The sequence below is a fragment of the Marinomonas spartinae genome (assembly GCF_016461715.1).
Classification (GTDB): domain Bacteria; phylum Pseudomonadota; class Gammaproteobacteria; order Pseudomonadales; family Marinomonadaceae; genus Marinomonas; species Marinomonas spartinae_A.
The window spans coordinates 115343-163913 of the sequence record NZ_JAEMUI010000008.1 but is presented as its reverse complement, the minus strand read 5'-3'; the positions used below and the strand labels follow the sequence as shown (position 1 = coordinate 163913).

The window sequence follows — 48571 nt, the reverse complement described above, 5'->3', positions numbered from 1 at the left end:
CTTTATAGCAACACTTTATATGAGGATATGGACATGTTCAACTTCTCGCAAAGGCTCTATCTAGGTTTTTCACTTGTCATTGTTTTATTAGCATTGGTTGGTGGAACCGCCTATTTTTCTCTAAATAATGCCTCAAGTGGCTTTGATGAATATCGCTCACTAGCGAGAGCCTCTAATGCGGTAGGCGAAATTCAGGAAAATATGCTAACGACTCGTAACAAAGAAAAAGATTTTATTTTAACGGGCGACTCGCAAGCAAAAGAAGCGTTTGATAGATATTTTAAGAACACTCAACAGTCCATAGACGAAGCCATCGCTGATATAAATACGGCACAAGATCTAAAAACGATCCAGAACTTGAAAACCTCTCTAGAAGGCTATATCAGTGGGTTTGACAAGGTTGTCACGCTAAAAAAACAAAGAAATGAGCTTGTTAATAACATATTAAATAGTAAAGGTCCTGAAATAGAAAACAACATAACAGACCTACTACTGTCTGTAAAAAATGCTGGCGATACTGAAGCCGCATACGATACTGCATTATCAATAAGAAGTTTACTGCTTGCACGCTTATATGTAGTGAAGTTTTTAGAGTCTAACGACCAAAGCTCAGTCGACAGAGTGAATAAAGAGTTTTCAGATCTAAATCAGAAACTAACAAACCTCAATGAAAAACTAAATAATCCGAGCGACAAAACACAACTCAATAAAATAGTTCAAGATATAACAATTTACAAAGATGCTTTTAATCGCGTCGTTAACGTCATTCAGGATCGTAACACCATCATTAGCGACAAGTTAAATCCCGTTGGTGCTATAGTGACGAAAGCCACAGAAAATCTTAAATTATCCATTAAAAATGCTCAGGATAAACTTGGCCCTCACTTAGTAGAAAGCAATACATTAGCCGTCTATTTCATCGAAGCCATCGTGGCGGTGGCGATTATATTGGGTATCACGGTGGCCTTTTTCATTACTCGGGCAACCACTACCCAGCTAGGAGGCGACCCAGCCTTAGTCACACGAGTCGTTAGAAGTGTCGCTGAGGGAGACTTAGAAGTAGAGTTACAAAATAACAATGAGAAAGAAGCAAGTTTATACGCGGCCATCCGTAACATGGTCAAAAGCCTAAAAGAAAAAGCCGTCTTAGCGCAAAAAATTGCCGACGGAGACTTATCCTCTAACGTCCAACTGGCCTCAGACAAAGACAGTCTTGGAAAAGCACTGCAAGATATGGTGAAGAACCTCAACGCTATTCTGATGGAAATCCAAAACGCTGGCGATCAAATCGCGGTTGGCAGTTCACAAGTTTCTACCTTTAGCCATTCTCTTGCAGAAGGCGCCAACAAACAAAAAGATAATCTACAAACCATTTCAGCCGCGTTGGAACAACTCTCCGTACAAACCAGTGAGAATGCAGAATATGCGAAAAAAGCGAATTTACTGGCAGAACAAGCTCAGCAAGCGGTGACACAAGGACAAGCTCATATGAAAGAGATGGTCATGGCGATGAAAGAGATTAGCGAGGCTGGAGAAAGCATTGCAGGCTTTATTAAAACCATCGATGAAATTGCAGAACAAACCAACTTACTGGCCCTAAACGCTGCCATTGAAGCGGCTAGAGCTGGCGAGCAAGGACGAGGCTTTGCCGTTGTGGCTGATGAGGTTCGAGGCTTAGCCTCTAGAAGCACCAGTGCCGCCGCAGAAACCGCCAAGTTAATACAACTATCATCAAGCAAAACAGAAAATGGCGTGACCATCGCTGAAAACACCGACAAGTCCTTACAAGCCGTGTTTGATGGTATCACTGAAACCTCATCCATCGTGGCAAAAATCGCCTCTGCAAGTGAGGAACAAGCCCTAGCGGTAAATGAAGTGACCCAATCGATGGTATCTATTGGCGACGTCGTGGAGTTAAATGCATCTGGCTCTGTGGAAGGCGCTGCTGCTGCAGAAGAGCTCAGTAGTCAAAGCGCGGCCATGAAACAAACCATGGGGCGTTTTATACTAGCCAGAGCGTAGGTTTACTACTCCCCTCTTCTTGAGGGGAGATCCCACTTCTGTCTATCCTCTCATTTATTTTTCCTCATATTCGAACAAATGCCTTGACGGCAGATTCTTTTAGCAACTATCTGCATATTTTTTGAACTATAGATAGCCACTGTAAATATTACCGATAAAAACAGGAAGCTATCTTTAACAAATTGACGTAGGGCTTCGACAGGATAAGAATAAAACAAAAATATAATAATGATAACAATTATCAATATTTTTTACATCTTTGTTCTTTTACTGCCGTCTAAAGAGAAACTGCCCATGCCATTACGTAATTTGCTTTTAGCCATACTGTTTTCGAGTGCTTGTCTCCCCGCTTATGCGGAACGTTTGGTACTTCAGCTAACACTGACCCCAGCAGGCTTTTCCCCTAAACAACTTACCGTCCCAGCTAATAAACGCATTCAAATAAAGCTCGTTAATAAAACACAACAGGTCGCAGAGTTAGAAAGCTATGACATGAAGTTCGAAAAGATCGCTGTGCCAAATGGCCAAATTTCAGTTTTTACTGGCCCATTAGAAGCGGGGAAATATACCTTCTTCAATGACTATAGCGACCATGTGACAGGCACGCTAATCGCCAAAAAGCCATAAGGATTCTTCACTATGATTGCTGTTTTATTGATCGTCTTTAGAGAAGTGCTAGAAGCAGGGTTGATTATTTCGATCGTCAGCGCGGCTTGCAAAGGGCTAGCCATTCGCGCTCAAGTGATAAGCGGCATCGTTCTTGGTCTGATCGGTGCCATTATGCTGGCGAAATTCACCAGTTTAGTCGAATCATCGCTGTCTGGTTATGGGCAAGAGATCTTTACCGCCGTTATTTTATTGACCGCGACAATGATGTTGGCTTGGCAAACGGTTTGGATGTCGGTCAAAGGCAGAGAGATGGCAGAAAAAAACCGACAGCATGTCAAAAGCCTATTACTTGATGGTAAAGGCGGCTTCGCCATCACCATTGTTATCGCCATCGCCGTGTTACGAGAAGGGTCAGAAGTGGTTTTGTTCCTGTATAGCCTCTTCTTATCTTCCAGTTTAACGGAGAATAGTATGCTCATTGGCGGCCTGTCCGGTGTCTTATTGGGCATCCTAGTGACTTATACTTTATACCGAGGCATCGTTATGATCCCTCTGCGCCATATTTTCTCATCTAGCAACCTTATTTTATCCATCATCGCTGCGGGCTTGTCCAGCCAAGCTGTTGGCATTCTTGCCAATATTGGCTTCCTCCCACAGTGGGGTTCGCAAGTTTGGAACAGCTCATTTTTATTATCCAGTAACAGTTGGGCTGGTGTACTCGCCCATTCTGTTATTGGCTATACGGCAACCCCTATGGGGATTCAACTAGTAACTTGGTGTGCCGTTTTATTGGTGATTTCTTTCACAACATATCGGCTTAAACACACCTATTACGCAACTAAGGAAAAACAACATGCAAGTCACGAGTAATAATATTAAAAAAGCCTTGTCTTTAACCGCTATCTGCTGTGGTGCGGCCCTCATCAGCCAATACGCCAGTGCACGTGAATACCCTGTCGGAGGCCCAGTTCATAAAGATGGGATGGAGATTGCTTCGTCTTATTTATTGAACATCAAGACACAGCCCTCCCCAACATCCATGGTGATGGGTAAAGATGTTGTCCACCTAGAATCAGATGTGCATGCCACTCAAGACAATAAATGGGGCTTTCCGAACGGTGCATGGATTCCTTATGTGAGTGTGGATTACGTAGTTACGAAAGTTGGTGACACCCACTTTATGAAGTTTGGCCAAATGCTTCCAATGACCGCAGCAGATGGCCCTCATTATGCACACTCGGTGAAATTAGCAGGCAAAGGAACCTATGTGGTTCATTTGAAATATACAGCACCGGATGAGAAAGGATTTTTACGTCATATCGATAAAGCAACCGGGGTACCTGCTTGGTTCAAACCGTTTGAGTTAACCTTTAAATTCAAATACCCACAAGCATAACAGGCCATACATAGCGCAACACCTGTTGCGCTTTCTTTCCCTTATGAAAATCATAACAAAATTTATCATCGCAATTGCGCCTGTGATGGTTTTAGGCATCATCAATCAAATGCTCACTTACCAGCCAACGGGCCAAGATGATCAGGTGCTCATTTCTCTTGTTGGTAAATGCGCCGCTATCGCCCTAGCAGGCGGACTGTTTTATCTGATTTATCACTTTGGCATTGAAAAAGTCACCGACAAGCTGTCCATAAAATCCTCGCAAGACATTCTTTTTAGTAGCATTATCTTTCTCTGCATAGTGCCTTATCATGTCTCCTACTTGGATGTTTTTGTCTGTTTTTTAATTGGCAATCTTATTTCTACCGCGAAGATTAAACATCAACATTACGTGTTTTATTTAAATGGTGCCATTGCTTCAAGGCTTGTTCTATTCATCATCCACTTGCCAATGATTCATTACAGCCAATACCATCCAGATATTGACGCTATCTCCTCTGCGACTCCATTATTGAAACTCTCCCTGAGTCACCACTTTGATCTTATACCCCATTCGTCCTTATCACTCACCCAACTCTTTTTAGGACAGTGGCAAGGCAGCATTGGTGAAACCTCTAAACTAGGACTATGTCTTTCTTGTCTACTGCTACGCTCTTTCAGGCTAATAAAAATGCTCCCCATCCTCATTGGTTTAGCCGCCAGTGCTATTAGCTATACGCTCTTCCATCAAAAGATCGGCCTACCTCTTCATGGTTACCTATCGTATATGCTCATGGGAGGCTTTATCTTTGGACTAATCTTCATGACAACGGATCTCTTCACATCAAGATTGAGTCAACTTCAGCGCTGTCTATACGTCATGTGCATTGGCTTTTTATGTATTGCCTATCGAGCTTTTCTCCCATTTCCTGAAGGTATGTTGCTCGCTCTCATTTCAAGCCAGGCTCTCTTCGCCTTGGTGCTAGTAGCCAAATACCTGTGTACCGAAATATGGAAACGCAACGTAAGCCATATCCGCCACCCTCTGCCATAGAGCGACCTCCATTAGTTAATCGACCAACTTAGAACAAATCTATAACGAGTTCATAAGTTTTACCCACGCCAAAAAATTGATATTTAAAAGAAAAAATAACAAAAAATGGCACATTTTGAATTTTTTATTATCATAATGTGATAATAAATTGAATTGATGGTCATTTTTTACTATGTTCTTATCCGTGCATTACATGTTTCTGAAAAAACCAAAAAATGAGAGCAAAAACATGAGACCACTTTTTAAGATAAGTAAGTTAGGCATCTGTACCGCTCTGCTAGGAGCGCCATTACTAAGCCATGCCTATACCCTGATAGATAAAGACAACCAGCATTTATCTTTCAATGGCGAAGCCGATGTAGGGGCATTTCATAGTCAAGAGACATATGGTAACCCTCATAAGTCTCCCTCTTGGCAAGAGGGTTTTATCAAATTTGGGCTTTCTGGTGATCAAAAAGCCGCCAACGGTACGTTTTTCAGTACGATTAATGCTATCTCCAGTGGTACCTGGGGAGATGGCGATGCTGCTGGCCTGACAACTGGCAGTGAACGTAAAACCAATATCGAAGATTTATTCATCGGCTATCGTACAAAAAATATTGAATTCTCAACAGGTAGACAAGGATTTGTCGTCGGTAATGGCTTCATCATCAATAATGATGCTCTAAACATGGGCAAAGGCCTAGATGGTCAAGCTGCTGGAGTACACCCTAACCGTGGAGGCGCCTACTGGCTTGCAGCGCGAAAATCCTTTCATAATACCGCGATCCTGCGCTTAGGTGGCGATAAAGGCTGGCGCTCTGATATTTACTGGCTCCAATCAAACAATGCAGCACAGGCCAGCACAGAGATGGCGGGGATCAATATCGAAAACCACAATAAATATGGCGTGGTCGGCTTTTTATTCAATAGAGGGTTAAGTGTTAATCAAAAAGAAGCAAACTTCTTTGGCTTAAACAAACGCGATGGGCAAAAAACCATGAGCGTACGCTATCAAGGAGACGCTGGCATAAAGCCATTATTCTTATCGGCACAATACGTCAAACAAATACAAGGGGATAACTCCAAAAACGCGAAAGCATGGTATGCCGAAGTTGGCTGGACCTTTGATCAAATTGCCTGGTCTCCAAGCCTTCACTATCGCTTTACTCGATACGGAGAAGGCTATGACCCTCTTTTCTATGGATTCAGCCGTGGTTATGGCACCTGGTTCCAGGGAGAGGTAGCCGCTAACTATGCTGGCCCATCAGGAGCCTCTATCGATTCCGATATTCAATCCATTCAACTCTCAGCAACCCCAACAGACAAAGTCAGTGTCGGTGCCTTGTATTTTGACTTTACGAAAACCAAAAATGATACGGGAACGAACAATGCAAAAGAGGTCGATCTATGGATGCAATGGGCAGTCAACGATCATCTGATCATTTCGCCTGTAGTTGGTTTCTACAAACCAAAATCCAGCAGCAGCGTTCAAGGCAATGATAATACCAATGTGTATTCTCAAGTCATCGCCATCATGCCGTTTTAAGCCGGCATAACACCCTATCTGCAAGCGCAATGAAAACAATGGTCTGCTTTCCCTTCAGGCCATTGTTTCCCCTTCCAGCTCTTCTAGCTGAATCCCAAAAGACCAATATTCTATATCCACTGTGCTTTAGCCTATGCACCTAAAAAAAGTGCAAAAGAAAAGGCGCCCTTAGCGCCTTGTCTTTTGCTTCTTATTTCGTCATGTACATTACTTGGGAGTGCGTAAAACCATCAGCTTCATTTCCGTCATGTCTTCTATCGCAAAGCGAATCCCTTCACGACCCAAACCACTGTCCTTTACACCACCATAGGGCATATGATCCACTCGCCATGAAGGCACATCGCCAATCACGACACCACCCACATCAAGTACATCCCACGCTTTATAGGCTTTATAGATGTCTTTGGTAAAGATACCGGCTTGCAAACCAAACACGGAATTGTTTACCTCAGCTAATGCCACGTCAAAATCACGGAACGACGACAATATTGCCACGGGGCCAAACACTTCTTGGCAAGACACCGACATAGCAGGATCAACGTTTTCCATCAAGGTCGCATCCAACATTGCTCCAGTGCGCTGACCACCGGCCAGAACGTTCGCTCCACCAGCAACGGCTTCTTCGATCCAAGTATGTAAACGCTGCGCTTCTTTTTCGCTAATCATCGGACCAATAAAGGTCTTTTCATCCAATGGATCACCCGATACCAACGCTTTAACAGCAGAGGTTAAGCGCTGTTTTAGATCGTCATAAAGAGACTCATGCACGATAATACGCTGTACACTGATACAACTTTGACCCGATTGATAATAAGCACCAAATACAATACGTTGCACCGCATCATCAAGGTCTGTACCTTCATCGACAATACAAGCCGCATTGCCCCCTAATTCCAGCACAACGGGCTTTTTACCCGCTTTCGCTTTCAATGCCCAACCCACATCGGGCGAACCAGTAAAACTCAGCAGTTTTAAACGTTCGTCCGTGGTAAATAAATCCGCCCCTTCACGATGACAGGGAAGAATCGAAAAGGCCCCTTTTGGCAAGTCGGTTTCTGCCAAGATCTCGCCGACAATCAAGGCACTAACGGGCGTTAAACTGGCTGGTTTAAGCACAAAAGGACAGCCCGCTGCGATGGCTGGGGCAATTTTATGAGCTGCCAAATTCAAGGGAAAATTAAATGGAGAAATAAACGAGCATGGGCCAATGGGAACGCGCTTCCACATTCCTTGGTAATCCGCTGCACGAGCAGAAATATCCATCGGCATCACTTCACCATAAATACGGGTGGCTTCTTCCGCCGCAATTTGGAAGGTGTCGATCAATCGCGTTACTTCTCCGCGAGAGTCTTTAATCGGCTTACCGGCTTCAATACAAAGCGCATAAGCCAACTCTTCAAAACGTTCTTTAAAGCGTGCAATACAATGCTGCAAAATAGCTTGGCGTTGGTATGCAGGCATGGCTTTCATAGCGTCTTTTGCCCCATCTGCGGCAGCAATGGCTCGATCAATATCGGCCGTACTGGCCATCGCCACTTTCGTCGCTACTTCGTAGGAATACTTATTGTGAACCGACAAATCCGTGTTGGCATACACAGCTTCATTTGCCAAATAAAACGGGTAACTGGGTTTCAGCATGGTCTTTCTCTTTTTATATTTTTAATGACTTTCTGCTTTATGGTTTTAACGATAAAGAAGAAAGTCATATCATTAGACGAGGCTTAGGCTAGATCTGGTGCATCCAAATCCAATCCCATTTCTTTTAATACGGTTCCTGCCGTCCGAAAAGCATCAATCGACGCGGGCACACCACAGTAAATCGCTACCTGCAATAAAATTTCACGAATTTCTGCGACGGTGACGCCATTGTTCACGGCACCGCGCACATGCAAGGCCAACTCATGGGGACGATTCAGAGCGGAGATCATCGACAAATTAATTAAGCTCCGCTCGCGCTTGGCTAAGCCTTCCCGTTGCCAAACATCGCCCCAGCAATATTCCGTGACCAACTGCTGAAGTGGACGTGTAAAATGAGTGGCATTATTGATCGAGTTATTAACGTAGTCTTCCCCTAACACCGCTTTACGGGTAGCAAGGCCTTTATCAAATTTATCCGTCATATCGTTACCTATAAGTTACTTATATTGAAGTGCTACCGTCTGATCAAGTAACTGGAGACGATAGGTCTGTCCCGGAATCATATCAACAGGCTTGGTCAAAGAACCACTCAAAAACTGTTGTCCAGTTTTTACTTCGCCAAAAATAGCCAATATGCCTCGTATCATGCGTACCACAGAAACAAGCGGCCCACCCAAGACATTCTCCGCAGAGCCGACGTCACTTGTGATGTCGGTTTCCAGCAGACAGGAATAACCGGACTTTTCAAGCGTATTGGTATCAAACGGAACCAGTTGACCGACTTGATAAAACCCCGCTGCGGCATTGTCAGACACAAAATGGCTAATATCAAACTTCCAACCTTGGAGACGACAATCGGCGACCTCAATCGCGGGTGCCATCCACGCAATGGCAGCCAGTATCTCATCATCCGAGACATGACTTCCAGTGAGGCTTTTGCCCAAAACAAAGACCATTTCAGATTCAATTTTAGGGGCAATAACTTGCTTTCGAGTTAACTCACCAGACAGAATATTGTCGACAAATAGGGGCGCATAAATCGGCTCCTGTAAGGCAAAACGGTCTAGGGCTGGCTGGCTAGACAGCGCCACTTTCCAGCCTATTAACTTATTGCCCGCTTGTTGGTTTAGGTCAATCACGGCTTTTTGCACCTGATAACCAAAAGCAACATTCTCCATGGAAAGCGCTTCTATCAAAGGGATAGCAGTGCATTCACGGCGCGCTTCCATCAACACCTTGGCAACTTGCTCTTCTAACACAAGACTCTCCTACTTCGAGTTAACAGGTCGCGATTATTTGCCTGTAAGCTGACCACGTAAGGCATCTAACACTTCATTGAGACGTCTTGGAGAGGTTAAGGCCGCTACAAAACGGTCTGGACGAATGATCACGATTTTATCTCGTGCTTGACTAAACCAATCGGCCAAGGTGTTTTCTAGATCCTCAACGCTCGTACAGCCCGACGCCGTCAAACGTTCATGATGACTTAATCCGCTGCGCGAGGGATTGACTTGCACATATTGGGTCTGCATCTTGTTCCAGAAGGCTTTATTTTCCTCTGACATAAAGTCCGTCGGATTCGTGCGATAACCGACGATGGAAAACCAATCCCCTAATATCGTGTCCAACTTCTCTTTGTTGCCTTCCGCCGTTTCAATATTCGGCTGAATAAAGAGTTTCCCCACTAGACTGTCTTCGTAGACTTCCTCACTTTCGTGATACACGATGCCTTTAACAATGTGTGCTTTGGGTTTGAATTTGAACTCGACCAAATGCTCACGCAAACTATCCACTGAATCCGTTGCTTTGAATATCCAGTCACGAATGCCCGCCATAATCGGATTCGTCATGCCCAAGACCGCGCCCATATTGTCGGCCAAACCAACCAAATCGGTCGCATGTCCACGACGTTCATCATCGTAGGTTTGCAAAATATTGGGAGAAGCCAAGCCTTTCACCACCGCCGCGACTTTCCAACCAATGTTCACCACATCTCGAATACCCGAGTTAAGGCCCTGACCAGCCCAAGGAGGCGTGATATGAGCAGCATCACCACACAATAGGACGCGGCCTTTGACAAAGTTATCGGCGACACGGGAGTTATGGGTATAAGCGCGGATACGAACAATATCCAAGTTATCCACTTTATCGCCGATATGGCGACGAATCAGGCCGCGAATAACCTCTTCTTGGCAAATGTCTTCTTCTTTCTCATGGGGGAACAACATGAATTCCCAACGGCGATACTGGTAAGGTAAATAGATACACACAAAGGGTCTAACAGGATCACCATGCAAAGCTGTAAAAGGCGCATCCAGTGTATCGTTAGCCGCATCCACCACCACCCATTTGGCGGGATGAGTTAGACCAGTAAAACCTACATTTAATTGTTTACGAACCTCTGAACGACCACCATCCGCAGCGATAACATAACCCGCTTCCAGACAGTATTCTTCACCGGATGGGTCCGTGACGTGCAACACCACTTTATCGTTTTCGTCTTGGATACGGGTCATGGCATGACCTAAGCGCAAATCCACCGAGTCAAAGCGCTTCAATCCATCACGCAAGGTGACTTCCAATAGCTGCTGCATAAACATATTACGCATCGGCCAACCATACTGGGCAGCTTTGGGTTTTACTTCAGCAAAGCACACACCACGAGAGTTGTAGTAGCGCAGGGGCACATTACTGATCATATCTTTAATCGCCGTATCAGCCAGCCCAACACCTTGTAAAACACGCAAAGCTTCATCATCCATCCCCACTGCTCTCGGGTAGGGAAGAATCTCTTCTGAGGCTTCAATCAACACCGTATTGATATTATATAAGCCCATATAATTGGCTAAGGTGACACCATTTGGCCCACCGCCAACAATTACGACATCTGCTTTTTGTGTTTTCATCAGTAAAGACCTCTAATCTGTAAGAACCGTTTGCATGAAACGGACAACCGCCTCATTAAATTTTTCGGGTTGATCATCGTGAACATAGTGACTGGCATGATCAATTTGAATGGCCTGCACAAAGGCATTAGACGCTACAATCTCTGCCACGGTTTGACTCGGTAAAAAGTCCGAATCACCGCCTTTGATCAATAACGTAGGGCAAGAAATGGCACGAAATGCGGGCCATAGATCCATCGGCTCAATGGTTAAACGTGCCTCCGCGATGCCCTGCTGATCGTGCTTCCACGTCACTTTTCCGTCCACTTCCCGGAACGAGTAGGTCAAACGTGCCTGTAATGCCTGCTCGGTTAAATTCGGGCGAGAGTGGGTCCAAAACTCTTTAGCCGCTTGCCAAGAATCGAAACTTAACGGTGTGTTGCGCATTTCTCGACGAATACGCTCTGCCCCTTCGCCTTGTTTGGAGGAACCTGGACCAATATCTTCTATTACCATCGCCATCACACGCTCTGGATATAGGCGCGCAAACTCAGCCGCGTTTTGACCACCTAGAGAATGACCAATCAAAACAAAACGCTCTAATCCTAAATGATCAACAAATCCTGCTAAGTCCTGAATATAAGTGTCGGCGTTATAATCCTTGGTTGGCCCCCAATCGCTGTCACCGCGCCCCCTTTGATCCAAAGCGAAAAAGGTAAACCCATCGCCCATTGCATCCACCAAGTCTTGCCATGTTTGCGCAAAACCTCGTAACCCATGCAGCATCACCACTGGCACCTTGCCACTGCCCCATTCGAGGTAATGTAGGTTAAGCCCATCGTTGGTGAAAAAATGGCTGCGACTCGACATTGTCATGGCTATGACCTCTATAAAAATGGCCTCTATAAAAAATGACCTCTAAACGAGGCCATTTTCTCCTTTGACATCTTTTGCTTGTAAGCCACCTAAACGTGCATGCAAGCGACCACGAGTCGCAAAAGACCAAATGATCAAAATCTCATCATTACGAGGCGCATCATTAAAAGACACGGCAATAGAGTCATAATGAGAACGCACATAGAGAGCGTCTTTGTGAGCTAACGGCACATCAATGGTCGCACCTGGCGCACCCACTTTACCGGTTGAAGGCACCCAAGATTTCCCGCCACCAACGGCAACACGAACAGGGTCGGCCGCGGGGTTGGTCAAAAAGGCATTACCGTGTTCGTATTCACCAAAGGCACCGACAAATACCGCTTTACCGTAGCTAACGATCTCATTATCACCGGCAATCTCATTAATGCGGCGACCAAACTCTTTTCCTAATTCAGGAGAGTTTTCCACCAGCACTGATAAATCTTCAGAATAGGTATTCGCCAGAGGGTTATGAATAGCGGCCGCAATAACGTATTTTTTTACAGGCTCGCCATCGGCCAATTTACCGGTTTCATTGGCCAGTGTTTCTTCGTAATGGTAAAACCATTTACGAATATGGTATGAGCTAAAATTTGCTTCTTTCATGGTTTGAATCCTTAGTACATTGATAAGCGGTACATTGCTAAACAGCACATTGATCAAAAGTCATCAGTCAAAAATAGGTTCGAGTGTGATCGGACGACTCGGTGCATGAGCATGCTTAAATCGGGACTTACCAAGCTCATCATCGTGTTCTGTTTCTAGGAAAAACTCTAAGCGATTGCCATCTGGGTCTTCAAAATACAGCCCTATACCCACTTCATGATCTGTGGTTTTGACAATCGGAACCTTTTTCGTCAATAACATGCCATATAGGCGGCGTAAGGTGGTCAAGTCGCCATCAATCTCCATACCGTAATGCTGAAGACCAATGATGCCTTTGCTCGCCCCTTCTGGCGCTTTAATCAAAGCAATATCATGGTGTTTATCACCAAAGCTCATCATTACCCACTCGTCGCCATTACGAGCGTTTTTTTCCATCGATAACACATCCGCATACCAATCAGCGGAAGCATTGGGATCGGATACAAATAAAGAGATATGAGTACGATTGATTTTCACCTTCATGTTCATCACCTATTTTTATGTGTTCACACCACTATTTTTTGATTACAGAGGTATGAGCGGCCTTAATAACGGCTTCTGCTGGCGTCCAAAGCACATCGGAAATTTCACTGAACTCACGCCATTCTTTTTTCCAAGATAGCCCTGCTTTCTCACTGGTAAATAAATGTCCGTACTTGGTGCCAGCCACCACTTGATCCGGATTGGCAGGGTTTACATGAATCCCCCAAACACATGAGTTAGGCTGTAAGGGAAAGGGCAGCAGCTGCCATGTTGCAGCGGCATCATGGGATACATAAATTTGGCTGGTCGTCCCAGGCGTACCATCTGACACACTTAAATAAATCGTGCTTTCTGTGCCCATTGGTACGGCGGTCGCACGAGCGTAGTACAAACCAAAGGCTTCTTTGGCGATAATACCTTCCCATGTTTCACCATCGTCAAAGCTGCGATACACCGCATTCACACACACAGCAACCACTACCTTTTTACCCTGATTGGGAAGCACTTGAATAGTATGAATATCGGAATTGAAATCCCATAGCAAACGATCATCAATACGTTCCCAAGAATCGCCTCCATTTTCACTCTTAAACAAGCCACCTTCTTCTAGACCGAACCAGACTTTATTCGAGTCTGTAGGATCAAAGGCAAACGCCAATAATCGTGGTTTACTCACACCAGCGCAAAACTCTGGAATCTCCACAGGAGCACGATCCCATGTTTCCCCAGCGTCCTTAGTGCGCCATAGCACCGCACGAGACGGCGCGCCAGTGCCCACAAAAATACGTTTTGGATTTTTCGGATCGACCGCCACTTTCCATACGGTTTCGCCATTAAAAGGGGAATCAATACGCGTCCATTTAGAACCCGCGTCTTTACTAACACACAGGCCAGTGTCCGTACCGATGTATAAAGTACTTGGATTCGTCGGATCTACATCCAGAGAGCGAGTAATTGCGTCAAATTCGATGTCCTGACCTAATGCAAGACGGTGCCATGTTTGACCATTATCGGCACTTTTCACCACGCCTTGGCCAACGGTTGATACTAAAATTGTGCCACTCATACTACCTCCTATAGGAAAATGCCGCGAGTTAGTCCACCATCAATACCAATCGATTCGCCTGTCACGGCGGCCGCTTTGGGTGACGCTAAAAAAGCAATCAAATAGGCAATCTCAACGGGTGCTAAGGTACGGCGAATTGGCGTTACATCAATGTAGCCCTGTTCCACTTCTTGTGGGGTTTTGTTTTGGATCTTACCTTCGCGCTCATACAACTCTTGAATATGAGGGGTATCCACCACACCAGGATGAATGATGTTGCAAGTGATACCGTGGGGGCCCAGTTGATCCGACAAGTTTTTCGTCATATGAACGATGGCAAGGTTACGCATACCAGACATCACTTTACTGCTACGACCAGTTAAGCCACCAATATTGATAATGCGACCGAAGCCTTGTTTCTTCATATAAGGTGTGACGGCTTTGGCGCAACGGAAATAGCCAATGACTTTGGTGTCTAAATCGCCCAGCAATTCGTGATCATTGGCAAACTCAATGGAGTTACGAACCACACCGGAAGGCGCTGCCGCACCGTTGACCAAAATATCTACACGGCCAAATTCTTTGGCCGCCACCGCCACCATATTTTCGACAGAATCCATATCCGTGGTGTCACACGTAACAGGTAGAACGCGGCGGCCGGTTGCTGCGGAAATTTCCGCTGCGGTTTTTTCCAGTACAGACATAGTGCGCGAGCAAATCACCACATCACAGCCTTCTTCCGCTAAAAATCTGGCAACATCTTTGCCGATGCCCATACCGCCACCAGTTACAATGGCGACTTTATCTTTGATCTCTAAATCCATAATCGAATCCTCTACTTTCTATTAACCTAAATTGACAAAAACGCTCTTCGTTTCGGTATAGGCATCAATGACATTTTTGCCCATTTCACGTCCCCAGCCCGATTGCTTATAACCACCAAATGGCGACGCAGGATCCACCACATTCCAACAGTTAATCCATACAGAGCCGGCTTTAATGCGACTGGCAATGGTGTGCGCCTGAGTCAGATCATTGGTCCAAAGACCAGCCGCCAAACCAAAGGGCGTATCATTGGCGCGATGCACCAATTCATCCACATCCGACCAGCTCATGACCGTGACCACAGGACCAAAAATTTCTTCTCGCGCCACACGAGCTTGCTCTTGTTTATCCAAAAAGACCGTTGGTGACATAAAATAGCCATCACCTAATTCACTTGGTTTACCACCACCACAAATCAGCTCAGCCCCTTCTGACACGGCACTGTCCACGTAACCTTTGACAACATCGAACTGTGCAGAGGAAACCAAAGGCCCCATAGTGGTTCGTTCGTCTAAACCCGGCCCAACCACATGAGCCGCCGCGTGCTTGCGTAATTCTTCAAGCGTTTGATCGAGTACGCTTTCATGGACATACAGACGAGAGGCAGCAGTACACACTTGGCCTTGGTTATAAAAAATACCGTCGGCTGCACCCTTTGCCGCTTTGATAATGTCAGCATCAGGTAAGATGATATTGGGAGATTTGCCACCCAACTCGAGAGAAACTTTTTTCATATTACTGACCGCACTTTGGGCAATCAGACGCCCCACGCCAGTCGAGCCAGTAAAGGCAATCTTATCCACACCAGGGTGAGCCGCTAATGGCGCACCAGCCCCCTCACCAAAGCCCGTTAATACGTTCAATACACCACGGGGAATGCCGGCTTTTTCGATCAGATACGCCAAACGTAAGGCAGACAAAGGGGTTTGTTCCGCTGGTTTCAAAATAGAGGTACAGCCAGTTGCTAACGCTGGACCTAATTTCCAGGCACACATAGAAAGAGGAAAATTCCATGGCACAATCAGTGCGCACACACCCACAGGTTCTTTCACTGTGTAGTTGAGCATGCGTTCACCTGTACGCGGCGACACAGGAATGGTGCTGCCTTCAATTTTCGAAGGCCAGCCAGCAAAGTAACGAATAACGTTTGCCGTGACCACCACTTCGCCATTTTTCGCGTTGCTATAGGGCTTGCCATTTTCTAGCGAGATAATTTGCCCGAGGTTTTCCGCGTCTTCTTCGATTAAATCCGCTAACCGCAACATCAATTTGGTGCGCTGAGCCGGAGACACATGCTGCCACTCTCCCTCTAACGCTTGGCGAGCCGCTTGAACCGCGAGATCCACATCCGCAGCAGTGGCTTTGGAGACACTGGCGATATTGTGTGTCGTCGCTGGATTCTCAACATTAAAATATTCACCTGCAGCAGGTTCAACCCACTCGCCGCCAATAAACAAACGTTTTTGTTCGGCAAGAAAGCTTTGTACTTCTGGAAACAGTTCCATGGTAGTCATGATCAACCTCACAAAGACATTTCAATTAAGCGTGGCGCTTTTGCATCACACGCGGCTTTAAATTCACGCATTAGCTCTGCGTTATTGGTGACACAAACGGAATCCACGCCATAAGCTTTTGACAAGGCTTGCCAATCCACTCGAGGTCTATCCAATTCCGTCAACGCCAAGGAATTTTCACCAAATTCGGTCACGCCATACCGACGTAATTCATTTTGGAGAATGTTGTATTTATGATTGGCGGCAATCAGAATCACCACAGGCAGATTCTCCCGCGCAATGCTCCACAAGGCTTGAATGGTGTACTGGGCGCTGCCATCCGATTGCAAACAGACAACGGTATTACCCGGCTCTGCCAAGGCCGCACCGAAGCCTGCTGGAATACCTTGTCCAATGGCACCACCAGTATTGGTTAATACGCGATGACGCGCCGCCAAGGCGGATTCGGTGAAAAATGGGTAACCACAGGTGCCACCTTCAACCGACACAATGCAATTGTCCGGTAAGGCACTGGAAACAATTTTTCCGATAGATTGTGGGGTTAAAGCCTCATTTGCCGCAGGCAATTCAATGGTGCCTTCTAAATCTTTATGAGCTGGGGCATTAAGCAATTCAGCGAGGGCTTCCATAGCGCCTGACACGTCATCACCCACATCCGCCAGCGTCACCAAACGATCCGTCTCTGCCAAACGCGAAGGCATCCCTTCATAACCAAAATAGGCAATCGGCTCAACCACTCCGGCACACACCACTTCATCGTATTGCTCTAATTCAGCAATGGCTTTTTCAGGGAAGTAAGGCAAACGATCAAGGTCTGGCAAACCACCACCACGGTGAGAAATACGTGGAAAGGTTTCAGCAAACATTTTGATGCCTGGTAGCTGACCAATTCGGCCAGCAGCCGTTAGACCTTTTTCATCCAAACCATTATCACCCACGATAAAGACCAGACGCTTGCCAGCTTTAATACGCGATGCGACGGCATCCACATAATCCGCTTTAAAATGGCGCTTCGGAGGCAGAATAGAAACCTTAGGCATGCCGCCCGTTAACGCTTTGGCTTGCAAATCCATCGGCAAGACAAGAGTTGAAATTGCCCCAGAAGGTTGCCAAGCCGCTCGCATGGCCGCAGCAAAATCTTCAACCATACGATCAACGGATTTAGAGGTACGGAAAAACGCAGAAACCGGGCGTGCTAGGGATTCAATATCGCTCGCTAACGGTGGATCATAATTCACATGCCAAGAAGCATGATCCCCCACCAAGTTAACAATCGGGCTGTTGGCACGACGTGCGTTATGCAAGTTGGCAATACCATTGGCAAAACCAGGGCCCAAATGGGTGAGCGTTAAGGCTGGACGGCCTGATACTCGGCCATAACCATCCGCCGCGCCAGTACACACTCCTTCGAACATACTGAGAACAGGACGAAATTTTGGCTCACTGTCCATCGCCGCCACAAACGGCATTTCCGTGGTTCCTGGATTCGCGAAACAGTACTCAACACCTGAGTCGACTGCCGCCTTAACAATTGCTTCTGCACCATTCATAGAAGAACCTCTCTATTTAACTTATTCTCACATTATGCGAAAAGAACACATCATGTCAATGAATAAAATACGTTTTATTTGATACAAAAAGCCAAATGTAAGATTTTTATGATATTTTTCGCCTTTTTTATTGACCTCCTTTCATTATTCTCAAAATACGAAAAAGCATACATACAGCAAAAAAAACAGCGTAAGCAGATAAACCGCTCACGCTGTCAAAATGGAAGGAAATCTCTAAGAAAAATATATCTAAAGAAAAAACAATTATTTATTAATATGCACGACCTGAAGCGAAGTGAACTCCAGCAATCCCTCTTCACCAAACTCCACCCCAAAGCCCGACATTTTACAGCCGCCCATGGGAATATTCGGTTGGATTTTAGCGTGTGTATTGACGAAGGTCGTACCACACTCCAGACGAGATGCGATAGCCGTTGCCTCCGCCGTATCAGGTCCCCAAACCGAGCCATCTAAGCCCACATCTACGCCATTGGCCATATCTACCGCATCATTCACATCGGAAAACTTGACGATAGGCAGTGCTGGACCAAACTGCTCTTCTTTCACCAGCAAAGCATCATTAGCAATATCAGCAACCAGCGTCGGCGGATAGAAATAACCAGCTCCCTCAAGCGGCTGGCCACCCGTTAATATGGTCGCCCCACCTTTACGGGCATCTTCCACATAATCCACAATAATTTGCAGTTGATCTTTATTTTGTACGGGACCAAAATTCACACCTTCGTCCATACCATTACCAACCACTTGTTCATTGGCGATGGCAACCAGAGCAGCACACATATCGTCATAAATAGACTCATGTACATAAAGACGCTTGATCGCCCCACAGGTTTGCCCCATGTTTAAGAACGCCGCTGCAAAAATATCGGGAGCGACTTTTGCTACGTCCGTGCCCTTTAATACAATTGCCGCGTCATTACCGCCTAACTCAAGAGTCAGACGCTTCAAATTATCAGCCGCATTGCGCATCACCGACTGGCCCGTTTCTGTGGACCCGGTGAAGACAATTTTATTAATCTTCGGGTGAGAGGTAATACCACTACCAATACCACGCTCACCCGTGATGATATTGACCACCCCTTTTGGCAAATGGTTATTGATAATTTCTACCAGTTTAATGGTGCTTAGAGGAGTTAAGCCAGACGGCTTGTTGACCACCGTATTACCTGCCCTTATAGCAGGAATGATGTGCCAAATAGCAATCATTAAAGGCCAGTTCCAAGGCGTAATAGAAGCCACCACACCAAGGGGTTTACGGTGTATCTCAATACGTTTAGTGTCGGTCTCTTCCGCTACTTCCACAGGAATGTCTTGGGAAGCGGCATAGCGTAACCAAGCGACCCCCGCCTCTACCTCACCCATAGCAAGCGGTAACGGTTTACCTTGCTCAGCAACAATTAACTCAGCGACTTCGCGGGCACGCTCTTCTAATTCGTCGCCCGCTTTGTTTAAAGCGCTTTTACGCTCTTCATGACTGGACACCGACCAGCTTTTAAAGGCGGCTTGTGCTGCTTGGACAGCTTCCTCTAATTGGGATTTATCCCCATTTGCACAGGTTGCCACAACATCCAGTGTGGCGGGGTTGATAACATTGAAAGGGGCGTTATTCCCTTCTACCCATTCCCCATTGATCAAAAATTTAAAATGACGACTCATTGCTTACCTCCACCTAATTGTCATGCCTAGCTCTGTACTAAGGAATGGCATGGACAATAGATTAACCAAACAGTGTCATTAGCGTATTGAAATCACCCTAAGCGATTTCGCCAAAACACCACTCAAAAAACACAATGTAAGATTTATTGCATATAAAATAGCCTATGTAAACGATATTTTTATTTTTTTCTCAAATAAAGAAAAACCTTGATAACAAACCTCGTTGACATGCGCCGGCCTCTATTGCCCAGAAAATGAGAATAGAAGCGTTTTTTAGTCGTAAATTAAATGTCATACTAACAACGGAAGAAAACACCAAAGTCTCACTATGTAAAAAAACAAATTAAAAAAAAGATATTTAAACCGTTTTCTTTAAACACTTGGTTAAATAGCGTTATCGAACCTATAATCTACACACTTATCGATAACTAAGGGGTTTATGTGTCCAGTCTCAATAAAATGTTAAACGTCCTCAATATTTTCGGGCCAGGCTCTCTCATCATCAATGTGGACGACATTGCAAAAAAACTCTCTCTTTCCCGTGCAACTGCCTATCGCTATGTACGAGAACTGTGTGATGCCGGTTTATTAACCCGTATTGATACAAGTTATACCCTTGGTCCTAGAATCATCGAACTGGATTGGATGATGCGTCAGCATGATCCACTCATTTCCCATGGACGTGAAGTAATGGCCGACCTATCGAAAAACACCGGACTCACTGTCTACATGAGCGTGTTTTACGATGGTCATATCATCAACACCCATATCGAATCCGATATTAAAAAGTATGGTTTCACTTTTGGTCGAGGGCGCCCTTTGCCGATTTTTAAAGGGGCCCAATCTAAAGTACTAGTGGCGTTCCAAAAACCTAATCGTCTAAAAAAAATCTATGATGAACAGATTGAGCCAAGTGACGACTACAACCTCACTTGGAAAGAGTTTAATTCGGAAACCAAAAAAATCCGTAAAGATGGTTTTTGCGTGACTCATGATGAGCTTAACCTTGGTCTAACAGGGATTGCCGCCCCCATCCTTAATCTCGAAAACGATGACATTATCGGCAGCATCGCCTTTGTGGGCACCACCAGTGCATTCGAATTATTTCGCTTTGAAGCGGTGGTTGAGCGTCTTCAAGAGGCCACAGCCCGCATCGAAAAAGGCGCCCACCTAGACAACGAGAAAGTAACCGATAAAACCTAAAAAGCGAGTCACACATCAAAAGCAGAGTCCACCGTAAACCACTCTTCTTTTGATGTTATGACAAACACCTCCCTCATGGTCGAAATGATCTCCTCCACTCGATAGAAACCAGATTGGCTCACCCTAAAAAGCCACACAACACCTCTTTGTCCCCCTCGACGAGTACTGCTTGTGCATCATAAACGTGCGCTCTGCCCTTTTTAGACCAACGACTGTAAAGACACCTTTGCAGATCTTTTTTCTTGCGACATAAAAAAACCAATCAAAATCACAACTTAACAATAAAATCAAGAATGGCACAAATAATGCTTAATCTCATATTATGAAAATAACTATATTATTTTTGGTTAAATTGATTTAAAAATATCCAAAAAAGACAATATCAGAGAAAGAGGAACAAGATGAAAATTAAAAACATAGTTACCACATCACTCGTATTAACCCTGCTCCCACTCACAACAGCAAGTTATGCAGATACTTCACCAATCAAAATAGGCGGACTTGCCACACTTTCTGGCGCCATGACCTTACCGGAAGCGCCAGCCGCCGCTCAAGCGGTCTTTGATCGCGTCAACAAAGAAGGCGGTATTCAAGGTCGAAAAATCGAATACTTACTGCAAGATGATAAAGGAGATGCGGGAGTGACGGCTCAAGCAGCTCGTGAACTGGTTGATTCTGATGGGGTTTTAGCCTTTGCTGGATCGGCCAGTCTACAAGACTGTGCCGTTAATGCCAGACTGTATGATCGCCGTGGTATCTTATCTTTACCAGGCGTTGCGGGCGAGTTTAGTTGTTATAAGAAAAAAGCCTTTGGCCCTGTCAGCGTTGGTCCAGCCAGAGGAACACTCGCGGCATTGTATTTCACATCAGAAGTCCTCAAAGAAAAAAATGTTTGCGCTTTCTTAATGGGTATCCCTTCTCATGCCGCAGGAAATAAATGGGCCGTCGCAGAATATGAGAAAATGACAGGTAAAAAACTCAAACTGCTAGATACGACCGTTCTCCCCAATGACGATATGACTCCCCATGTATTGGATGCTCGTTCGGCCAACTGCAGTGCCATTGTCTTTTCTGGCGCTGAGCAGATGGACCTTGCTTGGTTAAAAGCGATGGAGATGCAGAATCTCACCAATATTACCACGGTTTTCCTAACACCTGCCTACACATCAGGCTTTGCTAAAGCCGCGAAGGACTACCCTGGTAAGGTCTATGCAAACTCAGAATACGAACCCTTCATGAGTAATAACCATGCCTTAGACGATTGGCGAAATCTCATGAACAAAGCCCATGTACCACTCTCGTCTTTCGCACAAGGAGGGTATATCTCTGCCACCTTATTAGTCCAAGCCATGAAACAAATAAAAGGACCCATTACGCGTCAAAGCATCACAGCGCAATTACGCAGTAGCACCGGAGCAAAAGCACTCACTAATCCGCTAATGGGGACACCTTTGGATATGGCTAAGACAGCGGATCACCTATCCAAATCCGCCACAAAATTCTTAGAGCTCAACAAAGGGCACTGGGATGTCGTCACCCCAAACTTTATTCGTATTGATACAAAATAACGCCATCCATAATGTCTTTTTAGAATAGGACTCCGCTTATGTTAGATACGATTGCATCAGGTCTCGTTATTGGTGCCGCCTATGCTTCTCTAGGACTCTGTATCACTCTGCTTTCTCGCATGGGAGGCGTGGTCAACTTTGCTCAAACCACCATTGGCTTATTTGGTAGTTACAGTTTCTTAGTGCTCAGTGATATCAAAACACCACTGTGGTTAGCCGCCATCATCGGGATCATTATTAGCAGCCTAGTGGGTGCTTTTTCCGGGCTGATTATGGCCCGCTGGTTCAATGACAGTGATATTGGCACACGCTCTTCTGTGGCGATTGCTCTGATGGTGGGCTTTTTATCCCTAGGGACACGCTTGTTTGGGGACAGCCCCAGACAAGCACCCGCATTGTTTGAGCAACTTGGTATCACACTTGGGAATGTTAATTTAGATGGAGGGTTGGTTGCCTCCTTGTTGCTGTCGATCATATTGGCGGCTAGTCTAGATCGATTTATCAACAAAACCCATATCGGTATTCGCTTACAAGCCTTTGCCGCTAAACCAACCACGGCTGAGTTAATTGGTATTCCCTCAAAAAAATTGACGATTCTCATCTGGAGCATTGCTGGTGGCATGTCGGCCTTGGCCATGCTCATCATTATTACCTCGTCAGCACGTAATGCCAATTATGCGTCTTTAAGCTTGCTGATCATCCCCGCTCTGTGTACTGCGCTAATTGGGGCGTTTCATCATTTTTATTGGACACTCATTGGTGGCTTGGTGCTGGGCATATTAGAGGCCTTTATTCTGTCTAACTCGTTGGTGGCGGCCTATGCTCAAACCATCTACCTGCCAGTGATCTTAGTCATTCTTCTTTGGACAAAACGTAAGGATAAATGGGATGGTCAACGTGCTTAAAAAATACGCTTTAGGGGGCGATTGCGCTTTACTCTTACTTGCAATCGCCAGTATTTGGTTATCCTCCTACTACACGTTTTTGTTTACTTCCGTATTAATGACCGCCATTACCTGCTTAAGTATCGGGATCACCACAGAACGTGCAGGGATCATTTCTCTTTGTCAGGTGGGTTTAAGTGGTGTCGGGGCCTGGGTCGCAATGTGGCTTGGTTTTCATTTTCCGAACATGCCCATTTTATTGATTTTGCTATTAAGTGGCTTAAGCGCAGCAATCCTTGGTCTGTTATTAATTGTGCCAACACTTAGAGTAAGGGGCATTAACCTTGCCATCATCACGCTATCGTTTGCTTTGGCGATTTATATCGTTCTGACTCGGGTAGAGCTTCCAGGCATGATGGAAGGTTATAGCTTTGATCGTCCAGACTGGCTGTACGATGAAAAGCCTTATTTGCTCTTTGTGATTGCCATCACCTTTGTCATTAGTCGAGGGATTGTGTGGATTGAGCAACAACCCACCGGCGCTTCTTGGTTTGCCGTACGTTATAGCGAACGAGCCGCCGCCTCCTTAGGTATTAATGTTTCAATCAGTAAAGTAATGGCTTTTGTATCAGGCGCCTTTATTGCGGGGATTTCTGGTTCATTACTCTTGATGCAACTGGGCAACATTACCTCACAAAATTTTGAGCCCTATGCGTCACTCATCATCTTTGCACTGGCGATTTTAGCAAAATCGCGTTTTCTTTCCGGTGCCTTGTTTGCAGGCGTATTAACTTGGTTTACCCCTCAGATCTTAAGCCTAGTCGGACTAGGGGAATGGAAGGATATTGCTGATCTGATGTTTGCATGTGGAGCGATTTTTGCCCTCAGCCAAAATACCAAGAACAAGGTCCCCTCGGCAAAAAATGCTCCTTCAGAGACGAAACACAACAAAGCCGAGGAAAAACCCCAACAAATGAATCCGGATTCTCAGACACCGTCTTTCCACTATGCCTCAATGACATTGAAAAATATCAGTTTGTCCTACGGTGCTGTCAAAGCCTTAAATAATGTCAGCTTTACATTGGCTCCTGGCAAAGTCACCGGACTCATTGGCCCCAACGGAGCAGGGAAATCTTCACTTGTTGATGTAATTAGTGGCTTTTGCCCGACGATGAGCGGTGAGATAACTCTTGAACAAGACAAATTAGACACCCAACCCGCGTTTAAACGCGCCAATATGGGGCTGCGCCGTACCTTCCAACAAGGTCGTGCTGTGCCAGAATTGACCATCAAGCAATACATCCACCTTGCTTCTGGAAGACAATTTCAAGAGCACCGTTTACCAACACTGCTCAATCAACTCGCCTGCCCCCACCAAAACACCTTGATTGCGCACATTGATGTCGGGACGCGACGCTTAGTGGAAATTGCTGGAGCCCTCATGTCTAAACCTAAAGTCTTGCTATTAGACGAACCAGCTGCGGGAATGAGCTCGGTGGAATCGGAACACCTTGGCAACTTAATCCGTCAAATCCCTGCGTTATTTGGCTGCACGGTGCTGTTGATAGAGCACGATATGAGCCTGATTCGTCACGTCTGTAGCGATTTGATTGTCTTGGAATATGGTGAAGTCTTAGCCGCAGGGCCTGTTGAGGAAACGCTAAATGATCCGTCTGTTGTCGAAGCCTACTTAGGAGCAGCCTAATGAAAGGGATCCAATTACAAAACCTTTATATTCAACGCAGTGGCGCGTTAATCATCCGCGACCTTTCTCTCGATATTCCATGTGGCGAGATCACGGTGCTTCTGGGCCCGAATGGAGCGGGTAAAAGCACATTATTAGATGCCATTAGCCATGTTATTCCTACTCAACAAGGCTCCATTCATCTGCATGGTAACACCATCGACCAATTAGGAAGATTAGAGCGCGTTCGGGCTGGTTTGAGCTATGTGGAACAAGGCCGCCAGATATTTTCTCACTTAAGTGTCGAACAGAATATTCGCGCTGCCTGTGACAATAAAGAACAGGCCGATCAGGGCATGGCACGCACATTAGAGCTTTTCCCTGAATTAGCAAAGCGTCTTAACACCGCTGCCGGAATGTTATCAGGGGGTGAACAGCAAATGATCGTGCTAGCTCGTTCCATCATTAAATCCCCCGATGTCATGTTAATTGATGAGCTATCTCTAGGACTCGCCCCCATTGTGGTCAGTCGCTTCTTACCCATTTTAAAAGAGCTGAAACAAAGTGGTATGGCCATTTTATTGGTGGAACAGTTTGCCAATGCCGCATTAGAAGTGGGAGATCGAGCCGCTGTTTTAGTACACGGTGAATGCGTCCTAAATGAAACCTGCGAAGCGTTAAGAGGTGATCATACCAGATTGCATAACGCTTATATGGGAATGCATTGATCTAACAGAAAAGACCTAACAAACGGAACTTGCAGACCAAACCAACCACGAGAGGAAAGAACATGCTCAACGAATATGACTATATTGTCGTCGGTGCGGGCTCAGCAGGCTGTGTTGTCGCTGCTCAACTCGTCCATGCGAATGCTGGAAAAGTCTTGCTACTCGAAGCCGGTGAAAAAAACGATGGTATGCTGTTTGTTATGCCTGCGGGGGCCTTAAAAATCTTTCAAACCGCGTCATGGCCTTACACCACACTCCCTATAAAAAATGCTAATAATAGAGAAATGCTGATCGCTCAAGGAAAAGGGCTGGGCGGCGGCAGTGCGGTCAATGGCATGATCTATATGCGCGGGCAAAAAGAAGATTATGATGCCTGGGCAAACCAATGGGGGTGCGATCAATGGTCCTATGAGAAGGTCTTACCGTTTTATAAAAAAGCCGAAAATAATGAAAGCTTAGCCGATCAGTACCATGGAAACGATGGTTTGTTCCGCATCAGTGATAATCGTTATCGTCACCCGCTTACCATGGCATTTGTTCGTGCCGGACAAGAATTAGGCTTGCCGTATATCACTGATTTTAACGGGGCGACCCAAGAAGGCATTGGTCTATACCAACTCGCCAGTTTCAATGGCACCCGTGGTAGCACCTCTCGTACTTATTTAGCCTCTGTCAAAAATAATCCCAATATCGAGGTTATCACTCAAGCCACGGTGCATAAAATCCTTATCGAAGATAACCAAGCAAAAGGTGTGGTCGTCAGTATTGCCGGAGCCGAACCCATTGAGGTGCGCAGCCGAAAGGAGGTTATCTTAAGTTCTGGCACCTTTGGCAACCCTAAAATATTGATGTTGTCAGGCATTGGTCCCAAAGAGCATCTTGAGTCATTAAATATCCCGGTAAAAGCCGACCTCCCCGTTGGCAAAAATTTTCACGACCATTTGCACTTATCCATCAACGCTTCCATAAAAGGTAACAACAGTCTATATGGAGAAGATAAAGGCCTAAAATCACTGAAACATGCTTTAGAGTGGCTCATTTTAAAAAAAGGGTTACTGACGTCTAACGTATTAGAAGGGGCTGGCGTTGTCGATACCTGCGGACAAGGTCGGCCCGATATTCAGATGCACTTTCTCCCTGTATTGGATAATTTTGATAATACCCCAGGTGAAAAATCCGCTGCAGAACAGCATGGCATCACAATAAAAGTGGGCTATTTACAACCAAAATCTCGCGGCGAGGTCAGACTAAAGAGTAGCGATCCAAACGATATGGTTGAGATCGACACCAACTTTCTGGATCACAGAGAAGATGTGGACGCTCACATCAGGGCCGTACAATTAGGCCTAAAAATGTTTGCAACACCAGCCTTAAAATCACTGATCAAAGAGGTCATCGTACCTGAAAACATCAACCCGGAAGATACCCAGGCCATAGAGGACTTTATACGCCGGGATATCAAAACCGTTTATCACCCTGGAGGTACCTGTTGCATGGGCAACAACCCGACAAACAGTGTCACGGATCAAGATCTAAAGGTCCATGGTATTCAACACTTACGCGTGATTGACCTTTCCATCTGTCCTCAAATTCCCAGTGGCAACACTAATGCAGTCGCCGTCATGATCGGCGAGAAAGGTACGCAATCCATCTTAAATGATCTGACATAAGCTTTTTTTAAAAAAACCACGGGGCTTACGCACCGTGGTTTTTTGATTTCTTTTTTGATGTTCTAGAGAATAGCGAAGATTAAATGTATTCGACTTTCTCGATCTCATACACCGCTTCACCACTTGGGATTTTGACAGTGACTTCGTCACCTTCTTCTTTCCCAATAATGGCTTTTGCGATCGGAGACGCATAAGAAATTTTCTTCAATTTCACGTCTGCCTCATCATCACCCACGATTTGATAGGTAACAGTGTCTTCGGTATCCACATTGAACAAGGTCACCGTCGTGCCAAACACCACCTTCCCAGTGGCAGGCATCGTTTTGACATCAATCACTTGTGAGTCAGCTAATTTCCCTTCGATCTCTTTAATACGCCCTTCAGTAAAGCCCTGTTCTTCACGAGCCGCGTGATATTCTGCGTTTTCTTTTAAGTCGCCATGTTCACGTGCTTCTGCAATATCAGCAATCACGCGAGGACGAACTACGGATTTAAGGTGGTTAAGCTCTTGACGGAGACGAGCCTCTCCTTCCACCGTCATTGGTACTTTTTTCATTATTTCCCCAAGTGCAAATCTTGCAATCTTCTAACTTTGGTTTCACCTTTCAAGCTGATCGCCATACTTGTCGCTTCAGCGCCGGCCAACGTCGTAGTGTAACAAACCTTGCGCTGTAATGCTGTACGACGAATCACAGAAGAGTCTGCAATAGCTTGTGTGCCTGCAGTGGTATTAATAATGTAATCAATTTCACCGTTTTTCAGCATATCAACGATATGCGGACGGCCTTCGTTAACCTTGTTGACTCTATCCACTGGCACGCCATGGGCGGTTAAGTGTTTTGCCGTCCCTTCTGTTGCCACTAAATTAAAGCCCTGCTCAAGCAAACGACGCGCCACCTCCACGGCCCCATCTTTGTCCATGTCACGGACACTGATAAAGGCACGACCAGACGTCGGCAACACCGTGCCACCACCTAATGCGGCTTTACCAAAGGCTTCAGCAAAAGTATCGCCCACGCCCATCACTTCACCCGTTGACTTCATTTCAGGCCCAAGAATCGGATCAACGCCTTGGAATTTATTGAATGGGAAAACGGCTTCTTTCACACTGTAGTAGGCTGGAATGATTTCTTCAGTAAAACCAAGCTCTTCCAACGTTTTACCGGCCATAACCAAAGCCGCCACTTGTGCTAAAGAACGACCAATACACTTAGACACGAAAGGTACGGTACGTGAGGCACGAGGGTTCACTTCGATCACATAAATTTCGCCATCTTGAACCGCAAGCTGTGTGTTCATCAAACCCACCACACCTAGCTCAAGGGCCATTTTCTTGATCATCTCGCGGATTTGGTCTTGAACATCACTTGGCAGTGAGTATGGAGGCAAAGAACAAGCTGAGTCACCAGAGTGGACGCCAGCTTGCTCAATGTGCTGCATAATGCCGCCGATCACCACTTGATGACCATCACAGATACAGTCGATATCGATCTCAATCGCCGCATTCAAGAAGTGATCCAGCAACACGGGACTGTCGTTAGAAACTTTTACTGCGCTGGTCATATAGCGCATCAGTTCTTTTTCGTTGTAGACGATTTCCATCGCACGACCGCCCAATACATAAGATGGACGAACCACGAGCGGGTAACCGATGTCAGCGGCTTTTGCCGCTGCTTGCTCAACACTTCGCACTGTCGCATTATGAGGCTGTTTGTAACCTAGGCGCTGAATCATGCTTTGGAAACGCTCACGGTCTTCGGCACGGTCAATCGACTCAGGCGTCGTACCGATGATCGGCACCCCTTCATTTTGTAACGCACGAGCGATTTTCAGTGGCGTTTGTCCACCAAACTGCACAATCACCCCTGTGGGTTTTTCCGTGCGGACAATTTCTAGTACATCTTCTAGGGTGACTGGCTCGAAGTATAAACGATCAGAAGTATCATAATCCGTCGATACTGTTTCTGGGTTACAGTTCACCATGATGGTTTCGTAACCGTCTTCACGTAATCCTAGCGCCGCGTGAACACAGCAGTAGTCAAACTCAATACCTTGGCCGATACGGTTTGGACCGCCCCCTAGAATAATCACTTTTTCACGATCAGTCGGGGCTGCTTCACACTCGTCTTCATAAGTGGAGTACATGTACGCGGTATTGGTCGCAAATTCTGCCGCACAAGTGTCCACACGTTTGTAGACTGGGTGCACATTCATCAAATAACGACGCTCACGCATGGACTTTTCGGTCACACTCAGCAAGCTTGCAAGACGTGCATCAGAGAAACCTTTGCGTTTTAGACGACGCAACACATCATAGGTCATGTCGACCAGACCTTTATCAGCCAAGGCTGCTTCTTCTTTGATCAAATCTTCGATTTGCACCAAGAACCAAGGGTCGATGCCAGTAACTTGGTAGACTTCATCCACCGTCATACCTGAACGGAACGCGTCGCCAATGTACCAAATACGCTCAGAACCAGGTGATTGCAGCTCAAACGCCAGTTTTTCTTTACTGTTTTCTTCGCTGAAATCCAGCTGGGGATTAAACCCATCCGAGCCAGTTTCTAGGCCACGTAACGCTTTTTGCAGTGACTCTTGGAAGTTACGGCCAATCGCCATCACTTCGCCTACTGATTTCATTTGCGTCGTCAAACGGTCATTCGCTTGCGGGAATTTCTCGAACGTGAAACGCGGAATTTTCGTTACAACGTAGTCAATCGCAGGCTCGAAGCTGGCTGGTGTTTGTCCACCTGTGATGTCGTTTTTCAATTCATCCAAGGTGTAGCCGATGGCCAATTTCGCCGCAATTTTTGCAATAGGGAAACCCGTTGCTTTGGACGCCAATGCAGAAGAACGCGACACACGAGGGTTCATTTCGATGACTACCAAACGGCCTGTCTTCGGATCCATACCAAACTGAACGTTGGAACCACCAGTTTCGACACCAATTTCACGCAATACGGCCAACGAGGCATTACGCATGATTTGGTATTCTTTGTCGGTCAGGGTTTGCGCTGGAGCAACGGTGATCGAGTCACCTGTGTGTACCCCCATGGCATCGAAGTTTTCGATGGCACAAACGATGATACAGTTGTCGTTCTTATCACGAACCACTTCCATCTCATACTCTTTCCAACCGATCAAAGATTCATCGATCAGCAGTTCATTGGTTGGGGATAGGTCCAAACCACGGGTACAGATTTCGTCGAACTCTTCCATGTTGTAAGCAATACCGCCACCGCTTCCGCCCATGGTGAAAGAAGGACGGATAATACAAGGGAAGCCCACTTCCGCTTGCACTTTCAGAGCTTCTTCCATGTTGTGTGCAATGCCTGCACGAGGGCATTCTAGGCCAATCGCTTTCATTGCTTCGTCGAAACGATGACGATCTTCGGCTTTGTCGATGGCATCCGCTGTGGCACCGATCATTTCACAATTGTATTTCGCTAGCACCCCATGGCGTTCAAGATCTAACGCACAGTTCAGAGCAGTTTGCCCGCCCATGGTTGGAAGCACCGCATCTGGGCGCTCTTTCTCAATGATTTTTTCAACGGTTTGCCACTCAATCGGCTCAATGTAAGTGGCATCGGCCATGACAGGGTCGGTCATGATGGTCGCTGGGTTAGAGTTCACCAGAATAACGCGGAAGCCTTCTTCGCGAAGCGCTTTACACGCTTGAGCACCGGAGTAATCAAATTCACAGGCTTGACCGATGACAATAGGGCCTGCACCTAAAATTAAGACGCTTTTTATGTCAGTACGCTTTGGCATAGTATTCGTTCCTGCTCAGGCTTTGGTGGCTTTGATGTTTTCGATAAACTGATCGAACAGTGGCGCAACGTCGTGTGGCCCTGGGCTCGCTTCTGGGTGACCTTGGAAGCTAAACGCCTTTTTATCTGTTCGCGCAATACCTTGCAAAGAACCGTCGAACAAGGATTTGTGAGTCGCTTCAAGATTCGCAGGCAGCGTGTCTTCGTCCACTGCAAAACCGTGGTTTTGGCTGGTAATCATCACAGTGCCTTTCTTAATGTCTTGAACTGGGTGGTTAGCCCCATGGTGACCAAACTTCATTTTCTTGGTTTTCGCACCGCTCGCAAGGGCCAACAACTGGTGACCAAGGCAGATGCCAAACACAGGAATTTCAGTCTCCAAGATATCTTTGATGGCTTGGATCGCATAATCACATGGCTCAGGGTCGCCCGGACCATTGGATAGGAAAATCCCATCTGGGTTAAGCGCAAGCACATCACTTGCTGGCGTTTTCGCTGGCACAACCGTCAAACGGCAGCCACGTTCTACCAACATACGCAAAATATTTGTCTTCACGCCAAAATCATAAGCAACAACATGGAAGTCAAAAGACGCTGGTGTAGTGTGTCCCTTTACCAGATCCCAAGTAGACTCTGTCCATTGGTAAGACTCTTCGGAGGTCACCTCTTTCGCAAGGTCCATGCCTTTTAGCCCAGGGAAAGCTCGCGCAGCAGCAATCGCCGCCTCTTCGTCAAGATGCTCACCTGCCATGATACACCCAGCTTGCGCGCCTTTTTCTCGCAAAATACGCGTGAGTTTACGTGTATCGATGTCGGCGATACCGACAACCCCTTTGCGTTTGAGGTAAGCATCTAAATCTTCCTCTTTACGCCAACTGCTCGCCAATAATGGCAGATCACGGATAATTAACCCCTCACACCATACTTGTTTGGATTCTTCATCTTCAGAATTAACGCCAGTGTTGCCAATGTGGGGATAGGTCAGAGTGACCATTTGTCGAGCATAGGAAGGATCAGTAAGAATTTCTTGATAACCAGTCATCGAAGTGTTAAATACTACTTCGGCGGTTGAGGAGCCATCTGCTCCGATCGACACCCCTTTAAAAATCGTGCCATCTTCCAGAGCCAGAATCGCTGATGTTGCCAAAGGAACCTCCCATTTAGAGCCTATCAGGTTGCAAAAAAGCGAGACAAACCGGCGGCTCATCTCGCTTTTAAGAAATTGCGTTTTTGCCGTTCATCTATTGATCGAACATCAATAGAACTCGCGCTCAAAAAATCTGCCCAATTCTACTCTGATACGCCCATGGCGTCCACTCAATAGCGCCAAAAATGGGCAAAAACTCATAAATAAGACAACTTTCTTCTTGACTTTTTGGTCAAGAATAACCTCAAAATATATACCCTACGGCTAGCACAACAACCCATCGGCAATTTTTTGCGTGGCTTCGTAGCCTTCAAGATTCGCCAATACACCAAGGGCAAACGCCATGGCTGTTGCTGGACCTTGGCTGGTAATGATATTGCCATCCATCACCACAGGCTGGTCAGAAATATATTCCGCCCCCGTCAGACCTTTTTCAAAACTAGGGTAGCAAGTAGCCTGTTTATCGACCACAAAACCATGGGTACCAAATACCAATGCTGGTGAGGCACAGATTGCACAGAGCAGTGCGTCCTGAATATCGTGTTTTTCCAACATGTCGATCAAAAGCTTACAGTCACGTAGATGCTCTGCCCCTGGCATTCCGCCAGGTAGCACAATAGCATCGTATTGTTTGTCCGCCACCTCGGTTAACAGCACGTCCGCTTCTAGCTTATTACCAAACGCCATTGTTACTTGCTTAGCCTCTTCTATACTGGCGACTGTCACCTCGACACCACCACGGCGTAGTACATCAATAATAGTAATGGCTTCAATATCTTCACTGCCATTGGCAATGGGGACTAATACGTTACTCATGGTCTTTCTCCTTGATATCAAATGGTTAGATTAAACAACAGCGCCGCTTCATTACCCTGCTCGCTTTGATAGTAGTTTTTACGCCGTCCCATCAATTCAAAACCGAGCGACTTATATAGAGCAATCGCGCCTAAATTCGACTCCCTGACCTCAAGTAAACACTCACTGACAGGCTGTTCTCTGCCAATATTTTGCAGCTTGATAGCGTCGAACCAATGCGTCATCAATTCTTTTGCTAAGCCTTGTCGACGAAAAGCCCGACCAACCACAATGAGCTCAAGCTCAGATTGCTCAAATAACACAGACGCCGTCAGCCAAGCAGAGACTATAATACTACCCTGCTCATCGTAACTTTCAATGACCCAGTTTTGACGTGTCATCAAGGCATCTTTGATCAGATTTTTCCCCCAAGGATGTGGGTTAGAATCCATATCAAGGGATATAATCGCCTCAAGATCCTCTATTGAAGCGGAACGAATGTAATGCGGCGACGAATTAATTGGATGGGGCATTTACACACTCCAAATTGTGTTGCACAGATAACCCATTAGAAAAGGGCTGTCTGCATGATTTGCCATGCTTCTTTGCGCAACTCAGGAATACGAAATAGCTCAGGTAAGCTAACAATTCGTGCGGCTGGGAAGGCGTTTAATGGACTCTCGCTTGATAGCTCATCAAATAGCTCGCCAATGCTAGCCCCAGCCAATACCATTTTAGGCGGTGAAGGGAAGGACTTACTAACCCGCTGCACAAAGCTCTCTAACGCACCCAGCAACCAATCTTGACGCGACACAAAGTATGGATTTCTAAGACCACCTGGCCAAGATAAGGCACTGCTCGACCACTCTTCAATCGGCTGTTTTAAAAGTGCTTGCCCCATTTTCAGCGCTAAACGTTCAATATCTTCCTGCTGAGTGAACGCCGTTGGCACCTCTGTCAAAATAAGCAACTGATTAGCCAAGGCAAACGCACGCAGTTCAAGACGCATGATCTTGCGTTTGGCAGGCACCTCTTCCTCTACAGGGAGATCAATGTCGACGGCATATTCTTCGATTGGCTGCAGATCTTCTACAATAATATCGGGGCCAGCATTAAGCTGCTCACGCAAATTCGCAACAGATTGTTCTTTCGCTTCAGGCGCCACCACTTTCGGCGCTGTTTCAACCACACCAAAGCCTTGCATCTGATCCGCAATCACTTGAGTTTTAGCAACTGGCTCAAACGCTTGATCCATCGGCCAAGGATTAGCGGGATAAAAGACCGTTCCCGATACCACCTGGTTATCTGGCAACCAAGTCATCACCCCCATTTGGGCTAAGCAATGCACCTGAAAAGCCTGTTGATGATCCAATTCCTGCGTCATAACACCCTTTATTTGTTACGAAAAAGACAATGATCACACCTCAAAAACAAGGATGCTCTCATCAAATCAATATTCTTATGAAGACAATCTATATGCTTTTGCCTGACAGCCGACGACCAAAGAGCATTTACCAAACAAAGTGCCCCAATAACTGCATCACCGCAAACGCCGCTACTCCCGCGAGAATATCGTCGATCATGATACCAAAGCCACCATGAACATTTTTATCAAACCAAGAAATCGGCCAAGGTTTCAAAATATCAAATAAACGGAATAACACAAAACCCACAGCAATATACTGCCAGCCCGTTGGCGCTAACCACATGGTAATCCAAAAGCCAACAAACTCATCCCATACAATACCAGAATGATCATGCACCCCTAAGTCTTTCGCCGTTTTATGGCACAGAAAAACACCCAACAAAGAAGTCGCAACCAACATCAGCAAATATTGACTATCCGACAAATACTGCCAGATAAAAAAGAAAGGAATAATGGCTGCCGCCGTACCAAACGTCCCAGGAGCTTTGGGCGCAGCCCCCGACCCCAAGCCGAAGGCAAGAAAATGAATAGGATTACGCCAAATCGACGCAGGAACAGGATGTGTCATGAATAATATCCGTTAATTATCGTCGAGATCGTTGCACGACTACGGCGCGCGCCAATACCCTATTAAAAATGCTGCCAACCACGAAGGTCGCCATCGTACCCGTTAATAGTAAAGCCAGAATCAACAATAGTCCCAACTTTCACACAGGGTAAATGTAGCGTTTGAATGATCAGTTGAATGTCTTGGGCAGCGCTTGATGGGGCGGTAAAACACAGCTCATAATCATCACCACCCGTTAAGGCTAATGATAACGCCGACTCAGGTTGCCATGCCACTAACTCTGACGAAATCGGCAAAGCGTTTGCTTCCAACTGAGCTCCCACGTTGGAAGCCATTAAAATATGCTGAATATCTTGTGCTAAGCCATCGGAAATATCCATCATGGCATGCACGACACGTTTAAGCGCCATGCCAGCAATTAAGCGAGGTTTAGGTCGCCAAAAGCGCTCATAAAAATAATCAAATCGCTCACTGGACACAAGCAGCTCCCCCGTCACGATTGGCACTGCCGCTGCCGCGTCCCCCAATAAGCCAGTCACATAAATATCATCACCCACTTTAGCATTAGCGCGCAATGGCACTTGATCGGCCTCCACATACCCATGCACTTGCAAAGTAAGGGTTAACGGTCCTTTAGTGGTGTCTCCACCCACTAAAATCAGCCCTATCGGTTCGGCCAACTCCGCCATTCCTTGGGCTAACCCAGCTAACCACTGGGGATCCGATTGCGGAATTGTCAGCCCCAAGGTAAAAAAAGCGGGCTTCGCCCCCATGGCTGCCAAATCGCTCACACAGGTTGCCACGGCTCGATAACCAATATCCACAGGATCCGCATCAAAGGGAAAATGCCGCCCCTCGACCAAAGTATCCATAGAAAACACCAAACTCTGCCCAACAGGTACCTGTACCTGAGCACAATCGTCCCCAATCCCCAGCAAAATATCCTCACGACCACGCGTATTCGCCATCATCGAGGCTTGGAAGATATTTTTGATCAACTCGAATTCTTTCAAGAACCTATCCTTATTACTGACATAACCGACCAGATCATCATCCTGACGTTTGGCAAGTGTAATTTGAAAGCAGAAGGATACTAGATTGTGGGATGGATGTCAGAGACAAAACAGGGCAAATGGCTCAATGGCTTATCTGCCCTGTTTTGTGGCGTGAACGTTTATTGAAGCAACTTATCACCAAAGCACACTCCCAGAGAATGCTGTCTTTTTGGAAATACAGCCCTCAAAGTGCCACTTTTATCAATGCTCAAAGATAATCAATGTATTAAAAAATAATTGTTTTTAATACATTGATTACTTTGATTTTATCTCACGATTACCTACGTCCGGAATGATCACTCCCTCTGGAACAATCACAAAAAACTTAAACTCAGCCTTAGATTGTTGCTCCAGCTCGACCAGTTTTTCGATGATGTGTGCAGTGAGTACATGCCCTTTAGACAGCAAAAAAGCGCCTTTATGGTTTTCTAGGTTTCTCGATAACACCATGCCAGGTACCAGCTGTTTTGACCAAATTCGCTGGTCATTGATGGGCTCTTCTAATTGATAAGTCGATAACACTGACTTCAGGGTTTCGACAATATCTGCCGCGTAATAGTCCCCCACTCGAGCACTTAAATAACGCAATGCTTCTACATGTGTTAAAGGCTCTGCTAGCATCCGACCATTCATCAGTTCGATGTAGTCATTCGCCACCGCTAATACTTGCGCCTTCCTTGAGATAAACTTTTCCCAGTCGCCATTAGGGAAGCCTTTGCCATTTAAGTATTCTTTGTGCTGCAGGATAACTTCTGCCATAGGCCATAATTGTCGAACACAGGTTAATAAGGTACTGCCCATCATGGGATATTGTTCGTACTCCTCCTTTTGCTCCGGCGTTAACGTTTCATATGGAATTTTCAGAATCTCATCGGACAAACACACCTGACCGATATAGCGCATTTTGGCGGCACCTTGCAGGACATCCACGTCTTTCTCAGTCATCTGCAACCGAGTCCCCATATCTCTGACCAATGACACAATATCAGGCACATGTATCTCAGATTTAGGCTGACGCATGTCCAGCAACCCAGCGAACAAATCAATGACATTACGGTAGTTTTCTTTCAGGTTTTCATTGATTTGAATAATTTTGGAGGAGCGCTCTTTCACGGTGGCTTCTAAGGAGTCATTCAGCGCTTTAAGCTTCGTGTTTTGCTCTTGTACCACACGTTGTAATTGCGCATTTTGTTTCTTTAATTGAGTATTTGTCAGCGCACTTTCCACTAAAGCAATTAAACGCTCGTCATCCCAAGGCTTTTCAACGTAATGGGAGACTTTTCCTCGATTCACTGCGTCCACAATCGCACTCATATCGGCATAACCTGTGAGGAGAATACGGGTTGTATCTGGATAGGTTTCAGCGGCAATCGCCAGAAACTCAGGACCTGTCATCTCGGGCATGCGCGCGTCACTAATGATCACATCAATGGCGTGCTCTTTGAGGGTATCCAGTCCTTCTTGACCGCTATTGGCAATATAAATGGTGCAATTTAGTTTACGGAAGAGCCGACGCAGGGATGACAGCACATTCGCCTCATCATCGACAAGCAATATGCTGGGAGTCTCTACCACATGAGTCTGATCAATCACTACCTTTGTCATCATCACTCTCCTTATTCAGAAGTCGCTGTACTGCTATCAGGGTAAGGCAACCAAATGCTAAACACCGTGCCCACACCTAATTCACTCGTCACGTCAATCGTGCCATTGTGTTCTTCAACGATTCCATAAGAAATGGACAAGCCCAATCCTGTCCCAACCCCCACTTCTTTCGTTGTAAAGAAAGGGTTAAAAATAGAATCTAGATGTTTGGGATCAATACCACTGCCATTATCGGCGACGTTAATTTGTACGCCGTTCTCTTTATCCTCAACACTCACCGTCAACTTCCCCTGCTCATTCATCGCATGGGAAGCGTTCACAAACAAGTTTAAAAACACTTGTAACAATTCGCCACTTTTGCCCATCACAGGTTGTACGGTTTCTATTTGTTTGATGACTTTTCCCTTATATTTGAGTTCGTTATGAGCCATGTTTAAGGCTTCATCAATGATACTAACAATATTGCACTGCTCTTTTTGATGGTCTGATTGACGCGAAAAACGCTTTAACCCGCCCACAATATCCAGAATCCTTTTGACACCGTGTTGCGATTCGTCGAGCAAACTCTTACTGTCCTCTAATAAAAACGCCATATCCACATTTTGCCATAAGGTCTCTAGCGCCTTGGCCGATTCACTTAGCGAGTCATCTCGTAATAAGGCCTGATCCACCAATGACTTTGACGCCATCACATACTCGACAAAATCATCAACATACCCACTTAAGGTCCCCATATTGCTTTTAATAAATCCCATCGGATTATTAATTTCGTGTGCAATGCCCGCTGATAACTGACCCACAGTGGCCATTTTTTCCGATTGAACTAACTTTTTCTGAGTCTCTTTTAGCGCTTCATTAGCGACTTTAATGTCTTTATAACTCGCCAATAATTTATCTTCTTGATAACGGTGTTCCATCATAATCGCCAGCTGTTTCATACCCGCTCGAAACATGTCGATTTCTTTTTGCTGCCTTGATGTTAACCCTTGGCTAAACAAAATAATGATGCCGCCAAGATAGTCCAAGCTGATAATGGGCAGAGCCACCACTGTATCTATGGTGACGTTATCAATCGTCACAGCTACCGTTTGGAAATGGGTTCTTCTTGTTTCTCTAACCTTCTCCTCAATCTCACAGGCCAATAAATCTAAGTCGGAACGAGCAATAGAGGCCGTCCCCGTGTTTAAGTTTTTTTCATTACGCAGTAAATCGGAACGATAATCCGCTTGACTGGAATCAAAGGGGAAATGGAAATACACAGCAAACGGCACGTCACTCAAGCGCAGCATATCCTTCACTATGGTTGGTAAAAAGTCCCGTAATCGGGGTTTTTCGAGCCCATAACGGCCAATGTGCATAAGAAACTTATTTTCCCGCAGAGCCAACTCCAAGGATTCCACATTGTCATTCAGCGTTTGATTCAGTAAGTGCAGCTCTCGACTTTTCTCCTCGAGAATGCTCTCGGCTCTTTTTCGAGCAGTGCGTTCACGTAAAAAAGCTGCTTCATAATCCATGATCGCCCCCTGACAGCTCAGTCTTGCTTGACCTGTTCTTTCTCGACCAGTAATAGACAGTGATCTGCCCCTTCGTGCATACAACATTCATGTGTTATGGAAACCGACATACCAAAACTTTCCGCCGCCTGATGCACTAGGCCGATGGCTAATAAACACATCTTACGAGGCGATTGATAATACAACTTCACCCCTGAATCAAACTTTTCCTGGACCACCAACTTAGGCGTCACCGCATCGGGATAGAGCTTATGCACTTCCACATGAATCACAGAATCCACCGCCTCTAATAGCGTCCAAAGGTCAGGATAATCCCTCATAGAGGGTGGTAAACTGTGTATTAAACCTTTATACAAATAACGGCCAAACGCTTCGACTAATTGATTCACCGGGATATTGGTCTCATCCGACAAAGCAACCACCAGAGATATAATTTCTTGGTCATCATAGTTTTCAGATACGGTATAAATACCACCACTGGGTAAATCACAATTTGCCAGCAAGGTTTCCCAGCATGCCATCCCAAATTGCTCTTCCACCATTTCTTGGAAGTTAGTAAAAACGCTTCCTCTCATACGCTTTCTCACTTTGATCGCCTACTCTCTTTTCAGGTTAGTCAAAAGCTGGCGGAATGCTTATGGGGTTTTGGTGTTGATACGTAATATTTTGTTTAACTTGAAAGGGTTAGAGAAAGGACGAACAGCTGACATAAAAAACCCCATTATTCACTAACGAATAATGGGGTTTTAAACTATCAGTTAATCATACTTTCGGTGAGCATTGGCTCACCGTTTATTGATTACTTATTGGCCTGTCGGCGAGCGGCAATTTCTTCACGACGGAGACGCTGAGCCAGCTTATCCAAAATACCATTAACGTATTTATGGCTTTCCGTGGCACCAAAGCTTTTCGCCAATTCCACGCCTTCGTTGATCGCAACGCGGTAGGGAACATCCAAACGCTCAGACAATTCAAACGCACCAAGGCGCAATACGGCCAATTCAATGGGATCAAGTTCGCTCAAAGGACGATCCAGTAACTCTTCGAACAAACCATCCAGTTTTTTTGCACGGCTGGTGACGCCCTGCAATAATTCACGAAAATACAACTTGTCACAAGCGCTCATGTCTTGATCTAAGGTGAATTGCGTTTCGATCTCACTAACAGAAGATTGATTCATCTGCCATTGATAGACCGCTTGTAATGCCAAACCACGAGACGCGCTGCGCATCTGAGAACGTGAAGGTTTTTTATCCTTACGTTTCGGTGCCGGGTTTTGGTCGTTGGTTGTTTCCACTTCGCTCATTTTTTGCCTCAGTTATCCAGACTACGTAGGACAGCCACGGTCTCAAGGGCAGAGATTGCCGCTTCTGCTCCTTTGTTGCCCGCTTTCGTGCCCGCACGCTCAATCGCCTGCTCAATGGTGTCGACGGTTAACACACCAAACGACACCGGAATACCATATTGTAATGCAACGTGACTCAGGCCACTCACACATTCACCTGCCACATATTCAAAATGTGGCGTGCCACCTCGAATGACCGCACCCAATGCAATGATGCCATCGTACTTACCTTGATCTGCCACTTTCTTAACGATCACCGGAATTTCAAAGGCACCAGGGGCACGTACAATCGTCAAATCTTCTTTGCGAATACCATGACGAATCAAAGTATCAACCGCGCCATCTAACAAACTTTCAACAACATAGCTGTTAAAACGGCCAACCACGAGCGCAAATTTCGCACCAGGTGCAGAAAAATGTCCTTCGTAAGTCGTAATATCCTTCATGACAACCTCTCTTCTAATCTTGCTTAACGGTTGCGTCAGGCGCCCCCGCATAAGGAATAAACTCTACTGCTTCAAGGTCAAACCCTGTCACGGAGAACTTTTTAGGCGAGCTTAGTAAGCGCATTTTACGAATGCCAAGGTCGCGCAAAATTTGTGATCCAGTCCCTACCGTCAAATACGTACCGGAGCCACTCTGATCTGGTCCTTTACCTGCTGGTGGATGAATCGACGTGGCAAAGCTGCTCGCTAAATCCATCGGTTTATCATGGGTGTCCACTAAGACAACCACGCCTTTGCCCGCTTGTCCGATATAATCCAACGCTTTACTCATGGACCAACGCGGCTCTTCCGACTCACCGATAATGCCAGCAAAATCACGTGCCGGATCCGCCACATGCACACGCACCAACGTCGGCTCATCCGCAGCAATATCCCCCTTCACAAACGCAAGGTGAGAAAGCCCCTGAACCGTATCGCGATAAGTAATTAAGTTGAACTCGCCCGCTTCGGTTTGTACCACGCTCTCGCTTTCACGTTCTACGGTGGTCTCATTTAACGTGCGATAATGAATCAGGTCGGCGATTGTACCAATTTTTAAGCCATGTTTCTCGGCAAACTTTTCTAAATCTGGTCTTCTTGCCATGGTGCCATCGTCATTAATGACTTCCACAATCACAGAGGCCCCTTCGTAACCCGCCATACGCGCTAAATCACACCCAGCTTCAGTATGACCGGCTCGACTTAATACCCCACCAGCACGGGCCATCAAAGGGAAAACATGACCTGGCTGCACGATATCAGAAGGTTTGGCATTCGCCATCACCGCACGTTTCACGGTCAAGGCACGATCAGCCGCCGAGATACCAGTGGTCACCCCTTCAGCGGCTTCGATAGATAGAGTGAAGTTGGTGGAATACACCGTGCCATTGTCATTAACCATTAAAGGGAGATTGAGTTGCTTACAACGCTCAGGCGTTAACGTTAGGCAAATCAAGCCACGAGCATGCACAGCCATAAAGTTGATAATCTCTGGCGTGATGCACTCGGCAGCGACGATTATGTCCCCTTCGTTTTCTCGATCCTCGTCATCCATCAAGATAACCATTTTACCTTGACGGATATCGGCTAAAATTTCTTCTACACTGTTTAACGCCATCGTAATCTCACTTCTTATTGTTAGGACAAGCTATCGTTGATTCGTCAACTAAGCGTCTTGTGCCACGCCCCATTCATCAACGTCCAACAAGTCTTCATCGTACTCAAGGTATAGAGGTACATAGACCAAACGTAAATCCTGACCAATTTGATGTACCGATTTAAGTTCCAGATCCACGGCTTCCTCCATGGTGTCTAAAGGCAATTGGAACATCGGTCGTGCCGTTGAGCCAAGTAGTTTAGGCGCCATATACACGACAATTTCATCGACCAAGCCAGCTTGTAAAAAGCCCCCTGCAAGCTCTGCTCCAGTTTCTACCAATACCTCGTTAATGCCATCATCGGCCAATTGTTCCATAGTGGTCAATAAATCCAATCGACCATCCTCGCCACGATTCGCAAAGCGCACCGTCACACCCCGCTCTTGTAAGAGATCCAAGTGCTCGGATTCTATTTCCTCTTCCACGCAAAACACACAGGATTGCTGGGTGGGAAAAAGAACCTTCGCATCCGGTAAAATAGATAAAGCCGTATCCATCACCACGCGTAAGGGTTGACGCACTGTTGTAGCGTCGACGGGTTGGTCATTATTATCAATGCGCACTGTCATACTTGGATTATCCGCCAAGACAGAGCCGATCCCCGTCACAATCGCATCGCTTTGAGCCCTTAAGCGTTGTACATCTTGGCGCGCATCTGGCCCCGTAATCCATTGGCTTTCGCCGGACTCCATTGCTGTACGCCCATCCACACTGATGGCAAGCTTCACCCGAATAAAGGGCAGCCCTTCACGCATACGCTTGATAAAACCAGGATTTAGCGCTTCACATTGCGCTTTTAAGACCGGGCCCACCACCTCAATATCGGCTTTGGCAATACGCTTCAAACCATTTCCGGCGACTTCTGGGTTAGGATCCTGCATCCCATAAACCAGACAAGCGATGCCCACTTTAATTAATGCGTCGGCACAAGGTGGCGTTTTTCCGTGGTGACTACAAGGCTCAAGCGTCACATAGGCTGTGGCCCCCGTGAAATCGTAATTCCCTCGGCTCTTCGCATCGGCTAAGGCATTCACCTCAGCATGACCTTCCCCCGCGCGAACATGATAACCCTGACCGAGTAGTTCTCCATCTTTTACGATGACACAGCCAACACGAGGATTGGGATGGGTAGAATAGAGACCTTTTTGAGCCAGTTTAATGGCTTTCGCCATCCAGTACTCATGATTCTGAGTCATAACTTATTTCCCTTCTTGTTTGACATCCGCTAATGACACACTGTCTCGACGGTTTTCAAGATGATCAATGGCGTCACGAAACTCACTAATGTCTTTAAAACTTCGATAGACAGAAGCAAACCGCACATACGCCACTTGATCCAGACGCTGCAGCTCTTCCATAACCGCCTCCCCCGTCCAACGGGACGGCAATTCGCGCTCACCCGTTGCTTGCATTTTTTCTTTAATCCGTGCGATCGCCGTTTCAATCGATTCACTGCTCACAGGGCGCTTCTCTATCGCTTTAAGAATGCCACTACGCAGCTTATCCTCATCAAAAGGCTCACGGCTACCATCACTTTTAATCAGTTTAGGCATTTGGAGCTCTGCCACTTCAAATGTGGTGAAACGCTCCTGACAATGACTACAGGTGCGACGACGGCGCACTTGCGCTCCTTCAGATACTAGGCGGGAGTCAAGAACTTTGGTATCTTGCATTCCACAAAATGGGCATCGCATGACGGTTCCAAAATGAGTAAAAAATGAAGTTTACAAACCAATTAAACGGCTCTATTTTATACTCGGAATCATACCAATCTCACCTTAATATAGCTACCAATCAACACTTGGCCATCGTACCAGACGGTGATTTATATCATGGCATAGGCCGTGACAACGTTCGCCATGATGTCAGCCTTATTAACAGGAAGTCGGTTTTATTGTAAGCCATTAACAAAGATCGGCTTTTGTTCGAACGAGCATCCAGTCACTCATAAGGAAGTACCATGCCTTTTGCAGAATTATCAGGTTTTGTTGCAGCGCTGTGCTGGACCGTTTCAAGTTTGATGGCACCAAGACTCATACATCGCTTCGGAACCATGCGTTTCAACACAACACGCATTACCATTGCCAGTAGCCTTCTGATCCTGATTAGCCTACTCGGCCAGCGTTTTGATACGTCTTTATGGCAACACGCGCCGTTAGTCATTCTGTCTGGGCTGCTAGGTATTTTCCTCGGGGATACCATGCTATTTACGGCCGTTCACCGTCTGGGGCCGCGTCGAACAGGTGTCTTATTTGCCACCAACGCCCCTATGTCGATTTTCCTCAGTTGGCTTTTTCTCAACGAAGCCCTCTCACTGACCCAATTGTTGGCCTGTGGCCTGGTATTCAGCGGCGTCATTATCGCGATTCTATTCGGCAAAAGGCGTGAACAACTGCACGAATGGGAGCAAACCAAAGGCAAACTCAGTACTGGCGTCCTCTTCGCTCTAGGTGGCGCACTAGGCCAAGCCTGTGGGGCTCTGTTAAGTAAGCCCGCCTTGCTGGATGGTGCCGACCCCATCGCCGTATCGACGGTACGAGTCAGTGCTGGCGCCATCGCTTTACTGCTGGCTTATGGCCTTTACTACCGTCATAGAAGACCTGCCAGTAGCCTACCTTTTTCCGAATTAACTCGCTCAGATTTTATGGGCATTACCGCCTTGGCAACCGTCGGTATGGTTATAGGTATGAGCGTCTTAGTATGGGGCGTTGGTCACGCCAATGTTGGCATCGTCACGACATTATCCGCCATTGTCCCCGTGTTGATTTTGCCTGGGCTTTGGATCACCACCAAACAACGTCCAGCGTTCGGCGCTTGGATAGGGGCGATTTTGGTCGTGATTGGTGCTGCTTTAATTGTGCTCAGCGGCCAATAAGGCAGACGGGGAGTGTTATTCTGAATTAACAGGGAATGTGCTATTCTTAGCACACTTTATTACATTAAGACTCCTTACAAATCGAGCGTAACAAAATCGCTCTATGGGCATTTTATTCAGACAGTCAGTTTATTACACTAGCTATCAAACCATTTATCAGGAAACTACTCGCTTATGGCTCAGTTTGTTTACAGCATGAACCGCGTAGGGAAAGTTGTTCCCCCTAAACGCGAAATTCTCAAAGACATTTCCCTCTCTTTCTTCCCCGGCGCAAAAATCGGCGTCTTGGGTCTTAACGGCTCGGGTAAATCGACGCTTCTGCGCATCATGGCGGGGGTTGATCAGGAATACAATGGTGAAGCCCGTCCCATGCCAGGATTAAAAGTGGGTTACTTGCCACAAGAACCTGAACTGGATCCATCAAAAGATGTGCGTGGCATTGTGGAAGAATCCGTTGCCGACGTAAAAAATGCCCTTGTTCGTCTCGATGAAGTGTACGCAGCGTATGCAGATCCGGATGCGGACTTTGACGCGCTGGCCGCTGAACAAGCCGAACTTGAAAACCTGATCACAGCAAAAGATGGTCACAACCTAGACCGTGCGTTAGAAGTCGCCGCCGATGCCCTGCGTCTGCCACCTTGGGATGCCAACGTTGAGCATCTATCAGGGGGTGAGCGTCGCCGTGTCGCCCTATGTCGTCTGCTTCTAGACAAACCTGACATGATCCTGCTCGACGAGCCAACCAACCACTTGGACGCCGAGTCCGTTGCTTGGCTAGAGCGTTTCTTGAAAGATTACCCAGGCACCGTGGTCGCCATCACCCACGACCGCTACTTCCTTGATAACGCAGCAGGCTGGATTCTTGAGCTTGACCGTGGCCACGGTATTCCATACGAAGGCAACTATTCTTCTTGGTTGGAACAAAAAGACGCTCGACTACAAACCGAAGCAAAACAACAAGCATCTCACCAAAAAGCCATCAAATCTGAGCTTGAGTGGGTTCGACAAAACGCCAAAGGTCGTCAGTCCAAATCCAAAGCCCGTCTGGCCCGTTTCGAAGAAATGAACTCGAAAGAATTCCAAGAACGTAACGAAACCAACGAATTGTACATTCCACCTGGCCCACGCCTAGGTAACAAAGTCATCGAAATCGAGAACGTTTCTAAAGGATTCGATGGCCGCGTTTTAGTGGAAGACTTTAATATGGTCGTACCCCCAGGGGCGATCGTCGGTGTGATCGGTGGTAACGGTGCGGGTAAATCCACACTGTTCAAAATGATTGCTGGTCTTGAACAACCCGACTCGGGTACCGTGACCATTGGGGAAACCGTTCAACTCGCTTACGTTGATCAAATGCGTGAACTGGACGGCGAAAAAACGGTTTTCGAAGAAATTGCCGATGGCCAAGACATGATCACAGTAAACGGCTGGAAAGTACCTTCCCGCGCTTATATCGGCCGCTTCAACTTCAAAGGCTCTGACCAACAAAAACTGGTCAAACACCTATCCGGTGGTGAGCGTAACCGTTTGCACCTTGCCAAACTTTTGAAAGAAGGTGGCAACGTCTTGCTATTGGACGAACCGACCAACGACCTTGATGTCGAAACCTTACGTGCACTGGAAGACGCACTTCTCGCCTTCCCAGGCTCTGCCATTGTGATTTCCCACGACCGTTGGTTCCTAGACCGTGTGGCAACCCACATCTTGGCCTACGAAGGCGACTCCAAAGCCGTCTTCTTCGAAGGGAACTACCAAGAATACGAAGCCGACTACAAGTCTCGTACCGGTAAAGACGCAACGCCTACTCGTATTAAATACAAACGTATTGATGCATAATTCTATTTAATAGAATTGGTTGGTACAGAAATGAAAAAACCGCTTATCGAAAGGTAAGCGGCTTTACTATGTATTAGTCGATAGAGAACGCTACACTTTAAAGCTACCCACTTGGCGATCTAGCTCTTCATAGAGTTCAGAAATCTGGTGTGCTTGTTTTTGGATCATATCAGACACAGATTGAACCGATTGTGTCTGGTCTTTAAGCGATGACATATTGCGGTTGATCTCGTTCGCTACGTCGGTTTGTTCTTGGGTCGCTTGCGCTGTTTGAGCGGCCATATCTTGCACCTTACCGAAAGACTCTTGTAATGAGTAAAAAATTTCCGTTACCTCGCCAAAGTTATTGGCCGTGGTACCCGCATTATCACGGCTATTTTGGATGGCTTTGGACGATTCGGCCACGTTGTTTTTAAGCTTTTCAATCATGGTTTCAATTTCATCTGTACTGTCTTGAGTTCGCGTGGCAAGGGTACGCACTTCGTCTGCCACCACGGCAAAGCCACGACCTTGTTCCCCTGCACGCGCCGCCTCAATGGCGGCGTTCAATGCCAATAAGTTGGTTTGCTCTGCGATATTGCGAATCACCTCCAGCACCGACGCAATGTCCTCTGAGCTTTTTTGCAATTCCGCCGAGCGGCCTAAGGCATTTTCAATATCCGATACCAATTCGGAGACGGCATTTTGCGAACGCTGAACCGCAGATAAGCCATTTTGCGCAAGCGCATTGGAGTTTTGCGATTCGGCGGATGTACTGCTTGCGACGCTTGCCATCTGTTGATTCGACATATCCATTTGGTGACCCGCGCTGACAATGGATTCTGAGGCATTAGCAAGGGCTGAGGTAATACAACCTGTTTCATTCGCCACGCCATTCAGATTCTCGGTCATTTTCCCCAGTGCACTCGACTGATTATGGATACTACTAATGATGCCTCTTAGTTTCTCTACAAAACCATTAAATTCATGCGCTAAATCGCCTAACTCATCGTTTGTTGAAAACGCAATACGCTGTGTTAAATCACCATCGCCTTCGGAAATCTCACGGATACGTGTTCCAATGTAGCGTACCTGCCCAGTCAATACTTTAGGCATACGGTAGCTAAACCACATAGCAACAAGTAGACCTAAAATCACAATGGAAAGGGCAATCTTTTCAAAACGCGCATTTTCCGCTAACAGTTCGGCGCGAGCCTCCTCTGAACGCTGCTCAACCACTTCTCCCGCTTTATTCAAAATGGAGCGCAAAGCGGAGAAATTAGCCACCTCTTGCTTGGCTAGCACTGCGAAATTTGCGTCGGTGCCAGATGCCTTTAATGCCGCTTCGGAGGAAGCTAACCATGTCGCCATGGCGTTATCAAAATCACTAAACTGCGACGCTATAGCAGGTTCATTGGCAACGTATTTAAGGAAAGCTGCAAAGCGATCTTTCACTTGCTGAATATTGTCAGTGCGATCTTTTTTATCACCGTCATTCCCCACACCATCAAT

The 48571-nt window shown here is 46.3% G+C and carries 44 protein-coding genes (1 of these 44 only partly in view); 15 read left to right on the top strand and 29 right to left on the bottom strand.

What is annotated here, in order from left to right:
* The 6 genes from JHD45_RS09955 to JHD45_RS09930 form a co-directional block, all read left to right on the top strand.
* On the top strand, positions 1-2022 hold a 2022-nt coding region (locus JHD45_RS09955; protein WP_233407741.1), incomplete at its 5' end, for a HAMP domain-containing methyl-accepting chemotaxis protein.
* 294 nt (positions 2023-2316) lie between these two features.
* A complete protein-coding gene (locus JHD45_RS09950; RefSeq protein ID WP_199476362.1) occupies positions 2317-2649 on the top strand; it encodes a cupredoxin domain-containing protein in 333 nt (110 codons plus the stop codon).
* A 12-nt stretch (positions 2650-2661) separates the two neighbouring features.
* Entirely contained in the window at positions 2662-3501 is an 840-nt protein-coding gene (locus tag JHD45_RS09945; RefSeq protein WP_199476361.1) for an FTR1 family iron permease, read from the top strand.
* Positions 3485-4027: an iron transporter gene (locus JHD45_RS09940; protein WP_199476360.1), complete on the top strand. Its 543-nt coding sequence runs from the start codon at positions 3485-3487 to the stop codon at positions 4025-4027. Before JHD45_RS09945 ends, JHD45_RS09940 begins: the two co-directional genes overlap by 17 nt.
* A gap of 43 nt (positions 4028-4070) precedes the next feature.
* Positions 4071-5060 (top strand): RnfABCDGE type electron transport complex subunit D, encoded by a 990-nt coding sequence (locus JHD45_RS09935; protein WP_199476359.1) that lies wholly within the window; start codon positions 4071-4073, stop codon positions 5058-5060.
* 229 nt (positions 5061-5289) lie between these two features.
* Positions 5290-6588 (top strand): hypothetical protein, encoded by a 1299-nt coding sequence (locus tag JHD45_RS09930; protein ID WP_199476358.1) that lies wholly within the window; start codon positions 5290-5292, stop codon positions 6586-6588.
* Between the two features lie 207 nt (positions 6589-6795).
* On the opposite strand, the gene JHD45_RS09925 is transcribed toward JHD45_RS09930, so the two are convergent.
* From JHD45_RS09925 to JHD45_RS09870, 12 genes are all read right to left on the bottom strand, one after another.
* Positions 6796-8226 carry an aldehyde dehydrogenase family protein gene (locus JHD45_RS09925; RefSeq protein WP_199476357.1) on the bottom strand — a complete coding sequence of 477 codons (1431 nt, stop codon included), beginning with the start codon at positions 8224-8226 and terminating at the stop codon, positions 6796-6798.
* Between the two features lie 83 nt (positions 8227-8309).
* The gene (locus JHD45_RS09920; RefSeq protein WP_199476356.1) at positions 8310-8708 is read right to left on the bottom strand and encodes a carboxymuconolactone decarboxylase family protein; all 399 of its coding nucleotides are present in this window, start codon (positions 8706-8708) and stop codon (positions 8310-8312) included.
* Positions 8709-8723: 15 nt separating this feature from the next.
* Positions 8724-9485, bottom strand: coding sequence for a 2-keto-4-pentenoate hydratase (locus tag JHD45_RS09915; RefSeq protein WP_199476355.1), 762 nt, complete (start codon positions 9483-9485; stop codon positions 8724-8726).
* A 33-nt stretch (positions 9486-9518) separates the two neighbouring features.
* Positions 9519-11132: a bifunctional 3-(3-hydroxy-phenyl)propionate/3-hydroxycinnamic acid hydroxylase gene (locus tag JHD45_RS09910; protein ID WP_199476354.1), complete on the bottom strand. Its 1614-nt coding sequence runs from the start codon at positions 11130-11132 to the stop codon at positions 9519-9521.
* Between the two features lie 12 nt (positions 11133-11144).
* Positions 11145-11987 carry an alpha/beta fold hydrolase gene (locus tag JHD45_RS09905; protein ID WP_199476353.1) on the bottom strand — a complete coding sequence of 281 codons (843 nt, stop codon included), beginning with the start codon at positions 11985-11987 and terminating at the stop codon, positions 11145-11147.
* A 42-nt stretch (positions 11988-12029) separates the two neighbouring features.
* Positions 12030-12632, bottom strand: coding sequence for an amino acid synthesis family protein (locus JHD45_RS09900; RefSeq protein WP_199476352.1), 603 nt, complete (start codon positions 12630-12632; stop codon positions 12030-12032).
* Positions 12633-12695: 63 nt separating this feature from the next.
* Positions 12696-13154: a VOC family protein gene (locus JHD45_RS09895; protein ID WP_199476351.1), complete on the bottom strand. Its 459-nt coding sequence runs from the start codon at positions 13152-13154 to the stop codon at positions 12696-12698.
* A 31-nt stretch (positions 13155-13185) separates the two neighbouring features.
* Entirely contained in the window at positions 13186-14220 is a 1035-nt protein-coding gene (locus tag JHD45_RS09890) for a WD40/YVTN/BNR-like repeat-containing protein (RefSeq protein WP_199476350.1), read from the bottom strand.
* Between the two features lie 8 nt (positions 14221-14228).
* Positions 14229-15023, bottom strand: a complete 795-nt coding sequence (locus JHD45_RS09885) for an SDR family NAD(P)-dependent oxidoreductase (RefSeq protein ID WP_199476349.1) — start codon at positions 15021-15023, stop codon at positions 14229-14231.
* Positions 15024-15044: 21 nt separating this feature from the next.
* On the bottom strand, positions 15045-16538 hold the full coding sequence (locus JHD45_RS09880; protein WP_199476348.1) for an aldehyde dehydrogenase family protein: 1494 nt from the start codon (positions 16536-16538) through the stop codon (positions 15045-15047).
* 8 nt (positions 16539-16546) lie between these two features.
* Complete coding sequence (locus JHD45_RS09875; RefSeq protein WP_199476347.1) at positions 16547-18088, bottom strand: acetolactate synthase large subunit; 1542 nt, start codon at positions 18086-18088, stop codon at positions 16547-16549.
* A 264-nt stretch (positions 18089-18352) separates the two neighbouring features.
* Complete coding sequence (locus JHD45_RS09870) at positions 18353-19765, bottom strand: aldehyde dehydrogenase family protein (RefSeq protein WP_199476346.1); 1413 nt, start codon at positions 19763-19765, stop codon at positions 18353-18355.
* 441 nt (positions 19766-20206) lie between these two features.
* Between JHD45_RS09870 and JHD45_RS09865 the strand changes: the two genes are divergently transcribed.
* The 6 genes from JHD45_RS09865 (at position 20207) to JHD45_RS09840 (ending at position 27502) form a co-directional block, all read left to right on the top strand.
* Positions 20207-20968, top strand: a complete 762-nt coding sequence (locus JHD45_RS09865; RefSeq protein ID WP_199476345.1) for an IclR family transcriptional regulator — start codon at positions 20207-20209, stop codon at positions 20966-20968.
* Positions 20969-21369: 401 nt separating this feature from the next.
* Positions 21370-22536 carry an ABC transporter substrate-binding protein gene (locus JHD45_RS09860; RefSeq protein WP_199476344.1) on the top strand — a complete coding sequence of 389 codons (1167 nt, stop codon included), beginning with the start codon at positions 21370-21372 and terminating at the stop codon, positions 22534-22536.
* A gap of 38 nt (positions 22537-22574) precedes the next feature.
* Complete coding sequence (locus JHD45_RS09855) at positions 22575-23441, top strand: branched-chain amino acid ABC transporter permease (RefSeq protein WP_199476343.1); 867 nt, start codon at positions 22575-22577, stop codon at positions 23439-23441.
* Positions 23425-25125, top strand: coding sequence for an ATP-binding cassette domain-containing protein (locus JHD45_RS09850; RefSeq protein ID WP_199476342.1), 1701 nt, complete (start codon positions 23425-23427; stop codon positions 25123-25125). Before JHD45_RS09855 ends, JHD45_RS09850 begins: the two co-directional genes overlap by 17 nt.
* Complete coding sequence (locus JHD45_RS09845; protein WP_199476341.1) at positions 25125-25832, top strand: ABC transporter ATP-binding protein; 708 nt, start codon at positions 25125-25127, stop codon at positions 25830-25832. Before JHD45_RS09850 ends, JHD45_RS09845 begins: the two co-directional genes overlap by 1 nt.
* A 62-nt stretch (positions 25833-25894) precedes the next feature.
* Entirely contained in the window at positions 25895-27502 is a 1608-nt protein-coding gene (locus JHD45_RS09840) for a GMC family oxidoreductase (protein ID WP_199476340.1), read from the top strand.
* Between the two features lie 79 nt (positions 27503-27581).
* On the opposite strand, the gene greA is transcribed toward JHD45_RS09840, so the two are convergent.
* The 16 genes from greA to nrdR all read right to left on the bottom strand — a co-directional run bounded on the left by greA (position 27582) and on the right by nrdR (position 44063).
* Positions 27582-28058, bottom strand: a complete 477-nt coding sequence (greA, locus tag JHD45_RS09835) for a transcription elongation factor GreA (protein ID WP_199476339.1) — start codon at positions 28056-28058, stop codon at positions 27582-27584.
* Positions 28058-31273 (bottom strand): carbamoyl-phosphate synthase large subunit, encoded by a 3216-nt coding sequence (gene carB / locus JHD45_RS09830; protein ID WP_199476338.1) that lies wholly within the window; start codon positions 31271-31273, stop codon positions 28058-28060. The genes greA and carB overlap by 1 nt, the downstream gene beginning before the upstream one ends.
* Positions 31274-31288: 15 nt before the next feature.
* Positions 31289-32419 carry a glutamine-hydrolyzing carbamoyl-phosphate synthase small subunit gene (carA, locus tag JHD45_RS09825; protein ID WP_199476337.1) on the bottom strand — a complete coding sequence of 377 codons (1131 nt, stop codon included), beginning with the start codon at positions 32417-32419 and terminating at the stop codon, positions 31289-31291.
* Positions 32420-32683: 264 nt separating this feature from the next.
* Entirely contained in the window at positions 32684-33235 is a 552-nt protein-coding gene (locus JHD45_RS09820) for a DJ-1 family glyoxalase III (protein ID WP_199476336.1), read from the bottom strand.
* 17 nt (positions 33236-33252) lie between these two features.
* Positions 33253-33747, bottom strand: coding sequence for a GNAT family N-acetyltransferase (locus tag JHD45_RS09815; protein ID WP_199476335.1), 495 nt, complete (start codon positions 33745-33747; stop codon positions 33253-33255).
* Positions 33748-33782: 35 nt separating this feature from the next.
* Complete coding sequence (locus JHD45_RS09810; protein WP_199476334.1) at positions 33783-34598, bottom strand: hypothetical protein; 816 nt, start codon at positions 34596-34598, stop codon at positions 33783-33785.
* A 127-nt stretch (positions 34599-34725) separates the two neighbouring features.
* A complete protein-coding gene (locus tag JHD45_RS09805; protein WP_199476333.1) occupies positions 34726-35208 on the bottom strand; it encodes a phosphatidylglycerophosphatase A in 483 nt (160 codons plus the stop codon).
* A gap of 62 nt (positions 35209-35270) precedes the next feature.
* Positions 35271-36221: a thiamine-phosphate kinase gene (gene thiL, locus JHD45_RS09800; protein ID WP_199476332.1), complete on the bottom strand. Its 951-nt coding sequence runs from the start codon at positions 36219-36221 to the stop codon at positions 35271-35273.
* A 297-nt stretch (positions 36222-36518) separates the two neighbouring features.
* Positions 36519-37871 carry an HD domain-containing phosphohydrolase gene (locus JHD45_RS09795; protein ID WP_199476331.1) on the bottom strand — a complete coding sequence of 451 codons (1353 nt, stop codon included), beginning with the start codon at positions 37869-37871 and terminating at the stop codon, positions 36519-36521.
* Positions 37872-37879: 8 nt separating this feature from the next.
* Positions 37880-39382, bottom strand: coding sequence for a sensor histidine kinase (locus tag JHD45_RS09790; RefSeq protein WP_199476330.1), 1503 nt, complete (start codon positions 39380-39382; stop codon positions 37880-37882).
* Positions 39383-39399: 17 nt separating this feature from the next.
* Positions 39400-39957, bottom strand: a complete 558-nt coding sequence (locus JHD45_RS09785; RefSeq protein WP_199476329.1) for a heme NO-binding domain-containing protein — start codon at positions 39955-39957, stop codon at positions 39400-39402.
* Between the two features lie 224 nt (positions 39958-40181).
* Positions 40182-40688, bottom strand: coding sequence for a transcription antitermination factor NusB (gene nusB, locus JHD45_RS09780; RefSeq protein WP_199476328.1), 507 nt, complete (start codon positions 40686-40688; stop codon positions 40182-40184).
* A gap of 8 nt (positions 40689-40696) precedes the next feature.
* On the bottom strand, positions 40697-41173 hold the full coding sequence (gene ribE / locus JHD45_RS09775) for a 6,7-dimethyl-8-ribityllumazine synthase (RefSeq protein ID WP_067020242.1): 477 nt from the start codon (positions 41171-41173) through the stop codon (positions 40697-40699).
* Between the two features lie 13 nt (positions 41174-41186).
* Complete coding sequence (ribBA, locus tag JHD45_RS09770) at positions 41187-42329, bottom strand: bifunctional 3,4-dihydroxy-2-butanone-4-phosphate synthase/GTP cyclohydrolase II (protein ID WP_199476327.1); 1143 nt, start codon at positions 42327-42329, stop codon at positions 41187-41189.
* A 48-nt stretch (positions 42330-42377) separates the two neighbouring features.
* Positions 42378-43565, bottom strand: a complete 1188-nt coding sequence (gene ribD / locus JHD45_RS09765) for a bifunctional diaminohydroxyphosphoribosylaminopyrimidine deaminase/5-amino-6-(5-phosphoribosylamino)uracil reductase RibD (protein WP_199476326.1) — start codon at positions 43563-43565, stop codon at positions 42378-42380.
* 3 nt (positions 43566-43568) lie between these two features.
* Positions 43569-44063, bottom strand: coding sequence for a transcriptional regulator NrdR (nrdR, locus tag JHD45_RS09760; protein ID WP_199476325.1), 495 nt, complete (start codon positions 44061-44063; stop codon positions 43569-43571).
* 23 nt (positions 44064-44086) lie between these two features.
* Here nrdR and JHD45_RS09755 point away from each other — a divergent pair, with 23 nt between their 5' ends.
* From JHD45_RS09755 to ettA, 3 genes are all read left to right on the top strand, one after another.
* Complete coding sequence (locus JHD45_RS09755) at positions 44087-44269, top strand: hypothetical protein (RefSeq protein ID WP_199476324.1); 183 nt, start codon at positions 44087-44089, stop codon at positions 44267-44269.
* Between the two features lie 60 nt (positions 44270-44329).
* Complete coding sequence (locus JHD45_RS09750) at positions 44330-45244, top strand: DMT family transporter (protein WP_199476323.1); 915 nt, start codon at positions 44330-44332, stop codon at positions 45242-45244.
* Positions 45245-45418: 174 nt separating this feature from the next.
* Positions 45419-47080, top strand: coding sequence for an energy-dependent translational throttle protein EttA (gene ettA / locus JHD45_RS09745; protein WP_199476322.1), 1662 nt, complete (start codon positions 45419-45421; stop codon positions 47078-47080).
* Between the two features lie 90 nt (positions 47081-47170).
* On the opposite strand, the gene JHD45_RS09740 is transcribed toward ettA, so the two are convergent.
* On the bottom strand, positions 47171-48571 hold the 3' portion of the coding sequence (locus JHD45_RS09740) for a methyl-accepting chemotaxis protein (protein WP_233407740.1). It continues 213 nt past the right edge of the window; only the last 1401 of its 1614 coding nucleotides appear in the window; the start codon falls outside the window, past its right edge; it ends in the stop codon at positions 47171-47173.

Coding starts and splice junctions, on each gene's coding strand:
- JHD45_RS09885 (WP_199476349.1), bottom strand. CDS start 15,023: ATGGATTTAGAGATCAAAGATAAAGTCGCCATTGTAACTGGTGGCGGT.
- JHD45_RS09850 (WP_199476342.1), top strand. CDS start 23,425: ATGGTCAACGTGCTTAAAAAATACGCTTTAGGGGGCGATTGCGCTTTA.
- JHD45_RS09790 (WP_199476330.1), bottom strand. CDS start 39,382: ATGGATTATGAAGCAGCTTTTTTACGTGAACGCACTGCTCGAAAAAGA.
- JHD45_RS09810 (WP_199476334.1), bottom strand. CDS start 34,598: ATGACGCAGGAATTGGATCATCAACAGGCTTTTCAGGTGCATTGCTTA.
- nrdR (WP_199476325.1), bottom strand. CDS start 44,063: ATGCGATGCCCATTTTGTGGAATGCAAGATACCAAAGTTCTTGACTCC.
- JHD45_RS09910 (WP_199476354.1), bottom strand. CDS start 11,132: ATGAAAACACAAAAAGCAGATGTCGTAATTGTTGGCGGTGGGCCAAAT.
- JHD45_RS09925 (WP_199476357.1), bottom strand. CDS start 8,226: ATGCTGAAACCCAGTTACCCGTTTTATTTGGCAAATGAAGCTGTGTAT.
- JHD45_RS09860 (WP_199476344.1), top strand. CDS start 21,370: ATGAAAATTAAAAACATAGTTACCACATCACTCGTATTAACCCTGCTC.
- JHD45_RS09935 (WP_199476359.1), top strand. CDS start 4,071: ATGAAAATCATAACAAAATTTATCATCGCAATTGCGCCTGTGATGGTT.
- nusB (WP_199476328.1), bottom strand. CDS start 40,688: ATGAGCGAAGTGGAAACAACCAACGACCAAAACCCGGCACCGAAACGT.
- JHD45_RS09940 (WP_199476360.1), top strand. CDS start 3,485: ATGCAAGTCACGAGTAATAATATTAAAAAAGCCTTGTCTTTAACCGCT.
- JHD45_RS09805 (WP_199476333.1), bottom strand. CDS start 35,208: ATGACACATCCTGTTCCTGCGTCGATTTGGCGTAATCCTATTCATTTT.
- JHD45_RS09920 (WP_199476356.1), bottom strand. CDS start 8,708: ATGACGGATAAATTTGATAAAGGCCTTGCTACCCGTAAAGCGGTGTTA.
- JHD45_RS09855 (WP_199476343.1), top strand. CDS start 22,575: ATGTTAGATACGATTGCATCAGGTCTCGTTATTGGTGCCGCCTATGCT.
- JHD45_RS09820 (WP_199476336.1), bottom strand. CDS start 33,235: ATGAGTAACGTATTAGTCCCCATTGCCAATGGCAGTGAAGATATTGAA.
- JHD45_RS09875 (WP_199476347.1), bottom strand. CDS start 18,088: ATGAATGGTGCAGAAGCAATTGTTAAGGCGGCAGTCGACTCAGGTGTT.
- JHD45_RS09750 (WP_199476323.1), top strand. CDS start 44,330: ATGCCTTTTGCAGAATTATCAGGTTTTGTTGCAGCGCTGTGCTGGACC.
- JHD45_RS09870 (WP_199476346.1), bottom strand. CDS start 19,765: ATGAGTCGTCATTTTAAATTTTTGATCAATGGGGAATGGGTAGAAGGG.
- JHD45_RS09840 (WP_199476340.1), top strand. CDS start 25,895: ATGCTCAACGAATATGACTATATTGTCGTCGGTGCGGGCTCAGCAGGC.
- JHD45_RS09945 (WP_199476361.1), top strand. CDS start 2,662: ATGATTGCTGTTTTATTGATCGTCTTTAGAGAAGTGCTAGAAGCAGGG.
- JHD45_RS09930 (WP_199476358.1), top strand. CDS start 5,290: ATGAGACCACTTTTTAAGATAAGTAAGTTAGGCATCTGTACCGCTCTG.
- JHD45_RS09905 (WP_199476353.1), bottom strand. CDS start 11,987: ATGACAATGTCGAGTCGCAGCCATTTTTTCACCAACGATGGGCTTAAC.
- JHD45_RS09755 (WP_199476324.1), top strand. CDS start 44,087: ATGAAGTTTACAAACCAATTAAACGGCTCTATTTTATACTCGGAATCA.
- ribE (WP_067020242.1), bottom strand. CDS start 41,173: ATGAAGGATATTACGACTTACGAAGGACATTTTTCTGCACCTGGTGCG.
- JHD45_RS09880 (WP_199476348.1), bottom strand. CDS start 16,538: ATGACTACCATGGAACTGTTTCCAGAAGTACAAAGCTTTCTTGCCGAA.
- JHD45_RS09950 (WP_199476362.1), top strand. CDS start 2,317: ATGCCATTACGTAATTTGCTTTTAGCCATACTGTTTTCGAGTGCTTGT.
- JHD45_RS09895 (WP_199476351.1), bottom strand. CDS start 13,154: ATGAAGGTGAAAATCAATCGTACTCATATCTCTTTATTTGTATCCGAT.
- ribD (WP_199476326.1), bottom strand. CDS start 43,565: ATGACTCAGAATCATGAGTACTGGATGGCGAAAGCCATTAAACTGGCT.
- ribBA (WP_199476327.1), bottom strand. CDS start 42,329: ATGGCGTTAAACAGTGTAGAAGAAATTTTAGCCGATATCCGTCAAGGT.
- JHD45_RS09795 (WP_199476331.1), bottom strand. CDS start 37,871: ATGATGACAAAGGTAGTGATTGATCAGACTCATGTGGTAGAGACTCCC.
- greA (WP_199476339.1), bottom strand. CDS start 28,058: ATGAAAAAAGTACCAATGACGGTGGAAGGAGAGGCTCGTCTCCGTCAA.
- JHD45_RS09815 (WP_199476335.1), bottom strand. CDS start 33,747: ATGCCCCATCCAATTAATTCGTCGCCGCATTACATTCGTTCCGCTTCA.
- JHD45_RS09890 (WP_199476350.1), bottom strand. CDS start 14,220: ATGAGTGGCACAATTTTAGTATCAACCGTTGGCCAAGGCGTGGTGAAA.
- ettA (WP_199476322.1), top strand. CDS start 45,419: ATGGCTCAGTTTGTTTACAGCATGAACCGCGTAGGGAAAGTTGTTCCC.
- JHD45_RS09785 (WP_199476329.1), bottom strand. CDS start 39,957: ATGAGAGGAAGCGTTTTTACTAACTTCCAAGAAATGGTGGAAGAGCAA.
- carB (WP_199476338.1), bottom strand. CDS start 31,273: ATGCCAAAGCGTACTGACATAAAAAGCGTCTTAATTTTAGGTGCAGGC.
- JHD45_RS09900 (WP_199476352.1), bottom strand. CDS start 12,632: ATGAAAGAAGCAAATTTTAGCTCATACCATATTCGTAAATGGTTTTAC.
- JHD45_RS09845 (WP_199476341.1), top strand. CDS start 25,125: ATGAAAGGGATCCAATTACAAAACCTTTATATTCAACGCAGTGGCGCG.